Raw genomic sequence first — 56,565 nt, forward strand, 5'->3', positions numbered from 1 at the left:
ACCATCGACGTGCCGCCGGTCCCCACCGAAGTGCCGCCGGTGCCCGGTCCGCTGGCCACACCGCCGACGCCCGATGCGCGCCCGGCAGAGGGCGACATCATTCCGTTGTACCGGGTGGAAACCCCCGTCTACTCCGTGGTGCCCCCCCTGCTGCGCGAGACGAGTCTGGCCAGCCTGGGCACCTTCCACGAGCGCCAGGGCGAGCAGCGCGTGCTGGCCGGGCAGGGCGGCTTCCGCTCGGCCTGGGCACGCATGATCGGGCAGAGTCATGAGCAGCACTGGGAGGGCGATGCCAAGCCCAGTTTCGACGGTGATCTCCAGGGCATCCAGGCCGGCCTGGACCTGTACGCCAACGGCGATGGCAACCACCGCGATCAGGTCGGTGTATTCGTCGGCCGCACCCGCGCGCAGGGCAACGTCAACGGCTTTGCGATCGGCTGGGACAACGTGGCCGTCGGCCGTACCCGCCTGGATGACAAGCACGTGGGCCTGTACTGGACCCGCGTCGGCAGCGAAGGCGGGTATCTGGATGCCGTGGTCCTTCAGAGCCGCTACGACGGTGAGGCCACGTCGGCGCGCGGGCTGGGCATCGACGTGCGTGGCGATGGCACCACCGCGTCGCTGGAAGTAGGCAAGCCGCTGCTGCAGCTCGGGCAGTCCGCATGGTGGCTGGAGCCGCAGGCGCAGGTGATCTGGCAGCGCACCTCGATCGACGATGCCGGTGACCGGGTGTCGGCGGTCCGCTTCAAGGCCGACAATGCCTGGACCGGGCGCGTCGGCCTTCGCCTCGCCGCCGATTACGATCTCGCCGGCAATGGGTGGCAGCCGTACGTCAAGCTCAACTACTGGCAGACCCTGGACGGCGAAGATCGCATCGACTTCGGCGACAACCGGCTCACCAACCAGCAGGGCTCGCGCGCACTGGAAGTCGGCGTCGGTGTGGTCGCGCGCTTCAATGCCAATGTCAGCGCGTTTGCGGTGGCCGATTACACGCGCGATCTGGAAAGCAGCGCGCAGAAGGAGCGCAAGAGCATCGAGGGGAATATCGGCGTGCGGTTTGATTGGTGAGGCGGTTGTGGGCGCTGGCTGATCCCCGGCACGCTGCCCGCCACGGGTGACGTGCCCTCATTTCGGGCTGACCGGTCACCAGGGCGGATCACGCGCGCTGTTCTTGTGGCCGTGTGCAGCGATATGCTGCGGCCTATTCAACTACACGGATGTAGCGCGATGGTGATGTTCCTGCGGTCTCGTTGTACGCGCCCGGCGCTGCTGGCCAGTGTGCTGCTTGCACCGATGGCGAACGCACAGGAGATGCCTGCGCCACCGGTACAGCTGCGGATCGTGGCGGTGCTGGAGCGCGAGGCGCTGTACCGCGACAAGGTCGATTGGCAGGCGCTGCGCACCCGCCTGCAGGCTCCCGATGCTGATCCCGCCAAGACCTGGCCGCTGTTGCGCGATGCCATTGCCGTGAGCAGTGGGGGGCATGGGCGGTGGCTGCCGGCGAGCTACCCGTTGCTGCAGTCCCCTTCAAGCCGCGCTACCGTGGTGGGATCCCAGCCACCGCCGGCAACGCAGCGCACACACGAGCACCGCGCCAAGCAGCAACGCACTGACCAGCAGCGCGATATGGATACGGTCGGCCGGCGCATCGGCTGGATGACGGTGGGCGCCTTCAGCGGTGGTGGACCGGGCGACAGCGTGGCCTGGCAGCGGGCGAGTGTTGCGTTTGCAGGCACGCTGCAGGACGCCATCCGCAGCAAGGACCGCGCGGAGCGATGCGGCTGGGTGGTCGACCTGCGACGCAACACCGGCGGCAACATGTGGCCGATGTTGCTCGGCCTGGCGCCCCTGCTGGAAGACGCGGGCGGCAATGCACCGCGGGTAGGTGCGTTCACCACGGCCGACTCGGAGCGGTCGTGGTTCTTGCACGGCGGCGCGGTGTGGTTGGAGCAGAAGAACCTGCTGGATGTTGGCGCGGCCGCGTATCGGCTGCGTCATCCCGGCGCACCGGTGGCGGTGCTGTTCGGGCCGCGCACCGCCAGCGCGGGAGAGGCGACGTCACTGGCGTTCCGTGGGCGTGCCAACACCCGAAGCTTCGGCCAGCCCACGGCAGGCGTATCCACGGGTAACCGGACCGAGCTGCTGCCTGATGGAAGCGCCTTGCTGGTCACCGGCAACGTCATGGTCGATCGCAACGGCCAGGGCGATGGCAGGAAGATCGCGCCGGATGTGGTGATCGGTGAGGGCGAGGATGCTGCGGCGGCCGCAAGGGACTGGCTGCTGGCGCAACCGGCGTGCGCCAGCGCCACCTGAGGCGTCATCCCAGCCGTCGATCAGCGTGTACGCACCGCGCTGATGGCCTTCACCCGCGCCTTGGCCAGCGCTTCCCCCACCGCCGGCCCCTTCAGCCCGGTCAGATCCAGATCGCGCGCCTGCACGGCAAGCGCTGCCTGGTGCAGGCGCTTGAGCGTTTCACCCTGCGGGTAGTCGCTGGCCTCGAAGCCCAGCCGGCCGCGCTTGTCGGCTTCGCAGCACAGTGCGATCTGCGCGATGCGTTCGGGCCGGCGGAACCCATCGCAGCGGCCGAGCAGCTCCAGCACGGTGGCATCGCGCAGCTCATCGATGCGGTGCACGTTGAGATGGTCGCGGCAGACGGCTTCGGCCAGCTGGCGGTGATCGACCGGCACCTTCAGGCGTTCGGCCAATCCACGCAGCGGGGCGACGCCACGCTGCTCATGCATGATGTGCCGCGGCCATTCGTCCGGTGGGGTCAGGCCTTTGCCGAGGTCGTGGGTCAGCGCGGCGAAGCCGATCAGGTCATCGCCCGGGGCCAGCTGCGCGGCCATGTCGCTGACCATTTCCTGGTGCACGCCGGTATCGACTTCCGGATGGAACTCCGCGCGCTGGGGCACACCGTACAGGGCCTCCAGCTCGGGCAGGATCGCACCCAGTGCCTGGGCGTCATGCAGGGTGCGCAGGAACGCGGACGGCCGCGCGGAGGCGAGGGCACGCCTCAGCTCCTGCCAGACGCGTTCGGGCACCAGCGCATCGAGCTCGCCACTGGCGGCGACCTCCCGCATCAGGGCCATCGTCTCGGCGGCGACGGTGAAGCCGAGGGGCGCAAAGCGCGCCATGAAGCGGGCCGCACGCAGCACCCGCAGGGGATCCTCGACGAAGGCCGGGCCGACGTGGCGCAGCACGCGCTGTTGGATATCACCCACGCCGCCATACGGATCCACCAGCGCACCGGTGGCTTCATCGCAGGCGATCGCGTTGATGGTGAAATCGCGACGCTGCAGGTCCTCCTCCAGCGTCACAGCGGGATCGGCATCGACCACGAAGCCGCGGTAGCCGCGGCCGGACTTGCGCTCGGTGCGGGCCAGCGCATATTCCTCACCGGTATCCGGATGCAGGAACACCGGGAAATCGCGGCCCACGGCCTTGTACCCCTGCGCGTCCATCTGCGCCTGGGTGGCCCCGACCACGACCCAGTCGCGGTCGCCGGGTGGACACTGCAAGAGGCGGTCACGCACGGCGCCGCCCACCAGATAGATCTTCATGCGGCCATGATAGTCGTCAGTCCGCTCAATCCCCGCCCTTGTCGGCGTTGGCCGCGCAGGCGAAGGTCTTGCGCTTGGCCTGCAGGCGGCCGTTCATGCGGTCGGTCACCGGCAGCGCGTCACCGTTCAAGCGCCAGTCGTAGATCACGCTGAAGGCCAGGATGCGCGCGACGTACTCGCGGGTTTCCTTGTAGCTGATCGTCTCGATCCAGATGTCCGGATCGAACCCCGGACGCTGCGACTGCCAGCGGGCGGTCGGGGTCGGGCCGGCGTTGTAGGCGGCAATGGTGACGTAGGGCAGGCCCTCGTACTTGTTCATCAGCTGGCGCAGGTAGGCCGTGCCGATGGCAATGTTGGTATCGGGGTCGTAGAGGCTGGCAGCGCCGCCGTAGTTGGTCAGGCCGATTGACTTGGCCACTGCCGCACCGGTGGCGGGCAGGACCTGCATCAGGCCCATGGCGTTGGCCGGTGAGCGGGCCTTCGGGTTGAAGATGCTCTCGGCGCGGATTTCCGCGGCCACCCAGGCCGGATCGATGGCATTGCGTGCGGACTCGCGGCGGATGCTGTCGTCGTGGTGCAGCGGGAAGCGCAGCGAATACAGGCGCTGCTCGTCCGGGGTCTTGCCAAGCGAGAACACCGCACGGTCGAACCAGCCGTTGTCGCGGGCGACTTCCACGGCGAGACGACGCTGTGTGTTGTCGTAACGGCTCAGCGCATCATTCCACTCGGCCACGGCCCAGCCCGCCCGTTCGATCTTGAACAGTTCCATCGCCCGCACGATCGCCGGGTCACGCGCGACCGCCGCCTGCGCCTGGGCGCTGTCGTTGGGTTCCCACGGGCACAGCGTGTAGTTCTGGCCGAGCTGGTCGGCCGCCAGGAAGCCATGGAAGGTGGCCGCGCGGGCGGCCTCACGGAAGGCCGCCTGCGCTTCGCTGCGTCTGCCGGTCTTGTCCAGCATGCGCGCTTCGAAATAGCGCCAGCGCGAGTCGGCGCGCTGGGTCGGGCCCATCTTGCGGATCGCGGTCAGCGCCGCCGGCCAGTCGCCGCGCGACAGCGCTTCGCGCGCACGCCATTCGTGCAGACGCTCGTCATACGCCGATTCGGGCACCGCATTGAGGCGACGGGCGGAGTCCGGACCGTAGGAAGCCACCGTCCACAGCGCGATCTGGTACAGCACCTGCGCGCGCTGCGCGGCGCTCAGCTGCAGCGCGTCGGCGTACTGCGGCAACTGCTGTTCGGTGGCCCCCGGGTCGGCCTTGGCCAGTTTGGCCAGGCCATCGGTGGCGATCCGCCGGCTGCGCTCATTGCGCGGCCAGTTCAGCGCGCTGGCATTGGGCTTGTCGACGAAGGCGGCATAGGTGTTGGCCAGGGTCAGATCGGCGGCCGGCAGCCCGCGCGCGGCACTGCGCATCACCGCCGGCTGCTGCTCATCGGCAGCGGCATCGATGCGTGCCCAGCGCAGCTCGGCGTTCATGCCGCCCTTGGCATCCAGCACCGCGAACACGGGGTCGCAGGCATCAGGCAAGGATTTGCCGGTGCTGCGCCAGATCGCCTGCGCCTCGCTGACCCACTGCGCGTCGGCCTTGCCGGTAGCCTGGCGTGCATTGAGCTGGGCGCAGCGCAGGCCGACGTTGGTCGTGTCGGTCCAGTTGGCCAGCAGGGTCGGCCAGTCCTGGCGCCGCGCCACCGCCGGCAGCCATACGTTGCGGAAGCTGGTGGCTACCGCCTGGCCGTTGTAGCGCTTCAGGAAATCCTGCGCCTGCACGTTGCTGACGGTATCGATGTTGCGCCGCAGATTGGCGAACTCCACCCAGCCATACAGCGGGTGCTTGCTCAGTGCCGCTGCCTGGGCAGGATCGAACTGGCCGCGCTCGGCATTGTCGATCACGGCCTTGAGCTGCGCGCGCTGGGCATCCAGGTTCTGGGCATCGGCCACCGGGCTGACCCCGGTGCAGGCCAGCAGGACGGTCGCGCTGAAGAAATAGAGGGGAAGTCGAGTCATGCGGAAAGCATAACGGGGGCCGGTGAAAGGCGGTGAGGGCAATCCGACTCGAGGATGAACGGGCGCCGCTGGGGCGGTCCATTCGCACACCGGTCCATCGCTCCACCGGTGACCAGGGACGTTGGAAACACGCGCCGCTCGAGACCCCATCGCATCGACGTGCGGCGGCGCATCTGGACGCCATGCCAACGACCCTCGACGGCTGCGCACTGAAGCCGATTCCGACGCGCTGGCTAGCGCAATCGCCGAGGTTCCCAGTCGTCACCAGAGTCCCGACATCACGCGGACGGCGTTCGCGCAGCAGCGGCACGACGACCGCCCCGGATGCCGTCAATATCCCTCGAAAACAGCAGCATGTGCGCTCGCACAGGCTGCACACACGCTGCCCCATAGCCGCGCCCGCGCACAGTCGGCTTTGTCGATTCCCCGTGAAAGCGAGGCGCACGTCACTCCTTCACATTTACAGGTTGTTTACAAAGGAGACACTGCCGCCATGCAAGGGGGAGCGGCAGTCCCGCCCAACATTCCTTTGGAGAGAGAGCGAATGAACAACCTGCATCACCGCCCGTTGGCGGTTGCCGTATCGCTGTGCCTGCTGCTGGCTGCACCGGCCTTGGCCAGCGCGCAGGACGCGCCACGCAGTACGACGGATCTGGACCGGGTGGAAGTGACCGGCAGCCGTATCAAGCGGGCCGAGGTGGAAGGGCAGGTGCCGATCCAGACCCTGACCCGCACCGAGATCGAGCGCACCGGCCTGACCTCGATCGGCGACGTGCTGCAGCAGCTGACCGGCTCCGGCTCGGCGCTCAATGCGAAATTCAATTCCTCGGGCAACTTCGGCTTCCCACCCGATGGCAGTGGCGTGGGTGCGGGGTCGGCCCAGGTCGATCTGCGTCACCTGGGCGCCAAGCGCGTGCTGGTGCTGGTCGATGGCATCCGCTGGGTCAATGAATCTTCCGCGTCCGGCGTGGGCGCGGCGACCGATCTGAACACCATTCCGCTGGCCATCGTCGAACGCATCGAAGTGCTCGAAGACGGCGCTTCATCACTGTATGGCTCCGACGCGATCGCCGGTGTGGTCAACATCATCACCCGCCGTGAATTCGACGGCGCGCAGGTGACGATGAACTATGGCGAGTACACCAAGGGCGATGGCACCCAGAAGGGCGTGGACCTGGCCTGGGGCACCAGCGGTGACCGCTACACCCTGTTCCTGGGGGCGAGCTGGACCAAGCAGGACCCGGTGTATGCGCGCGATCGCGAGCAGTCGCGCTTCCCGATTCCCGGCACCGGGCTGGCCTTCGGCAGTGGTGGCATTCCGCAGGGGCGCTTCAAGTTCGTCGATCCCACCACCGGGGCGGTACAGGACATCGTACCCAATACCGGCGTAAGCAGCCCGCGTTACGACGGCAGCGCCGGCTGCGACCGCAGTGATGATTATCACTGCTTCACCTCGGCCGACCGCTTCAACTTCGCCGAGTACAACCTGGTGCTCACCCCGTCCGAGCGGAAAGGCATCTTCGGCCAGTTCCGATTCGATCTCACCGACGACATCCAGTGGTATATCAAGGCGCTTGGCAATCGCCGCGAGTCCACCAACCAGGCCGGTCCGGAGCCGCTGTTCTTCGGCCCCGATGGCGCCACCGGCAACCCGCTGGCCGACAACATCGTGGTCTCCGGCCTCAACCCGTACAACCCGTTCGGCTTCGATCTGGCCGCCTCGGGCAACATGAGCCTGATCGGCCGTCGCCCTGTTGAAGGCGGCGCGCGCGTGTTCGAGCAGGAGGTCAACACCCAGTACTTCGCCACCGGCCTGGTCGGCCAGTTCCAGGCCGCGGATCGCAGCTGGTTCTGGGACCTCAACGGCATGTACAGCAAGAACAAGGCCGAGCAGACCAACTACGGCAGCTACGACATCTACAAGGTCAACATGGCGCTGGGGGATCCGGCGGTATGTGCGGCCACCCCCGGCTGCGTACCGCTGAACATCTTCGGTGGGGTCGGCTCGATCACCCCGGAGATGCTGCGCTGGATCCAGCCGGTAGTGCGTGACCGCAGCCAGAACGAGCTGAGCCTGTTCACCGCCAACCTGAGCAGCGAGCTGTTCACCCTGCCGGCCGGCCCGGTCTCGTTCGCCACCGGCTATGAGTACCGCAAGTACGAGGGCCGCTACGATCCGGATCCGCTGACCGTGATCGGCCACTACAACGGCGTGCCCTCGCTGCCGACCTCCGGTTCCTACGATGTCAACGAGGCCTACCTGGAGCTGAGCGTGCCGATCTTCGCCAAGAGCGCGCTCGGCGAAAAACTCGACCTGAGCCTGGCGGGCCGCTACTCGGATTACTCCACGTTTGGTGGCGAGTTCACCCCGAAGTACGGCCTGCGCTGGCAGGTGACCAATGACTTCGTGCTGCGCACCAGTTATGCCGAAGGCTTCCGCGCGCCCTCGATCGGCGAGTTGTACGGCTCGGCCGCGCGTGCCGATCTGCAGCTGTTCGATCCCTGCTCGGTCGGGCTCGGCGGCACGCCGCCGCGTGGCAGTGCGGCCAACTGTGCGGCGCTTGGCGTGCCGGGCGGTTTCCAGCAGGCCAACTCGCAGATATCGGTCACCACCGGCGGCAACGCGGAACTGGATCCGGAGCGCTCGCGCAGCTTCAGCGCCGGCTTCGTGTGGAGCCCGTGGTTCGGCAGCAATGCGTCCTGGTCGGAGCGCTTCGATGTCGAGGTGACGTTCTACCGCCACCACATCGAAGGCGCGATCCAGGCGATCAACGCGCAGACCCAGCTTGATCTGTGCGTGGACACGCTGGACCCGCTGTACTGCAGTGGCATCACGCGCGCCTCCACCGGGGCGGTCAGCAGCTTCAACAACCGGCTGACCAACCTGGGCTCGATCAAGACCGATGGCTGGGATGTGGATCTGTTCTGGACGCTGCCGCAGACGGAGATCGGGCAGTTCAAGCTCGGTTGGCAGAACACCTTCGTCGGCCGCTATGAGGCGTTGGGGGCCGCCGGGCAGAAGCAGCCGCAGGAGCCCGGCGTGGAAGTGGCCGACAGCTCGATCCCGGAATGGACCAGCAATGCCACGCTGAGCTGGAACCTGTCCAACTGGAACGCCTCCTGGACGGTGCGCCACATCTCCAAGCTCACCGAGGCGTGCGGCGACGTGGCCGCCTTCCCGATCTGCAGCAACCAGGCCGAAGGCACCAACGAACTGTCGGCCACCACCTTCCACGACATGCAGGTGGGCTACAAGATCGACTGGATGAAGGGCCTGCAGCTCAGCGCCGGCCTGAACAACGTGTTCGACAAGGATCCGCCGATCTGCCTGTCGTGCTCGCTCAACGGCTATGACGCCTCCACCTACGACATCCCGCGCGGGCGCTACTGGTACGTACGCGCGGACCTGCGGTTCTGATCGCGGGCTGATGCGGAGATGACACGCCGGGGCGCCGTGAGGGCGCCCCGGTGCGTTCCGGGCGGACAACCCGGTTGCGAGGACCGGCCATCTCGCGAGTCCGGCCTGCCGATGCTGTTTCCGTCAGGCATCATTGCGCTGCCGGCCAGCGGCCGGCACTACCTCTCTCTCGAACGGTATTGCCATGAACCTGCATACCTGGTGGATCTTCGCCGTGACCGTGTTCGTCCTGTGCGGCACGCCCGGCCCGAACATGCTGCACGTGATGACCCGCAGCGTGCGCGTCGGCTTCCGCCGCAGCATCGCCGCCATGGCCGGCTGCCTGACCGCGCTGGTACTGGCCCTGGCGATCTCCGCCGCCGGGCTGGGCGCGGTGCTCAAAGCCTCGCCGATGGTGTTCGACGTGTTGCGCTACGCCGGCGTGGCGTACCTGGTGTACCTGGGGATCAAGGCCTGGCGCGGCGGTGATGCGCCGATCGACGTCGGCAGCACCTCGGCGCTGGTACCCAGTTCACGCACCGTGCTGTTCCGCGATGGATTCATCATCGGCATCAGCAACCCGAAGCTGCTGCTGTTCGCCTCGGCGTTCCTGCCGCAGTTCGTCGATCTCACCCAGCCGCAGCTGCCGCAGTTCGTGATCCTGGTGGGCACCTTCGCGGTGATGGAGATGTTCTGGTACGGGGTGTACGCCGCCGGCGGCCGCGGGCTGGCCGGTTATCTGGCCAAGCCGGGGCTGCGCAAGGTGTTCGACCGCGTGGTCGGCACGATCTTCATCGGGTTCGGGTTGGCGCTGCTGCGCGCAAGGCCGTAGTGCCGGCCGCTGACCGGCAACCAGGCAGGACTTTCATCGTTCATGAGGCTGCCGGCCAGCGGCCGGCACTACCGAGGTCTGGCCGTGCGGCGCCGCGCGTCCGTTGCGCATCGTGCAAAACGCAGAGAGCCGGGCAATGCCCGGTTCTCCTTTGTTGAAGCGTTACGATCAATGACCGATCAGAACGACCAGTTGAACGTGATCGACCCGTTGCGACCATCGCCGTAGGCACCGTAGCCGGTGATCTGCGAGAGGTACTTCTTGTCCAGCAGATTGTTGAGGTTGGCCTGCACGCTGAACTCCGGGGAGATGCGGTAGCGCACGAAGGCGCTCACCAGCGCGTAGCCTTCCTGTTCGAAGCGGCCAAGCCCCGGGATCGGGTAGTAGATACGGTTCTGCCAGTTGGCACCGCCGCCGACCGTCAGTGCGGTGAGCGACTGCGGGGTGTAGCTCGTAAACAGCTTGAGCGTGGTCTGCGGCAGGTTGGTGTTGATGTCCGCGTCGTTGATGTCCTTGGCCACGTAGCGCGACGCACCAAACGTGGCGTTCCAGCCCGGGGCAAGCTCACCGTTGAGTTCGAACTCAACGCCGCGGCTGACGGTGCCGCGCGCGGCGATGTACGCCGTTTCGAGTTCGTTACCGTCTACCTTGTCCATCGTGGCCTGGCCGACGTTGTCCTGCTCGATGCGGAACACGGCCAGCGAGGCGTTCAGGCGGTTATCGAACCACGCGCCCTTGACGCCCACCTCGTAGCTCTTGCCATCGACCGGGTCCAGATAGCTGCCCGCCTTGGTGCGCAGCGTCTGTGGCTGGAAGATCTCGGTGTAGCTGGCGTAGGTGGAATACGTGTCGTTGAGATCGTAGACCAGGCCGGCATACGGCGTGGTGACCTTGTGCGAGCGGTCCGCGTCTTCGCCCTCGCTTTTCCAATCGGTGTAACGAGCACCCAGGATCAGCTTCAACGGATCGGCCAACGACAGGCGGGTCGCCGCGTAGCCGGCCTTCTGGGTGATGGTGCCCTGGCTGGCCAGGCTCAGCGGGTTCCAGTTCGGTTCCGGGATGTTGCCGGTCCAGTTGAGATAGTTGTCGATCGGGCCCCACGCGGTATTGGTGCCGCCGACCTGGAAGTCACCGTAGTTGGCGTACTCGCGCTTGTTGTAGCTCAGGCCGGCCATGAACTGGTGTTCGCGGCCGAACAGTTGGAACGGGCCTTCCACAAAGCCGTCCACGCTGTCGACCTTGCGCTCGGTGTTGTACAGGCCGGCCATTGGCGTGATGCCGCTGCCGGTGACCTTGTCGAAGGCGGTGTAGGACGGGTAGAACAGCTTGTCGTTGGCATTGGTCTTGTCGTGCGTCGCACCGACCTTGACCTTCCAGTCATTGGCGAAAGCATGTTCCAGCGTGGCGAACAGGCGCTTGCTGGTGGTATCCCAGTAGGTCCACCCCGGGTTCGCACTGAAGGTCTTGTCGTACGGTGTGGGGGTGCCGTCGGAGTACCACATCGGGAAGCCACCCCAGGTCGCGCCGTTCGCGCGCTTCTGCTGGTAGTCATAGCCCACGCTCAGCTGGGTATCCGGGGTCAGGTCGGCATCGATCACCGCATAGCCCAGCGTCTTGTGCTGGTCGTAGCGGTCCATCTGCGATTCGGTATCCAGGTAGCTGCCGATCACGCGCGCACGCACCGAGCCGCTGGCGTTCAGCGGGGTGGTCACATCCACCGTGCTGCGGGTGCGGCCCCAGCTGCCGACATTGACCGACACGTTGCCGGTCAGCTCGGCGCTGTCGGCGTGCTTGCGGATCAGGTTCACCGAGGCGGACGGGTTGCCGGCGCCGGACAGCAGGCCGGTGGCGCCACGCACCACTTCCACGCGGTCGTACAGGGCCAGGTCCAGGCCGGAATCGCCGTAGCTCCAGTTCTGCACCATCTGGGTCGGCAGGCCGTCGAACTGGTAGCTGTCGATGTAGAAACCGCGCGCGTAGAACTCGGTGCGCTCGGTATCGGACTGGGTGCTGCTCACGCCGGTGGTGTTGGCCAGCACGTCGATGATGTCATCGAGGTTCTGATCCTCGATGCGCTGGTGGCTGATGATGCTGACCGACTGCGGGATCTCGCGCGGGGCCAGATCGAAGCGGGTACCGGCCGAGGTCCTGCGGACCGAATAGCCTTCGGCGCGCTCGCCCTTGACCACGATCTTGTCCAGGGTGGTGGCGTCAGGGGTCGCATCCTGCGCGAACGCAGGCGCAACGGCAAGGGCGCACAGGGCCACCATCAAGGCCTGCGGCAGCGGGCGACGGTGCATCGACGGGCGGGACAGCACGTGGGCGTAGCGGGGCATCGGCGTTTCCAGAAAGACGGCAACGGGCATGGCCGGCGTCCTGGGTGGCCTGCGGCGGAGCGGGGTGGGGGCAGGAAGCGGCTGGCGGGGGCGGTGACCCGGCGCGGGCTCGATAACTGTTCACGGGTACGCATCCCTTGCGCGACCCGGATCACACTATGGTAATGGCAATCATTCGCATCATCAACCGCATCCGATCTCTGCATCGATCGCGATGATGGTGGGCAGGGTATCTGCGTATTCATCTTGGCGGGGGCCAGCACGCGGGGGCGAGCAGCATGGGCCGTCGCTATCCACGGCACACCCACGCGGCACCCGCGCGCAGGCTTAACACCGGCGCGCCTACCGTAAGCGGGCGCAATCCATCCTCTGCTCCAGGAGACGCCCATGGTCTGCAAGAACACGATCTGCCTCTGGTTCGACGGTACCGCGCTCGACGCCGCCACCTTCTACGCCGCCACCTTCCCTGACAGTGCGGTGCACGCGGTGCACCACGCGCCGAGCGATTTTCCCTCCGGCAAACAGGGCGATGTGCTCACTGTCGATTTCACCGTCGCCGGCATCCCCTGCATCGGGCTCAACGGCGGGCCGGCGTTCAAACACAGCGAAGCGTTCTCCTTCCAGATCGCCACCGATGACCAGGCCGAAACGGACCGGTTGTGGGCTGCGATCGTCGGCAACGGCGGCGAGGAGAGCGCCTGTGGCTGGTGTCGCGATAAATGGGGTCTGTCCTGGCAGATCACGCCGCGGGTACTGACCGACGCGGTGACCAGCAAGGACCCCGCCGTGGCCCGGCGCGCGTTCGAGGCGATGATGACCATGCGCAGGATCGACGTGGCGGCCATCGAAGCGGCGGTGAGGGGCTGAGACAACACGCGCGGCGGGTTGCCGCAGACAGCAAGAACGATCAAATGGCGCGGCGCGCGCTGGGTTACGCTGCGGTCCCGTTCATCGGCATGGATCTGGCGGTATGGGTGCGGCACGCAGGGCCCTGTGGTACATCGAAAGCCACTTCGCTGAAAACCCGTCGCTGGCCGCTATCGCCCGCGTGGTGGGGCTGTCGCCGTTCCATCTCTCGCGGCTGTTCCAGCTCAGCACCGGCACCTCGGTGGTGCGCTATCTGCGTGGCCGCCGGCTGACCCACGCCGCACATCAGTTGGCGGCCGGGGCTGATGGCATCCTGGAGGTGGCCATCGCTGCTGGTTACGCCTCGCATGCAGCCTTTACCCGCGCATTCTCCGAGCAGTTTGGGCGATCGCCCGAGCAGGTGCGGGAGCAGGGGCTGGGCGGCGTGGTGCTGGTCGAGGCATTGAAACTGATCGACTCCTCGACACCCTGCACGATCGAACCGCATCGCGTGCACCGTGGCGCACTGCGCGTGGCCGGGATCGGTGCGCGCCACACCTCCGCGACCGTCGCATCGATTCCTTCGCAATGGCAGCGCCTGGACGAGGCGCATGGGCTGGGCGCGGAGATCGCCTACGGTGTGTGCGGCAACAATGACGCTGACGGTGGCTTTGATTACATCGCCGGCGTGGAGATCAGTGCCGGCGCGCCCGTGCCCGCCGGCTGGCAGGCCATCCTGATTCCGCCCCGCGAGTACCTGGTGGCCTGGCATGCCGGGCACATTTCCGCGATCCGCTCCACCTGGTTCTGGTTGTTGAATGACTATCTGCCGGCGTCCGGCCTGACCCTGGCCGATGCACCGGACCTGGAGCGCTACGACACGCGCTTCGATGACCGCAGCGGCCACGGCGGGGTGGAGATCTGGCTGCCGCTGGCCGACACGTTGCACCCCAAGGAGAGTGACCCATGCGAATGACCGCCCGTTGTTGTGCCGCGCTGCTGGCGCTCTGCCTGCCCCTGTTTGCCGCTGGGGCCGTGCCGCCCGTCGGCGAGCGGCACGGCGTTGCACATACGCCCAGTGCGGCCGTGCGCGATGCCGACCACCGCGACAGCGTGCGCTACACCGTGTGGTACCCGGCACAGCCCGGGGCGCAGGAAACCGCGCTGACGATCGGCCCGCCCGATGCGCCGCTGTTCGAGGTGGGCACGGCCGCCGCGGATGCCGCCATCGCCAACGGACGCTGGCCGGTGCTGCTGCTCTCGCACGGCAACGGCGGCAGCGCACGGATGATGGGCTGGTTCGGTACCGCGATGGCACGGGCCGGATATGTGGTGATCGCGGTGGATCATCCCGGCAACAACGGGGTGGACCCGATGACCGAGGCCGGCAGCATCCTGATGTGGAACCGTGTGGATGACCTGGCTGCCGCGCTGGCTGCCGTGCAGGCCGACCCCGCGCTGGCGGCGGAGATCGATGCCACGCGGTTGGGCATGGCGGGCTATTCGGCCGGCGGGTTCACTGCCTTGGTTGCCGCGGGCGCACGCCCGGACGTGCAGCGGCTGCTGGCGTTCTGCCGCGCGCATCCTGACGACGGCGTCTGCGCGCCGCAGGCCGAGACTCCCTCATTGACCCTGGCGCGTCGGATGACCGCCGCGGCGACACCGGAACTGGCCCCGTGGGTGGCCAAGGCCGGTGAGGACCGCGCCATTGCCGGGGTACGTGCGGTAGTGCTGATCGCGCCGGCCATGGTGCAGGCCTTCGCCCCGGAGGAACTGGAGAAGGTGAGCCAGCCGGTATCGATCATCGTCGGTGCGGCCGACACGGTGGCCTCACCGGCCACCAACGGCGACATCGCAGCGGCGGCACTCCCCAAGGCGACGCTGACCACCTTGCCCGCGGTCGGGCACTACGACTTCCTGTCCAGCTGCACCGCCCTGGGCCAGACCCGCGTCGGTGCACTCTGCCAGGTGGTGGCGGACAAGCAGGCCACCCACGGGGCCGCGATCACGGAAGCGACGGCGTTGTTCGATGCCGCGCTGGCGGCCACGCGCTGACCCGGATCACTCGGCGAGGGGAACCGCCAGGCTGCGCTTGAGCGTACTCAGCGCCACCGCGGTGCGGAAGCGCTCGATGTTGTCGTCGTTGCCGAACAGCCGCTCGCTGATCGCTTCGTATTCTTCCATCGAGGTGGCGGTCAGGATCAGCAGGAAATCGGCGTCGCCAGTGATCGCGTAGCACTGCTGCACGGCGGGGTCCTCCTGCACGCGGCGACGGAACGGGGCGACCCGGTGCGGCTGCTCGCTGGCGACCCGGACCTCGACCATGATCGTCAGCGGCCGGCCCAGCCGGGCCTGATCCAGCACGGCGACGTTGCCACGGATGATGCCGGTCTCTTCCAGGCGCTTGATCCGTCGCTGCACCGCCGGGGCAGAGAGGCTCACCGCCTCGGCGATCTCGCGCTGTGGGGTGGCGTTGTCGCGCTGCAGGATCGCCAGGATGGCGCGGTCGAAGCTGTCGGGGGTGTAGGGCAAGGCGGACATGGTGAGTGAAACATGCAGGAAGGCCCCTGCAATTGAGCATCTCCTTCGGCCGTTGCGCAATATCCTGTGCGGATGTCGACCTCCCGCCTCTCCAGCTTCTTCCCCGCCCTGGCCGTGCTCGGCTCGGTCACCTCCTTGGCCGTGGGCACCTCGTATGCCAAACAGCTGTTCCCGCTGATCGGTGCGCAGGGCACCAGCGCGCTGCGCGTGGGTTTCTCGGCGCTGGTGCTGTTGATGGTGTTCCGGCCGTGGCGCTGGACCACCTCGCGCGCCGATGCCGGAGCGATCGTCCGTTACGGCATCACGCTCGGGGTGATGAATCTGCTGTTCTACATGGCGCTGCGCACGATCCCGTTCGGCATCGCGGTGGCGATCGAATTCTGCGGGCCGTTGGCGGTGGCGATGTGGTCCTCGCGGCGGCCGGTCGATTTCGTCTGGGTCGGCTGCGCGCTGGTCGGGCTGTTGCTGCTGCTGCCGCTGGGCCATGGTGAGCCACTGGACCCGGTCGGGGTGATGTTCGCGCTGGGCGCGGCAGTCTGCTGGGCGATGTACATCATCTTCGGCAAGCGCGCCGGGCATCTGCCGGCCGGGCACACGGTCTCGCTGGGGCTGTGTGCGGCGGCGCTGGTGGTGGTCCCGGTCGGCGTGGCGCACGCGGGCATGGCACTGCTGGATCCGAAGATCCTGCTGTTCGGGTTGGGCGTGGCCATCGTCTCCAGCGCGATCCCGATGTCGCTGGAGATGATGGCGCTCAAGCGGCTGCCGAAGGAGACCTTCGGCATCCTGATCAGCATGGAGCCGGCGGTCGCCGCGCTGCTGGCGATGGGGTTGCTGGCCGAGCACCTGACCACGCTGCAATGGGCGGCGATCGGCTGCACCGTGGTGGCCTCGGTAGGGAGCACGTTGACGGCGAAGCGGGTGGTGGTGCCGTTGCCGGGTGCGCCGGCGTAACGCCCTCAGCGCCGCGCCGGTGCGTCCCCGGCCACGTAATAGGCCGCCGTGCTGCGCGGCAGCGGTGCACGCCCGCGGATCCGGTCGGCGATCTTCTCGGCGATCATGATCGTGGTGGCGTTGAGGTTGCCGGTGATGATGCGCGGCATGATCGAGGCATCCACCACGCGCAGGCTTTCCATGCCATGCACGCGGCCCTGGCCATCCACCACGCTCATCGCATCGGTGCCCATCGCGCACGAGCACGACGGGTGATACGCGGTCTCCGCATGGGCGCGCACGAAGGCATCCAGTTCGGCATCGCTCTGGCACTCGGCACTCGGGCTGATTTCGCGCCCGCGGTATTCGTCCAGCGCGGGCTGGGCGATGATCTCGCGGGTGATGCGGATCGCATCGCGGAACTCCTGCCAGTCCTGGTCGGTGGACTGGTAGTTGAACAGGATCGAGGGATGCTCACGCGGGTCCAGCGACTTGGCATGCACGTGGCCGCGGCTGGGCGTGCGCATCGAGCCCACATGCGCCTGGAAGCCGTGTTCCTTGACCGCGTTGGTGCCGTTGTAATTGATCGCCACCGGCAGGAAGTGGTACTGGATGTTGGGCCAGTCGAACTCCTCGCGGGTGCGGATGAAACCACCGGCCTCGAACTGGTTGCTGGCGCCGATACCGGTGCCGGCAAACAGCCATTCCGCACCGATCGCCGGCTGGTTCCACCACTGCAGTGCCGGGTACAGCGAGACCGGTTTCTTGCAGGCGTACTGCATGTACACCTCCAGATGGTCCTGCAGGTTCTCGCCGACGCCGGGCAGGTCGTGCACCAGCGGCACGCCAAGGGCGGCCAGCAATGCCGGCGCCCCCACGCCGGAGCGCTGCAGGATCTGCGGCGAGGCGATCGCACCGGCACACAGCAGCACCTCGCGGCGGGCGGTGGCGTCAATCGGCTCGGCGCTGCTGCCGGCCAGGTAGCGCACGCCCACCGCGCGCTTGCCGGCGAACAGGATGCGGTCGGTGGTGGCGTGCACCACGATCTCCAGTCCCTCACGGTCCTTGGCCATGTCCAGATAGCCGCGTGCGGTACTGGAGCGGCGTCCGCGCGGGGTCACCGTGCGGTCCATCGGGCCGAAGCCTTCCTGCTGGTAGCCGTTGAGGTCATCGGTACGCGGGTAGCCAGCCTGCACACCGGCCTCGACCATCGCGTGGAACAGCACGTTGTTGCCGTTCTTCGGCGTGGCCACGCTGACCGGCCCGTCGGCGCCGTGGTAATCGTTGGCCCCGATGTCGCGCGTTTCCGCCTTGCGGAAGTACGGCAGCACGTCGTGGTAGCTCCAGTCCTCCAGCCCGTCGAAGCTGGCCCACTGGTCGAAGTCCATCGCGTTGCCGCGGATGTAGCACATGCCGTTGATCAGCGAGGAACCGCCCAGGCCCTTGCCGCGGCCGCACTCCATGCGCCGGTTGTCCATGTAGGGCTCCGGCTCGGTTTCATACGCCCAGTTGTAGCGGCGGCCCTGCAGCGGATAAGCCAGTGCGGCCGGCATCTGGGTGCGGAAATCCATCCGGTAGTCCGGCCCACCGGCTTCCAGCAGCAGCACGCTGACCCCGGCGTCTTCGGTCAGGCGCGCGGCCAGCGTGTTGCCGGCCGACCCGGCGCCGATGATGATGTAGTCGTATTCGCGCTTCATCGCGGTGTCTCCTGGTAAGGCCGGCTCAGAACACCGACGCGTAGCGGTCCAGTTCGATCTGGATGGATTTGGTGCGGGTGTAGGCACGCAGGGTGGCCAGCCCGTTTTCGCGGCCGACACCGGACTGCTTGTAGCCGCCCACCGGCATCTGTGCCGGCGATTCGCCCCAGCTGTTGACCCAGCAGATGCCGGCCTCGAGCTGATGGATCAGCCGATGCGCGCGCGCCAGGTCCGGCGTGACCACGCCGGCGGCGAGACCGTAATCGGTGTCGTTGGCGCGGCGCACGGCCTCGTCTTCGTCGTCGTACGCCAACAGGCTCATCACCGGCCCGAAAATCTCTTCGCGCACGATGCGCATGTCATCGCGGCAGTCGCTGAAGATGGTCGGTGCCACATAGCAGCCTTTGCCCAACGCGCCGTCGGTCAGCCGTTCGCCGCCGCAGACCAGCCGTGCACCTTCGGCCTTGCCGCTGCCGATGTGCTCCAGCACGCGCTGCATGTGGGCGGCGCTGACCAGCGGGCCGAAGTTGGTGTCCTTGGCCAGTGGGTCGCCGATGCGGATGCGCTGGACCCGTTCCAGCAGCTTGGCTTCGAACGCGGCCAGCGCGCTGCGCGGAACGAACACGCGGGTGCCGTTGGTGCACACCTGGCCGGAGCTGTAGAAGTTGGCCATCATCGCCACGTCGGCGGCCAGGTCCAGATCGGCGTCTTCGCAGATGATCAGCGGCGACTTGCCGCCCAGCTCCATGGTGACGTCCTTGAGCGTGGAGCTGGAGGCACTGGCCATCACCTTGCGGCCGGTCGCGGTGCCGCCGGTGAAGGAGATCTTCTCGATCAGCGGGTGTTCGGTCAGCGCCGAGCCGACGCCGGCGCCATCGCCGGGCAACACGTTGAACACGCCATCGGGCAGGCCGGCCTCGGTGAAGATCTCCGCCAGCTTCAGCGCGGTCAGCGGCGTGACTTCGCTGGGCTTGAAGATCATCGCGTTGCCGGCGGCCAGCGCCGGGGCGGCCTTCCACAGCGCGATCTGGATCGGGTAGTTCCAGGCGCCGATCGCGCCGACCACGCCCAGCGGTTCCTGCCGGGTGTAGAAGAAGCTGCTCTCGCGCAGCGGCACCTGGCTGCCTTCCAGCCCGTGCATGACACCGGCGTAGTACTCCAGTACGTCCGCGCCGGTGACCACATCCACGCCGAGCGTTTCGCTCAGGGCCTTGCCGGTGTTGCGCGATTCCAGTTCGGCCAGTGCATCGTTGCGCTCGCGCAGCAGCGCCACCGCCCGCAGCAGGATGCGCGAGCGTTCCACGGTGGTCAGCGCGGCCCACACTTTCTGGCCGGCCTGGGCGCTCTCCACGGCAGCGTCGAGATCGTCGCTGTTGGCGCTGTGGACATTGGCGAGCAGCTCGCCGTTGGCCGGGTTGATGACCTGGAAGGTCTTTCCGCCCTGGGAGGGAACGTAGCGGCCGCCGATGTACAGCAGCTGGTCGGGGAGGGTAGGCATGTCGATGACTCCTTTGCAGCGGGAGATCAGTGCGTCAACGCGTGAGATGCAGGAACTGCAGGTGACGCTCGTACTGATCGATGATGTCGTTGATGATCTGCTGGCGGCTGTAGCCGAACAGCTCGTAGTCCTGTCCACCTTCATAGAGGTGCACTTCGGCGCGGTAGTAACGCTGGTTGCGGAAGCGCTGCGCGGCGAACGAAGGCGTGAGGTAGCCGCGCATGATCACCTGGTAGGTGAAGACCTGTTGTTCGCCATGGTCCACCAGCAGCTCCATGTGACCCGGCTCGAACTTCGTCTGCACATCCAGGCCCTGTTCGAGCAGCTGCGCCGCAACGGCTTCGATCGCCGGCTTCACATCGGTATCCATGAACCGGTACACCTCGTCGCGGACCGGGAAATGCACCGCCTGGGTGATGCGCTGGCGCCAGCCGCGCTGATGCCGCGATTGCCCGATCAAGGGGATCGGCGAGTACTGCGAGGCCTTCTTGCGCTGCGACTCTTCGCCCAGTGCACGGGTCAAGCCCCACAGCATCAGCAGCAGCACCACCGAGAACGGCAACGAGGCCAGCACCACCGCGGATTTGAGCGCATCCATGCTGCCGGCCAGCAGCAGCCCGGCGGTGACCAGACCGGTCATCACGCCCCAGAACACACGCAGCCAGCGCGGACCGTCGTCTTCCGGATTGCCGCCCTGCGAGGACAGCGTGGACAGCACCACCGTGCCGGAATCGGCCGAGGTGACGAAGAAGATGAAGCTGACGATCACCGTGACCGCGATGACGGTGCGGCTCCACGGGTAGCTTTCCAGCAGCGCGTACAACACGGTCGGTGGGTTCTCCACCGCCATCTGCGCCAGGTGCACCTGGTCGTGGTGCAGAATCTGATCCAGCGCGCTGTTGCCGAAGATCGACAGCCAGGCCAGGGTGAAGCCCAGCGGGATCAGCAGCACGCCGAGCACGAACTCGCGGATGGTGCGGCCGCGCGAGATGCGCGCGATGAACAAGCCTACGAACGGCGCCCAGCCGATCCACCAGGCCCAGTAGAACACCGTCCAGTTGCCCAGCCAGTCCGGGCGCCCGCCGTAGGCGTACACATCGAAGCTCTTGCCGACCACGTTGCCCAGGTAGTCGCCCATGTTCTGCATGAAGGCATTGAGCAGGTACTGGGTGGGGCCGGCGAACAGCATGAACAGCAGCAGCGAGATCGCCAGCAGCATGTTGATGTTGGACATCCAGCGCACGCCCTTTTCCACGCCGGACACGGCCACTGTGATCGCCGCGCCCATCATCAGTACGATCAGCCCGACCTGCACCCAGGCCGCGTGCGGCACCGGGAACAAGGTGTTCAGGCCGGCGTTGAGATGCAGCACGCCAAAGCCCATGTCCGCGCCGAGGCCGAACACGGTGGCTACGATGCCCAGGGCATCCACGGTGTAGCCGATCGGCCCGTTGATTCGCTTGCCGATCAGCGGATACAGCGCCGAGCGCAGCGCCAGGGGCAGGTTGTGGCGGTAGGCGAAGTAGGCCAGCGCCATCGCGGCCAGCGCGAACACGCCCCAGCCGTGCAGGCCCCAATGCAGGAACAGCAGCTGCATCGCCTGGCGCGCGCTGGCCTCGCCGCTGCCGGTGCCGCCCTGCGGCGGCAACAGGTAGTGGGTCAGCGGCTCGGAGACGCAGAAGAAGAACAGGGTGATGCTGATGCCGGCGGCGAACAACATGCCGGCCCAGGACAGATAGCTGAACTCCGGCTCGTCATGGTCCGCGCCCAGCTTGACGTTGCCATAGCCGGACAGCGCCACGCCGACCACGAACACCAGGTACACGGTCATCGCCAGCAGGTAATACCAGCCGACATTGCGCGAGGCCCAGGTCTGGGCATCGAGCAGCATCACGCCGGCATCGATGGGAAACACGGTGACCAGAATGGCGAATGCCGCCACGATCGTGGCGGCAAGCAGGAACACGGGTCGAAGCGTGCGCACCTCGGGCAGAGGCGGCTCCACGGTACTCATGGGGTGGGGGATACTCCCGGTGCCGGAGCGGCAGACGGCGGATTTATCGCACAGGCGCTGTGGACAGCCTGTTTACACCGCCATCAGCCCCGCCGCGCAAGGGCGGCGGGTATACCTGCGTCAGCGCAGCGCGCTGCTCGGCACGTCGATCGACATCGCCAGCGCGAGGTGATCGGAGAACGCGGCCGGTACGGCTTCGGCACTGCGTTGCTGCAGGCCGTCGCTGAGCAGGATGTGGTCGATCGCCCGGTCCGGGCGCCAGCTGGGGAAGGTCGGCACCACGCAGCCCGGCGGCTGCAGCGTCGTCTTCTGGTACAGCACCTGCATTTCCGGGCGTTCGGCCAGGCAGTTGAAATCGCCCATCAGCACGGCATTGGGGTGGTCGGCAAGCAGATCGGCAATAAAGGCCAATTGCGACATGCGCGAATTGGTCCCCAACGACAGATGCGCCACCGCCACCGCCAGGCCCTGGCTGCCTTCACCGAACTTGGCCAGCAGCACGCCGCGCCCGCCGATCCGGCCCGGCAGGGCGTGGTCCTGGACCTCGACCGGCTCGAGCTTGCTGAGCAGGCCGTTGGCGCTGGAGGCCACCCCGCCCATGCGGCGGTTGGGCTGGTGGCTCCAGTAATTGAAGCCCGCGCGCTCGGCGAGGTAGTGGGTTTGGTTGGTGAAGCCCGAGCGCAGGCTGCCGGGGTCGGCTTCCTGCAGGCCGACGATGTCGTGTTCGCGGGCCATCTGCGCGATGGCATCCAGGCTGGTTCGTTTGCGCCCGGCCGGCAGTGCGTGCGACCAGCTGCGGGTCACGTAGTCACTGTAGCGGCGGGTGCTCGAACCGGCCTGGATGTTGGCCGTCAGCAGGCGCAGGGTCCGCGTGTGGGGGAAGGTCACGACGGTTCGCTATCGCTGGCTCAGTTGGCCTTGCCGGCGCGTTCGCGCGCGATCAGGTGATCGGCGATGCGCAGCATGTCCGGGAAGCCCTTGCCCTTGACCAGGTACTTGCCGTTGACGATCACCGACGGGGTGCCGGAGATCTTGCTGCGCTGGGCGAACTGCTTGGCCGAGTTGGTCTTGGCGTTGACGGCGAAGCTGCCCATCATCGCGGCGAACTGCTTCGGGTCGGCGCCGTGCTTGCCGTAGAAGTTGGCGATGTCCTCGACCGAATCACGGCCGCGCTCGCCCTTCAGGCTCTGCTCGGCATGGATCGCGGCGTACATGGCTTCGTGGGTCTTTTCCTGCAGGCCCATCGCCTGCGCGGCATAGAACGCACGGCCGTAGTCATCCCAGGTACCGCCGAACATGGCCGGCACGTAGACGAAATTGACGTCGCTCGGCAGACCGGCCTTCCACGGCCCGATCAGCGGCTGGAACGCGGCGCAGGCCGGGCATACGTAACCGAAGATTTCGGCGACTTCGATCTTGCCGGTGGCCGGCTGGAACGGCTGGCCGTTCTCGATCACCACATAGTCGGTGCCGGCAACCGGCTCCGGGCCGGTCGGGCGCGACGAGGCCGGCGCCGGCGCCGGGGTGGTGGCTTCGGCAGCGGCGGTCTCGGCGGCGGCAGTTTCACCGCTGGCGGCCGGGGCCTGCTCGCTCGGGGGGGCCGTTTCGGTGGCCGGGGTGCTGCTCGGTGCGGCCGGCTCAGCCGGGGCGGTGGTGTTGGCGGTACCGTCCTGGGCCTTGCAGGCAGCCAGGATCGGCAGCAGGGCCATGAGCGTAATGGCGAAACGGGTCTTCATCGAAGCATCTCCAGCGGATGAGCATGGTGGGGCCGATGCTGGGAGCACCGGCCAGGGAAGCATGATGACACGCGGAAACGAGCGTCCCGCGTGCACGGTGCGTGATGGTTCAGCGAGCGCTGTTAGAGCGCCTTGCCGCTGCGCGCACGGGCGATCAGGGCATCTGCGTTGCGCAGCATCGACTCGAACGAGTCGCCCTTGACCAGGTACACGCCATTGACGATCAGCGTCGGCGTGCCGGGCACCTTGGTGCGCAGGGCGAAGGCACGGGCGGCCTTGACCTTGGCATCCACGGCGTCGCTCTTGAGCGCGGTGATGTACTGCGCCGGGGCCACGCCGAAGCCCTGGTAGAACGCGGCCAGTTCATCCGGCGAGACGTTCTGCATCGGCAGCGATCCCTTCTCATGCAGGGCATCGAACATCGCGCGGTGGCTGCGCTTGGCCACACCCAGCTGGTCGGCAGCGTAGTAGGCGCGGGCAAACGAATCCCACACGCCCCCGAAAGCGGCCGGCACCGGGGTGAAGCGGACATCCTTGGGCAGCTTGGCGGCCCAGGCTTCCAGCTGCGGTTCGAAGTGCGCGCAGTGCGGGCAGGTGTAGCCGAACATCTCCACGACTTCGATCTTGCCGGCCAGCGGCGCGAACGGACCGGCGTCGGCGATCCGTTCGTAATCCTTGCCCTCCACCAGCGGTGTCGGGGTGGCGGCGAGGGTGGTCAACGGGCTCAGGGCCAGCAGCAACAACATCAGGCGGGGCATCAACGTCATCTACATCCATCTCCATACAGAAAAAACGACGCCGGCCCAGTCGCCGGCGTGCCAGTGAACATACCCCGCCGGCCGGGGTGGCCGCATCCGTCATCCGACCAAGGGAATGCGCTGCGGCGTGGGCGGTCGTTACGGTGGTGCCTGCGTGCCTCCGGCGAGCGGCGTGGCCGCAGCGGCGACGTCATCTGCCCGGTTGTGCAGCCCCTGCAGGTAGCTGGCCAAAGCCTGGATCTCCTGCTCGGTCAACGACTTGGCGATCGTGGCCATGATCTGGAAGTGGGCCTTGTCGGTTTCCTGGGTGGTTCCGGCCTGGTACTCCTGCAGCCGCCGTGCGACATACGCCGCGTGCTGGCCACTGATATGCGGGTAGGCCGGGCCGGGGTTGCCGGCGCCGGTGGGGCCGTGGCACGCCATGCAGGCCGGGATGCCGCGCTCGGCGTCGCCGCCGCGATACAGCTGCTGGCCGATCTCGTAGAACTTCTTGCCGGCGTACGGGCCCTCGGTCACCGCACCATCGTCGGCGATGCCGGCCGTGGCCTTCTGCGTGGCGAAGTAGGCGCCGATGTCGCGCATGTCCTGCGGAGTGAGGTCCTGCACGAACGGCACCATCGCCGCCGAGGCCCCGGAGGTGCGCTGGCCATTGGCGATCAGGGCGATCTGCTGGGCACTGTAGCGTTCGCTCTGGCCGGCGATGCTCGGGTACATCTCCACCGTCGAGTTGCCGTCGGCCGAATGGCAGGCCGCGCAGGCTGCGGCCTTGGTCTGCCCGGCCTTGGGATCGCCCCAGGTGGTTTTGCTGAAATCGACCTCCAGCGAGGCGGTCTTGATCGGCCCGTTGTCCGGCAACGGGGTGATCGAGGTCTGGGCAACGGCAACGGCGGCGAGCAGCGAGACAGCAAGTGCGGAAACGGCAAGAACGCGAGCATGGCGCATGCGGAAGCTCCGTGTGGACCGGCCTGGCGGTTGCGGGACCGCAACCACGGGGATCGCCCGATTATCAACGCCGTTTCCCGCCACGGTCAACGCAGGGTGCAGCAAAACCGAGCGCAGACAGCGCGGATCGGGCCCGGACATGCGATCCTATGCCCATGTCATTGCTCCTCGAACGCGCCCAATACCTGCTTTCGGCCCACAACACCCGGCAATTGCCGGAGGACGTGGGCGCGGAAGTCGCCTTTGCCGGTCGCTCAAACGCCGGCAAGTCCAGTGCCCTCAACGCCCTGACCCGCCAGAACAGCCTGGCCCGGGTCTCCAAGACCCCCGGCCGCACCCAGCAGCTGGTGTTCTTCGAGGTCACCCCGGAGGCCAAACTGGTCGATCTGCCCGGTTACGGCTACGCCAAGGTCCCGCTGGACCTGCAGGCGCACTGGCAGGCCTTCATCGACCAGTACTTCCGTACCCGCGAGGCCCTGCGTGGCCTGGTGGTGGTGATGGACATCCGTCACCCGCTGAGGGACTACGACCGCCAGATGCTGGCCTATGCAGTGCAGCGCGGCCTGCCGGCGCATGCGCTGCTGACCAAGGCCGACAAGCTCGGCCGTGGCCAGCAGGGCATCGCCCTGCAGAAGGTGCGCAAGGAACTGCAGTCCTCCTTCGGCGATACCGTCAGTGTGCAGACCTTCTCCGGTCCCGCCCGGCAGGGCGTGGATGAAGCCCGCGGCATCATCGGCGGCTGGCTGGGCCTGAACAAGCCGGCGCCGGAAGCGAGCTGACCGCTCGCCCGTAGATCCACGCCATGCGTGGATCTACCGTCGTCGCCATCCGGGCGGATCCTTGCCGTCCATCTGCCGCCATTCCGCTGTCATCGTGCCGGCAACGGCGCGAACTCGCCCGGCACCCAGGCAAATGCCTCTCCCTCGCGGCGCACATGCCCCAACCCCGGGAACGGCAGGTGCGCGCCGGCTACCCACCAGCCCTGATCCGCCGCCTGCGCCATCATCCGGCGCCGGCTGGCGATCGCGGCCACGCGGTCGCTGTCCGCTTCGAATGAGGCCTGCGGCTGCGCGAACTGCACCGCGTGGAAATGCACGATGTCGCCCCACACCAGCAACTGCTGGCCGGTGCCACCATCGATCCGGTAAGACACATGGCCGACCGTATGGCCATGGCTGTCCAATGCGGTGATGCCCGCCGGCAATGTGTCGCCAGGTGCAAAGCGCTTCAGTTTCCCGCTCGCCTCATACGGCGCCACCGCCTTGCGCGCCAAGGCGAAGGCAAAGCGCACACCCTGCGGCGCGGTTGCCTCGCTGGCCGGATCCAGCCAGTACGCCGCGTCCGCGGCCGACAGCCACACCGTGGCATTCGGATAGGCGATCTTCTCCTGCGCATCCAGCAGGCCACACAGGTGATCCGGGTGCGCGTGGGTCAGCACCACTTCATCCACGTCCGCCGGGTCGTAGCCGGCCTTGCGCAGGTTGCCCAGCACCTGGCCCAGGCCGGGGCCGAAGCATTGCGCGGTGCCGGTATCGACCAGGGTCAGGTGATCGCCCTGCTGCACCAGGTAGGCATTGACCGCGGTCTGCAGGCCCTTGCCATCCTCGGGTACGTAGCGGTGATCAAGCAGGCGGGTGACTGCTCCGGGGGCAATCCCGACCAGTTCCTGCCGGCCCAGTGCGACCGTGCCATCGAACAGCGCGGTGACCTGCAGCGTGCCGATGGTCTGGTGATACACGCCGGGTACCTGCTCGCGCGGGGTGTGCGTGGTGGTGGCCCAGGCGGGGCTGGCGACAACGGCCAGCAACACGGCGGAGGCGAGCGTGCGAACGCGGGGGAAGGGCATGACAGGTTCCGGACAGGGCGGCTGCGCCGCGGTGCCTCCATGCTGCGCGTCCTGTCTGCTGCGTTCCGCTCAGAATGCCGCGCGATCCGCTCGCGCTCAGCTGTTGCCGATCGCCGCTGGTTCCAGCCCATAGCGTTCGGCGAAGCGCTTGTTGAAGCTGCCCAGCGAGCGGTAGCCCACGCGCGCGGCCACGGTCTTCAACGGCAGCCGGGTGGTGTAGAGCAGGCCCATCGCATGCGCGAGCCGCGCATCGGTGATCAGTTCGCGCACGCTGGAGTGCTCGCTGGCCAGGCGCCGCCGCAGCGTGGCACCGCTGAGGCCCAGCTGCGCTTCGAAATCGCGTGACTGCCAATCGCGCTCGGGCTGGGCAGCGATCAGATCGCGGATGCGTTCCCCCAGGCTCGGCTCGGGGGGAACCAGCAGGCTGCCGTGCCCGCGCCGGCAGAACGCCACGGCAAGCGAGGCCAAGGCCAGGCGTGCTTCGGTGTAGTGACCGTGTTCCAGCGCCTGCCGCCATTGCAGCAGGGTTGCGCCATGCTCGGCCAGGGGCAGCCTGGCCAGTGCATCACCGGCCTGCGGCAGCGGCTCGTTCCACAGCGCGCGGGCGGCCGTGAGCGCCTCGGCGCACATCGGCACGATCGCACTGAGGTACACCCCGCTGTGCGGATCGGGGATGTTCACCACATCGATGCGGCAGCGGCGCGTGATCAGAAACAGATCGCCCGGTGCGAATTCCAGCGATTGCTGCGCGGTACGCGCCTGCTTGCGCCCCTGCAGCAGGATCGCGAACTGCGGCTGCGGAATCTCCACGGAGGAGGCGCCATGCTCGCGGCGTGCGGTGATGCACGCATAGCCATCCGCGCGCTGGCAGTCGGCCAGGCTGGCCAGGGTCGCCAGCAGCGAGGTGGTGGTATCAATGGGTGCGGACATGACTCAGCCTGCCACGTTGAACAGGCGGCCGACCAAGGCGGCCGCCGCCATCGCGATCGCGCCCCAGAAGGTCACGCGCAGCGCGCCACGCAGGCGCGAGGCACCGCCGGCATGCGCGGCCAGGGTGCCGGTCAGGCACAGCCCCAGCAGCGTCACCACGGTGGTGGCTTGGCCGACCAGCGCATGCGGCGCGAGCAGGGCGGTCAGCACCGGCAACGCGGCGCCACTGACGAAGGCGCCGGCCGAGGCCATGGCGGCCTGCATCGGGCGTGCGCGCAGTTCCTCGGTGATGCCCAGCTCATCGCGGGCATGCGCCCCCAGCGCGTCGTGCGCGGTGAGCTGGGTGGCCACTTCATGCGCCAGGTCGGAACTCAGCCCACGATGGCGGTAAATCGCGGCCAGCTCTTCCAGCTCGCTATGCGGGTCGTCGTGCAGTTCGCGCTTCTCCACGGCCAGGTCGGCCCGTTCGGTATCGGCCTGGGACTGCACCGAAACATACTCGCCGGCCGCCATCGACATCGCGCCGGCCACGGTCCCGGCGATGCCGGTGGCCAGGATCGTGGAGGCCGAGGCGCCGCTGGCAGCGATGCCGACCACCAGGCCGGCCACTGAGACGATGCCGTCGTTAGCGCCGAGCACGGCGGCGCGCAGCCAACCGACGCGGTCGGAGCGATGGACTTCCGGATGTCGGGATCGGCTCATCGAATCAGTGTAGGGGCTGGCGGCGGCCAACGGCGGAATGACTCGCAGCCGCGGCGGGGCCGGCGCAGCGTCAAGCCCATGCCAGTAGGATGCTGAAAACCGTCACGGTGACACGACGGCAGGGGACGCCACGATATAGTGCGCCCTTGCGATGCGGGGGCGCGAACCCCACATCCCCGCCCTGACCAGAATTCTGCGAGCCTCCCCTTGTCGAGCCCCAGCCACGTCGCCGAGACGCCGATCACCGACCGTAATGAACTGGTCGCCACGTTGGCCTCCGGCGAAAAGCCCCAGGCGCAGTGGCGCATCGGCACCGAGCACGAGAAGTTCGGCTTCCGCCTGGATGACCTGCGCCCGCCCACCTTCGACGGCGACCGCGGCATCGAAGCGCTGCTCAACGGCCTGACCCGCTTCGGCTGGGATCCGGTGCAGGAAGACGGACGCACCATCGCGCTGCTGCGCGACAACGCCTCGGTGACCCTGGAACCGGCCGGCCAGCTGGAGTTGTCCGGCGCGGCGGTGGAGACCATCCACCAGACCTGCGTGGAAACCGGCACCCATCTCAATGAAGTGGCGCAGGTCGCTGGCGAACTGCAGCTGGGCTTCCTTGGCATGGGCTTCCAGCCGAAGTGGACCCGCGATGAGATGCCGTGGATGCCCAAGGGCCGCTACAAGATCATGCGCGAGTACATGCCCAAGGTCGGCACGCTCGGCCTGGACATGATGACCCGCACCTGCACGGTGCAGGTCAACCTGGATTACGCCACCGAAGCGGACATGGTGAAGAAGTTCCGCGTGTCGCTGGCGCTGCAGCCGATCGCCACCGCGCTGTTTGCCGATTCGCCGTTCACCGAAGGTGCGCCGAACGGCTACCAGAGCTACCGCTCGCACATCTGGACCGACACCGACAACGACCGCACCGGCATGCTCGACTTCGTGTTCGAAGACGGCTTCGGTTACGAGCGTTATGTCGACTACCTGCTCGATGTGCCGATGTACTTCTCTTACCGCGAGGGCAAGTACCACGATGCCAGCGGCCAGAGCTTCCGCGATTTCATGCTCGGCAAGCTGCCGGTGCTGCCGGGCCAGTTGCCCACGCTGCGCGACTGGTCCGATCACATGACCACCGCCTTCCCGGAAGTGCGCCTGAAGAAGTACCTGGAAATGCGCGGCGCCGATGCCGGCCCGTGGAGCCGCCTGTGCGCGCTGCCCGCGTTCTGGGTGGGCCTGCTGTATGACGATGCCGCGCTCGATGCCGCGTGGGATCTGGTCCGTGATTTCAGCCTGGTCGAGCGCAACGTCCTGCGCGATGGCGTGCCGCGCCATGGGTTGAAGCTGCCGTTCCGCAACGGCACCGTGCTGGATCTGTCGCGCGAAGCGTTGAAGATCGCCGTGGCCGGCCTCAAGCGCCGCGCCGCGCGCAATGCCGATGGTCAGGACGAAAGCAAGTTCCTGGAGGTGCTGCAGGAGATCGTCGATTCCGGGCTGACCCCGGCCGATCGCAAGCTGGCGCTGTTCCATGGCGAGTGGGGCGGCAACATCGATCCGGTGTTCAAGGAATTTGCGTACTGAGCGGGCGAAAGCGGTAGTCGGTGGGTCGGGCGCTGGGCGCCCATGCCCTTTCCGGCAAATGTCCCCCGGCGTCGGCCTGCGGCCGCCCCCTCCTCCTTTATTTTGCCTCCAAGGGCATGGGCGCCCAGCGCCCGACCCACCGACCAGCGCCCCACGCTTGGCTTCTCCCTGCTTACCGCACGCCGAGGCCCGTAGCGGCCGGTATGCCCCTGGGCAAAGCACAGGAGGAGGCCGCTCCGCGGCCTGGGGACATTTGCCAAGGGCACACGCGTACAGCTGACAAAAAAAACCCCGGCATTGCCGGGGTTTTTCATGTGTGGCTGCGCCGGGATCAGGCCGCCTTTTCCAGCGTGGCCATATCGATCACGAAGCGGTAGCGCACATCGTTCCTGGCCATGCGCTCCCAGGCCTCGTTGACGCTCTTGATGTCGATCACTTCCACATCGCTGACGATGTTGTGCTCGGCACAGAAGTCCATCATCTCCTGCGTTTCGGCCATGCCGCCGATCGCCGAGCCGGTGATGTGCTTGCGGCCGAACATCACCGAAGCGCCCATCAGCGGCGGATCCAGTTCGGTCAGCACGCCGACCAGGCACATCGTGGCATCGCGCTTGAGCAGGGACATGTACGGGTTGGTGTCGTGGCTGACCGGGATGGTGTTGAGCAGGAAATCGAAGCTGCCCGCATGGGCCTTCATCTGCGCCGGATCGCGCGAGACCAGCACCTCGTCGGCCCCCAGGCGCTTGGCATCGGCACCCTTTTCCGGGGTGGTGGTGATCATCACCACGGTGGCGCCCATCGCCTTGGCGAACTTCACGCCCATGTGGCCCAGGCCACCCAGGCCGATCACGCCCACCTTCTGGCCGGGGCCGACCTTCCAGTGGCGCAGCGGCGAATAGGTGGTGATGCCGGCGCACAGCAGCGGCGCGGCGGCCTTGAGGTCGAGCGTTGCGGACACCTTCACCACGAAGCGCTGCTCGACCACGATGTGGTCGGAGTAACCGCCGAAGGTCGGCTGGCCGCTCTCGCGCTCGGTGCTGTTGTAGGTGAAGGTCGCGCCCTTCTCGCAGTACTGCTCCAGGTCTTCATCGCAGGCGGCGCAGTGGCGGCAGGAATCGACCATGCAGCCGACGCCGGCGAAGTCGCCGACCTTGAAGCCGGTGACGTTGGCGCCGACCTCGGTCACGCGGCCGATGATCTCGTGGCCCGGCACCATCGGGAACTTGGAACCACCCCAGTCGTCACGGGCCTGATGCAGATCGGAGTGGCAGATGCCACTGAAGAGAATCTCGATGCGCACGTCATCGGGACCGGCCGGGCGGCGTTCGAAGGAGAACGGCACCAGCGGTGCGGTCTGGTCGTGCACCGCATAACCATGGGCGAGGGACATGGGGGAATCCTTGGCAGGTTTGTAGAAAGGCGCTTTACAATACGCCCCGATCCCGTGCACAGACAGTCAGGATATCGGCATGATTCATCAAGTGAAACGGGATAATCATGGCCACTGACAACCTGACCCATCTGGCAGCCTTCGCCGCCGTGGCCCGCCACCGCAGCTTCCGCAAGGCGGGGGCCGAGCTGGCTCTGTCCACCTCGGCGGTCAGTTATGCGATACGCGCGCTGGAAGAGCGCCTGGGCGTGGGCCTGTTCCACCGCACCACCCGCAGCGTCGCCCTCACCGAAGCCGGCCAGCGCCTGCTCGAACGCCTGCAGCCTGCGTTGGGGCAGGTGCATGACGCGCTGGAGGAGATGAACCATTTCCGTGCCGCACCGGCCGGCCTGTTGCGCATCAATGCCACCCGCGCCGCCGTCCAGACCCAGCTCGGCCCGCGCTTGGCGAAGTTCCTGCTGGCCCATCCGGATGTGCGTCTGGAGCTGGCCCAGGATGACGGTCTGGTCGATATCGTCGCCGGCGGTTACGACGCCGGTGTGCGCCTGCATGAATCGGTACCCGAAGACATGGTCGCCGTGCCGCTCGGGCCGGCACTGCGCGGCTTGATCGTCGGTGCGCCGGCCTACCTTGAAGGACGCGAGATACCCCGGCATCCGCGCGATCTGATCCGCCACGAGTGCGTGCGGTTCCGCTTCGCCAGCGGCCATCTGTACAAGTGGCAGTTCGAACGCGATGGCCAGGCGCTGGAAATCGATGTGCCGGGGCGACTCACCCTCGGCGATCAGAACACCATCCTGCAGGCGGTGGTGGACGGGCTAGGGTTGGCCTACGTGCTGGAGGATTCCGCGCGTCCGTATCTGGACGACGGTCGGCTGGTCGCCGTGCTGGAGGACTGGAGTGAACCGTTCGCGGGCTTTGCGGTGTATTACCCGCGGCAGCGGCAGATGTCATCCGCGCTTCGGGCGTTCATTGATCTGCTGCGCGGGTAGGTCAGCGCCTGGGCCTGCCAGGCTGATGCCACGAACGGGTCAGCAGCGCAGCCTGCGCCAACCCAGTGCAATGAGACTCACGGCAGCAGCCACGAGCAGCGCGCCGGCAACCGTCTGTCCGGCCGCGTATCCATCGGCATAGGCCGCTGCCTGTCCCGTGGTGCCTGCGAGCGGCGATGACAGCACATGCATGGCGCGAAGCAGCAACGCACCGCCGGCAAGGAGGAAAAGGTAAGGGAACACTGCGCGTCGCGTTGGCATCCGAAGGTGAACCTGCATGGCAAATGTGATGTCGTCCATGACGCCGGCTGGCACGTGCGGCGTTCTGCCTGGATTGTTCATGTCAAGCGGAACGCCTGTCAATGGCCTGGATGCTTCGATCCTGTATACTCACCCCCAGTATAGTTAACTGGCCTTTGCCCCATGCCCCATTCACCGCAGGAAAAAAAGCGCGTTCTCGCCCGGGTCCGTCGGATCCGTGGTCAGTGCGATGCGCTGGACCGCGCGCTGGAGGCCGGGGCCGAGTGCGGGCCGGTGCTGCAGCAGATCGCCGCAATCCGCGGTGCCGTCAACGGGCTGATGTCCGAAGTGATGGAAGCGCATCTGCGCGAAGAGTTCGGGCAGCCGGCCCAATCCGATGCGCAGCGCGACGAGCGCGTGCGCGAGATGAGCATGCTGATCCGGTCCTACCTCAAATGAGTGCGCGGACGACCGCGTGCTGCCACATTCTGTTCCCTGCCTTGGAGTGCTCCCCATGAAATCCCGTGCTGCCGTTGCCTTCGCCGCTGGCGAACCGCTCAAGATCGTCGAGATCGACGTCGCTCCGCCGCAGAAGGGCGAAGTGCTGGTCAGGATCACCCACACCGGCGTCTGCCACACCGATGCGTTCACCCTGTCCGGCGACGATCCGGAAGGTCTGTTCCCGGCCGTGCTCGGCCATGAAGGTGCCGGCATCGTGGTCGAAGTGGGCGAGGGCGTCACCAGCGTCAAGCCGGGCGACCACGTCATCCCGCTGTACACCGCCGAGTGCGGCGAGTGCCTGTTCTGTACCTCGGGCAAGACCAACCTGTGCGTGGCCGTGCGCGCCACCCAGGGCAAGGGCGTGATGCCCGATGGCACCACCCGCTTCAGCTACAACGGCGAGCCGATCTACCACTACATGGGCTGCTCCACCTTCAGCGAGTACACCGTGGTGGCTGAAGTGTCGCTGGCCAAGATCAATCCGGAAGCCAACCCGGAACACGTGTGCCTGCTCGGCTGCGGCGTGACCACCGGCATCGGCGCGGTGCACAACACCGCCAAGGTGCAGGAAGGCGATTCGGTGGCGGTGTTCGGGCTGGGCGGCATCGGCCTGGCGGTGATCCAGGGCGCGCGCCAGGCCAAGGCCGGCCGTATCTTCGCGATCGATACCAACCCCTCCAAGTTCGAACTGGCCAAGCAGTTCGGCGCGACCGATTGCATCAACCCGAAGGACCATGACAAGCCGATCCAGCAGGTCATCGTGGAGATGACCACGTGGGGCGTGGACCATACCTTTGAATGCATCGGCAACGTCAACGTGATGCGCGCGGCGCTGGAATGCGCGCACCGTGGCTGGGGCCAGTCGGTGGTGATCGGTGTGGCCGGCTCGGGCCAGGAAATCTCGACCCGTCCGTTCCAGCTGGTCACCGGCCGCTCCTGGAAGGGCACGGCCTTCGGCGGCGTCAAGGGCCGTACCCAGCTGCCGGGCATGGTCGAAGATGCGATGAAGGGTGACATCGAGCTGGCCCCGTTCGTGACCCACACGATGGGCCTGGACGAGATCAACGACGCGTTCGATCTGATGCACGAAGGCAAGTCGATCCGCTCGGTTGTGCATTTCTGAGCCACTACGGGCGGCGCGTGGTCCGCGCCGCCCCTACGGAGAATCACCATGGAACGCATCGAACATCGCGCCGCATCCGGCGGTTGGCAGGACGTGTACCGCCACACATCGCAGGTGCTGGGCTGCGACATGAACGTCGCCGTGTATCTGCCGCCGCAGGCTGCCACGCAGCCACTGCCGGTGCTGTACTGGCTCAGCGGGCTGACCTGCAACGAACAGAACTTCATCACCAAGGCCGGTGCGCAGCGCTACGCCGCCGAGCATGGCGTGATCCTGGTCGTGCCGGACACCAGCCCGCGCGGCGATGACGTCGCCGATGCCGAAGGCTACGACCTGGGCAAGGGGGCGGGTTTCTATTTGAACGCCACCGAGCAGCCGTGGGCGGCGCACTACCGCATGTACGACTACGTGGTGGAGGAACTGCCGGCATGGATCGAGGCGCATTTCCCGACGACGGGCGCGCGCAGCATCAGTGGCCACTCGATGGGCGGTCATGGGGCGCTGGTGATCGCATTGAAGAATCCGGGCCGCTACAGGAGCGTCTCGGCGTTCTCGCCGATCGTCGCGCCGACCCGCGTGCCGTGGGGCCAGAAGGCCTTTGCCGCGTACCTCGGCGAGGACCGCGCCAGTTGGGCGGCGTGGGATGCCAGCGAGCTGGTCGCCACCGCGACCGAGCGCCTGCCGTTGCTGGTGGACCAGGGCGGTGGTGATGAGTTCCTCGACACCCAGCTGCAGCCGCAGTGGTTGCAGGCGGCCTGCACGGCGGCCGGTCATCCGCTGACGCTGCGCCTGCAGCCCGGTTACGACCACAGCTATTACTTCATCAGCAGCTTCATCGGCGAGCACATCGCGCATCACGCCAAGGCGTTGCACGGGTGATGCCCGCCCAACGGCCACGCGGGAGCGTGGCCGTTGCGTCGCTCATTGGCGATCGTAGGAGAACTGGATGCCGGCAGTGCCGCCGGTCTGGATGAAAAGATCCATGAACGCCGGCACCGTGTCCTGGCGCTGCCAATCGCGCTGCAGCTCACAGAACAGCTGAGGCACGCTGATCATCCTGCCGCCGGCCTGTTCGATGCGGCGCAGGCCCGCGTCATGCGCGGCCAGGGAGGTGCCGCCAACGGCATCGACCACGACGTACACCTCGTAGCCCTCCTTCAAAGCATCCAAGGCGGGGAAGGTCAGACAGGCTTCGGTCCACAGGGCGGTCATGATCAGCTTGCGGCGCCCGGTGGCCTGCACCGCTTCGCGGAACGCGGTGTCTTCCCACGCGTTGATCGTGGTGCGGTCGTAGGTGGGATGGTCGGCCAGCACCTTGCGCAGCTGCGGAATCGGCGGTTTGTTGAGGCCGCTGCGCACATTGACCGTGGAATGCACGAGCGGCAGCCCGTAGGCGACGGCGGCCCTGGCGGTGCCGACGATGTTGTTGACCAGCAACTGCCGGTCCATCGAGGCGATCGAGTTCACCTGCACCGGCTGGTAGTCGATGATGATGAAGGCGGCGTTCTGCGGGGTCAGCAGGTGATCGGTGACAGGGTCACGGATGGGTTCGCTTGCCATGGGAATACTCCTGGGCGTGGGGAGGCCGCTGGGCGGCCGGGTCATGGCGATGGCAACGACCATCGCCATGGAGGACGGGGGATGCGTCAATCGCGCTGTGAATCCAGCACTTCGCCGGGATCACGTGTGCGCGATCTGGCCGAAGCGGCCGCCATTGAAATCGGCGAAGGCCTGGCGGATGTCGTCCTGGCTGTTCATCACGAAGGGCCCATAACCGACGATCGGCTCGTCGATCGGTTCGCCACTGAGCACCAGCACCGTGGCATCGCTGTTGGCCTCGATCCGCAGGGCGCTGCCATCGCGATCAAGCATCACCAGCTGCGCCTCGTGCACGGTCTGGCTGCCATTGACCTGCACGCTGCCGCGCAGCACGACCAGGGCGACGTGGCGCCCCTCGGGCACCGGCAGGTGGGCGCTGTGCCCCTGGAGCAGCCGCAGGTCCCACACATCCATCGGCGTAAAGGTGCGCGCGGGGCCATGCTGGCCGTCGAACTCACCGGCGATCACGCGCACGCGGCCCGCCTGGTCCGGCAAGGCCACCGACGGAATCTGCGCGTCCAGCAGGGTCTGGTAGCCAGGCGCGGCCATCTTGTCCTTGGCCGGCAGATTCACCCAGAGCTGCACCATCTCCAGCGTGCCGCCGGTGCGGGTGAAGGCGGGGGAGTGGAACTCTTCATGCAGGATGCCGGAGGCGGCGGTCATCCACTGCACATCGCCCGGGCCGATGGTGCCGCCGGCGCCGGTGGAGTCGCGATGCTCGACCTCGCCCTCATAGACGATGGTGACCGTCTCGAAGCCGCGGTGGGGATGCTGGCCAACGCCGCGGGGCTGCGCGGCCGGGGTGAACGCCATCGGACCGGCGTAGTCCAGCAGCAGGAACGGGCTGACCTGCTGGCCGTGGCTGGAATAGGAAAACAGGGTCCGGGCCGGGAAGCCGTCGCCCACCCAATGCGCCTTCGGGGCGCTGTAGATGCCGAGAATCTTCTTCATGTCGTACTCCTCCGGGGCCAGGCCCCTGTCTGATGGAGGAGATGATGGATTCAGGACACTGGCGCCGGTAGTCGGCAGAATCTATCCTCATAGTCCTATCTGGTGAACGCTGGTGGCGGCTGTGCAGGATCTCAATGACCTCTACTATTTCGCCCAGGTGGTCGATCACGGCGGTTTCGCGCCGGCGGGGCGGGCGCTGGGCGTGCCCAAGTCGAAACTCAGCCGCCGGGTGGCGCTGCTCGAAGCGCGGCTGGGGGTGCGCTTGATCCAGCGTTCGACGCGGCACTTCTCGGTTACCGAGGTCGGCCAGACGTTCTACGCGCACTGCAAGGCGATGCTGGTGGAAGCCGAAGCTGCCCAGGAAGCGATCGAACTCACCCGCAGCGAGCCGCGCGGCATTGTCCGGGTGGCCTGCCCGGTCGCGCTGCTGGACACGCGTGTCGGCGAGATGATCGCGGCCTTCCTGGCGCAATGCCCAGGGGTGGAGATACAGCTGGATGCCACCAACCGCCGGGTCGATCTGATTGCCGAGGGCATCGATATCGCGATCCGGGTGCGGCCACCGCCATTGCAGGACACCGAGCTGGTGATGCGGGTGCTGGCCGAGCGCAGCCAGTGCCTGGTCGCCAGCCCGGCGTTGATCGCGCGGCTGGGCCTGCCGCAGGTGCCGGCCGATCTCGCTGCGTTGCCGAGCATGGAGCTGGGCCTGCCGCAGAACGAGCACGTCTGGAATCTGTTCGGCCCGGACGGCACGCGCGCGGACATCCACCATCGGCCGCGTCTGGTCACCCGCGGCATGCTGACCCTGCGCGCAGCCGCGGTGGCGGGCGTGGGCGTGGTGCAGCTGCCGCGGATGATGGTGTGCGACCAGATCGCCGCAGGCACGCTGGTGCATGTGCTGCCCGCGTGGGCGCCACGGCGGGAGATCATCCATGCGGTGTTCCCCTCACGGCGCGGACTGCTGCCCTCCGTACGCGCGCTGATCGATTTCCTGGCGGAACGTTTCCAGCAGCTCGAGGAAGAATAGCCGCCGCTGCCCGGCGCCCTGCCGCGCGCACGCCGTCAACGCGGGATGAATTGATCCCCAGGTGCCGGGCAACCTTGTATGTTGGTCGCAACGCCGCATCGGAATGGGACGCCGCATGGTGGTCTGGCTGTCGGTGCTGTACCTGCTGTGCCATGGCATCGCGCTGGTGCTGCTGCCCGCGCATGCGCTGCCGGTGTCCTATGCGTTCCTGATCGGGGCGCCCCTGCTGGCAGGGCTGGCCTGTGTGTGGCGGGGGCGCCGCAGCGCGTCGATCGTCGGCTGGGTCGCGATGGCGCTGGGCATGGGGTTGTGGGCGGCCGGCATGGTGCTGAACATGTATCAGGAGGTCGGGCGCGGCAATGCCGATGCGACGCCGGGGCTGAGCATGCTGCTGTATGTGCTGTACGGCGTGCCGCTCACGTTCGCGATGGCCCATCCCCGGCAGGAGCCGTGGTATCTCAGTCTGATCGATGCGCTGCTCGCGCTGCTGCTGGGCTACCTGTTCTTTGTCTACACCTTCTCGTTCGCCACGCTCAGCGATGCGGGCGAGGACGGGATCGCACACCTGCGGCTGATGTTCGATGTGGAGAACATCTTCATCGCCGGCTTTGCACTGCTGCGCTGGCGGGCGAGCGAAGATCCCTCGCGGCGCGTGTTCTTCCGCACGTTGTGCGTGTTCGCCTGGGTGTACCTGGGCGTTGCCGCGTACATCAACCATGTCGAGACCGAGGACAGCTACGGCGGCTTGGGCGATCTGCTGATCGATGTGCCGTTCCTGTTGCTGGCGATCATGGCGCTGCGGCCTTCCCGAGGCAGTGAAGTGCGTGTGCCGCGCGCGCTGGTGATGGCCGTTCGCGCCGGGAGCCCATTGATCCTGGCACTGTCGTTGATGGTGGTGTCGGCATTGATGGTCCGCGAGCATCCCTATCTGGCCGTGGCCGGGTTTGCATTGGCCACCGTGGGGTCGGGCCTGCGCAGCGTGTTGATGCAGATGCGTTCGTTCGCGCGGCAGGACCAGCTCGATGCGCTGTCGCGGATCGACAGCCTCACCGGCCTGGCCAACCGACGCCAGTTCGACCAGAGTCTGCGTGACGCGTGGGAGCGGGCGCGGCGAAGCGGGCAGGGCATTGCGCTGCTGATGGTCGATATCGACTGCTTCAAGGCGTTCAACGACCGCTTCGGGCACCCGGCCGGCGATCAGTGCCTGCGCCTGGTCGCTGCAACGTTGGCGGGGTGCGCGGTGCGCAGCACGGATCTGGTTGCCCGTTATGGCGGTGAGGAATTCGCCGTGGTGGTGGCATCGACGCCGCTGGAGGGCGCCCCTGCACTCGCCGAGCGCATGCGCCATGCGGTGGAGCAGCTGCAGTTGCCATCGGCTGAGCCGGGACGACCGGTGACGATCAGCATCGGCGTCGGGACCGTGCCGAGGGTGTTGGAAGCTGATCCTGCCGAGCTGCTGGCGGCGGCGGATGCCGCGCTGTACGCCGCCAAGCGGGGCGGGCGCAATCGGGTGGACGCGGGCGGCGAACCGGGCTGAGCGCGATCAGCGCCCGCCGCCGGGCCAGGGCACGGCCGCGGCCGATGGTTGACCGCACGCCGGGGTTCGCTCAGGCATCGCCACCGCGCACTTCCACCAGCACCGGGCAGGGCGCATGGTCCGCCGTCCATTGCCCGACAGAGCGGTCCAGCAGGCGTTCCAGCCGCGACAGGTGGCGATGGCCGATGACGATCAGGTCGCAGCCGTGCTGGCGGGCATGGTCGCAGATCACCTGCGCCGGCTCGCCGGCCGGGTGGTGGCCGATGCCGTCGATACCGCGCTCGCGCAGGCTGTTCAGGGCGGTGGCAAGCAGGCGCTGCGCCTGGTGGACCTGGTCATCGGCGGCCGGATATTCGGCATGGTCGGCGCGCGGCGCGTCATCGGCCAGCGCGAAGGCGGGGTCCAGCACGCACAGCAGGTGCAACCGGGTGGAAGGCCCTGCCAGCGACCCGGCCAGGGCCAGTACCTGGGCGTGCTGTGGGCCGCCATCCAGGGCGACGAGGATCTTGGTGAACATCGGCATTCTCGGCAGAGGGGGCGCTAGGGTGGCGCACCGTCGGCGCTGGACCCATGCCGTGCGCCGCAGCGGAGCCGTGCGTTTGGCGCACCAATCCGGGTTTTGGATTGCAGTAAAGTCACCGCCACACGTTGAAGGTGATACTGCCGTGACCATGCCCGATCTGAACCTGCTCATTGCCCTGGATGCCCTGATCGAGGAGGGCAGCGTCGTGGGCGCGGCGCGGCGGATGAACCTCAGTGCCCCGGCGATGAGCCGTACTCTGGGCCGCATCCGCGAGGCGATCGGCGATCCGGTGCTGGTCCGCGCCGGCCGTGGCCTGGCCCCGACCCCGCGCGCGCTGCAGCTGCGTGAGCAGGTGCGCGGGGTGATCGAGCAGGCCCACCTGGTCTTCAACGCCGGCCGCGAGGTCGACATGCTGACGCTGGAGCGCACCTTCAGCATCCGCGCCAACGATGTGTTTGTCGGCACTTATGGGGGCCGCATGCGCGAGCTGTTCAAGGCGCAGGCGCCGTGTTCGGTGCTGCGGTTCGTGCCCGAGGGCGATGGGGACGACGATGCGATGGCGCAGGGCCGGATCGATCTGCACATCAGTGCTGTCAGCAAGCTGAGCGCCGATACCAAGGTGCAGAACCTGTTCAGTACCTCGTTTTTCGGTGCCGCCCATGAGGGCCACCCGATCTTTGCCGGGGAGATCACTGCCGAGCGCTTCGTGGCCTTCGACCACATCGCCGTATCGCGCCGTGGCCGCTGGTATGGCCCGATCGATGAGGACCTGGAAGCACTGGGGCTGACCCGGCGCGTCGCGCAGATCATGCCGACCTTCCACTCGGCGATCTTCGCCGCGGCCGATTCGGACCTGATCCTGCCGCAGATGCCCAGCGTGATGCTGGGCCGGCTGGAACGCCTCGGGGTGCCGCTGCGCCTGTTCGAACTGCCGATTCCGGTCCGCAGCGCGATTGTCGTGCAGGCATGGCATCCCCGCCTGGACAGCGATCTGGCGCATCGCTGGCTGCGTCGCAGCATCAAGGCGACGTGCGACGCGGAGTCCACGCAGGCCTGACGCACTGCGGCCACGGCCGCCTGCACGGCAACCGGTGAGGCGTGCGTGGGATGCACGCCAGCGATGGCCGGCGCAGCATTTTTCGCAGCATCGGCGCTGCCTAGACTGCCGCTCCCCGTCGTGGAGTGGCCCCATGTCCGTGTTGTTCCCGCTGCATCCCCGATACCCGGGTGGTGTTCGATGACTGCTGTTGCCGCCCCGTTGCCGGCAGCAACTGCCGTGCCAGCTGCACCGCCTGCGCAGGCGGTGTTCGGCCTGCGTCTGGCCGTGGGCCTGTGCGGCGTGCTGCTGGCTGTACTGATCTCCGGTATCAACGAAAACGTCACCAAGGTCGCGCTGGCCGACATCCGGGGCGCGATGGGGTTCAGTGTCGATGACGGCAGCTGGATCATCGCGCTGTACACGGCGATGTCGGTCAGCGCGATGGCGTTTGCGCCGTGGTGTGCGGTGACCTTTTCGCTGCGCCGCTTCGCACTGGTGATGATCGGCGCCTTCATGGTGCTGGGCGTGCTGTGTCCGTTCGCACCGGATCTGCCCTCGTTGCTGATCCTGCGCGCGCTGCAGGGGCTGGCGGGCGGCGCGCTGCCACCGCTGCTGATGAGCGTGGCGCTGCGCTTCCTGCCGCCGGGCATCAAGTTGTACGGCCTGGCCGGCTATGCGCTGACGGCCACGTTCGGGCCGAGCCTGGGCACACCGATGGCCGCGCTGTGGGTGGACTACGTGGGGTGGCACTGGGCGTTCTGGCAGATCGTGCCGTGGTGTGTGGCCGCGCTGGGCATGGTGGCCTGGGGCCTGCCGCAGGACCCGCTGCGGTGGGAGCGTTTCGCGCAGTTCAACGGGGTCGGCCTGGCGCTCGGGTTCCCTGCGCTGGTGATGCTGGTGATCGGCCTGGTGCAGGGGCCGCGCCTGGACTGGTTCGCCTCGCCGTTGATCTGCCTGCTGCTCGGCGGTGGTACCGGCCTGTTGGCGCTGTTCTTCTACAACGAATGGTCGCACCCGCTGCCGTTCTTCAAGCTGCAGCTGCTGGCCAACCGCAATCTGAGCTACGCGCTGATCACGCTGGGTGGCGTGCTGTTCGTGCTGTTGGCGGTGATCATGATTCCCTCCAGCTTCCTGGCCAAGGTGCAGGGCTACCGGCCGCTGCAGACCGCGCCGATGCTGCTGTGGGTCGCTTTGCCGCAGCTGATCGCGCTGCCGCTGGTGGCGACCCTGCTCAACCAGCGCCGGGTGGACAGCCGCTGGGTGCAGGCGGTCGGCCTGGGCCTGCTGGCGTTGGCCTGTGGCCTGGGTGCGCAGCTGACCACCGATTGGCACCGCGACAACTTCGTGTGGCTGCAGGTGATCCAGGTCATCGCCCAGCCGATGGCGGTGCTGCCGCTGCTGATGCTCGCCACCGGCAGCCTGGCGCCGACCGATGGCCCCTTCGCCTCAGCGTGGTTCAACACCGTCAAAGGCTTCGCCGCGGTGCTCGCCGGTGGCCTGCTCGAGGCGGTCACCACCGCGCGCAGCCATCTGCACTCGACCGCGCTGGTTGACCGGATCGGCAACGCGACCTGGCTTGATGTCACCACTGTGCCAGGGCTGGGCGCACGCCTGCATGCGCAGGTGGTCGCGCTGACCTCGGCCGATCTCTATCTCCTCGTCGCGTGGGTGGCGGTGGCGCTGATCGCGCTGATTCCGTGGCTGCCCACACGCATGTATCCGCCACGTCCCGTGGCTTGAATTCAAGGAATTCCCCTGTGTCCCTGCATCGCAACTCCGTTCCCTTCGTCATCGCTGCCGGCCTGCTGCTGCTCGCCGGTGGCGCCGGGTGGCTGCTGCACGATGGCCGCCATCAATCCACCAACAACGCCTATGTCACCGCGGACTTCACCGTGGTCGCGCCGAAGATCGCGGGCTTCGTCAGCGAGGTCTGCGTGCAGGACAACCAGACGGTCAAGGCCGGCGATGTGCTCGCGCGCATCGATGACCGCGACTATCAGGTAGCGCTGGCGGCCGCGCGTGCCGATCTGGCCAATGCACGGGCGCAACTGGCCAATGCGCAGGCCGCGCTGGCGCAGCAGGGTTCGGTGATCGATCAGGCCCAGGCCAGTGTGGACGTCAGCCGCGCCGAGCTCAGCCTCGCCCAGGCCGATCAGCGCCGCTATCACGCGCTGGCCAGCGACGGTGCCGGCACCGTGCAGAACGCACAGCAGGCGCAGTCGCGCCAGGCGGTGGCCAGCGCGCATCTGCAGCAGGGCACGGCCGCCGTGCTCAATGCGCGTCAACGCACCGCGCTGCTGACCGCCAGCGTGCAGTCCGCGCAGGCCGCCGTGCAGCGGGCCGACGCCGCACAGGCCCGTGCCGAACTGGATCTGTCGCATACCGAGCTGCGTGCGCCGATCGATGGCATGGTCGGCCGCCGCGCGGTGCGCGTGGGCGCTTACCTCACCCCGGGCACGCCGGTGCTCGCGGTGGTGCCGCTGCAGCAGGCATTCGTCGTCGCCAACTTCCAGGAAACGCAGATGACGCGCATGCACGCTGGACAGCGCGTAGACGTGCAGGTGGATGTGTTCCCCGGCCAGCCGCTGCACGGCCGGATCGACAGCATCGCCCCGGCCACCGGGGTGACCTTCGCTGCGATCGCGCCGGAGAACGCCACCGGCAACTTCACCAAGGTGGTGCAGCGGATACCCGTGAAGATCGTGCTCGACGAAGGCCAACCGCTGGCCGGCAAGCTGCGCGCCGGCATGTCGGTGGAGGCGCGCGTGGATCTGGACAGCGGCGCGCGTGGGCTGCCGGGGGAGGGCGCATGATGATGCGGCAGACGTTGCGCCTGATGGCGGGCAGCGCGCTGTGCACCGCACTGGCCGCCTGCACCCTCGGCCCGGATTTCGTGCGGCCCGAGGTCAACCTGCCAGCGCAGTGGGAGGGCAGCGTGATCACCTCGGCGGCCTTCGCTGATGACGCGGCGTGGTGGAACGGCTTCGAGGATCCGCTGCTGGCGGCACTGGCGAGCCAGGCCATGCAGGCCAATCTGGATGTGCAGCTGGCCGCCAACCGCGTCGCGCAGAGCCGCGCGCTGCGCGGAATCAGTGCCGCCGACCGCGCCCCGGCCGTCGGCGCGACGGTCGGGGCCACCCGTGCGCGCAACAGCGAAGTGGGGTTGAACGATCCGTCCGGCAATGCCGGGCGCGAAGTCTACGGGCTGTTCCAGGCCGGTATCGGCCTGAGCTGGGAGCTGGATCTCTGGGGTCGTGTGCGGCGCCAGGTGGAGATCGCCGATGCCCGCGTGCAGATGGCCAACGAAGACTGGCACGCGGTGCAGACCGCGGTGATGGCCGAAACCGCCGGTACCTATCTGCAGCTGCGCGCGACGCGTCAGCTGCTGGCGATCACCGAGGACAACCTGCACATCGCCCGTGACGTGCAGCGGCTGACCCTGGCCCGCCAGCAGCAGGGCGTGGCGACCACCTTGCAGGTGGCCAGTGCGGCCGCACAGGTGGCAGCGCTGGAGGCGCGGGTGGCGCCATTGCAGCATCGGCAATCGCAGCTGCGCAATGCACTGGCCCTGCTGCTGGGGCGCTCACCGCAGGCGCTGGACGCACAGCTGGAAAACGCACGGCGCGATTGGCCGGCATTGCCCGGCATGGCGGCTGGCCTGCCCAGCGACCTGGTCGAGCGCCGCCCGGACATCCGCCGCGCCGAAGCGGCCCTGCACGCGGCGACGGCTGGCATCGGTGTGGCCAAGGCCAACTTCCTGCCGCGCATCACCCTCACTGGCGATGCCGGCTTCCAGGCCAAACAGCTCGACGACCTGGACGGCTGGAACGCCCATCGTTTCAGCATCGGTCCGGCGATCAGTCTGCCGATCTTCCAGGGCGGCAGGTTGAAAGCGAACCTCGCTCTGAGCCGGTTGCAGCAACGCCAGGCCGCGCTGCAGTTCCAGAAGACGGTGCTGCAGGCGTGGCACGATGTGGACGATGCGATGGACGGGTACAGCGCGGAGCAGCGACGCGGGCAGGCGCTGCAGGTGGCGGTGGAGGAAAGTGATCGTGCCTTGGTCGCTGCGCGTCGTCAGTACCAGGCCGGTGTGATCGACATGCTGGACGTGCTGACCACCCAGCGCATTGCGCTGGACAACCAGGCGGCGCTGGCCGGCAGCCAGGCGGCGGCCGCGATCGCCCGGGTGGATCTGTATCGCGCGCTGGGCGGTGGGTGGGACGATGGCGATGCCGGCGCGGCGCTCGCTGGCAGCGCGTCGGCTGCCAGCGGGGCGGGCAACATGGCTCAACGTACGTTGCGCAGTTCCCAGTGACTGCCGGCCAGCATGCGCAGGCGCTGCTTGAACACGTCGCTGTCGATGCTGGTGGTGGCGCAGAGGTTGATCCGCAGATCATCCTGCGCGCCGGTCACGGTAGCGGCCGGATCGGTCGCGCCCCACTGCGGGTCGACCGCGTCGGGATCGTCCTGCTTGGCGCGCCAGCGGTCGAACAGCCCCGTGGTACGCAGGGCAGTCTGAAGTTCCTCGGCCAACCCTGCCGCGCCTTGGGCGTGGAAGGACAAGTCCGGATCGTTGCCGCGTGCCTTGGCCGGGTCCGGCAGGCTGATGTCATAACTAACTGGCATGGTTACCTCCATTGAATGCGGCAAGGCTGGCAGAGACGCGGTGCAATCCGCGTGCAGAACCAGCGGCCGTGCCCGGATCGTGGCATGGCCGCTGCGATGCTGACCAGTGCGCTCAGCCGCTGAAGGTATGTGGGCCGTCGGCGAAGCCGATCGTCACCGCGCCCTTGCCCACGTTGACCATGCCGGTCAGGCTCATCACCGCCTCGAACACATCCACGCCATGCGCCTGGCACGTCTCGCGCAGCGCGGTATAACCGGGCAGGGCCTGCAGGTCGGCCAGCTCACCGCCGTAACTGATGCACACCGTTGGCGTCATCAGGCCTGTCTTGACGCGCTGCCCGACGAAATCGAACAGCTTCTGCACGGCGTTGTCGAAGCCCTTGATCTTGGCCACCGGGCCGGTCTCGCCGCGGTAGCCATGCAGCACCGGCTTGATGTCCAGCGCGCTGCCCAGCGCCGCGCTGATCAGGCCCACGCTGCGGTCGCCCTTGTGCCGTGCGCGGGCGCGCATGTAGTACAGATCACGGGTGATCATGTAGCCGTGCACGTTGTGCGCCAGCAGCTCCAGCCGCTCGCGGATCTGCTGCACGCTTGCACCGCTGTCGCGCAGGCGCACCGCTTCCACCGCGGTCACGCCCTGGGCGGCGAACAGGTTCTGGGTATCGAGCACGCGCAGCGCGAACGGCGAGTTGAAGCCTGCCGCCTGCCGCACCGGCTTGTAGTCGTTGAGGATCGCGAAGCTGGCCTGCATCGCGTTGTCGTGGATCGGGCTGCGGGTCTTGGTGATCGTCATGCAGAACACATGGTCGTAATCGATCACCAGCTTGCCCAGGAACAGGTCCCGGATCTGGTTGACGCTGAACGGAATGGTCTCCGCTTCGGCGCCGTGCTCGGCCACATGGGCATGCAGAAAGCTCAGTGTCGCCTGTTCGTCGCGATGGTCGGCCAGCACGGCCTCGCCGATGCGGACGGTGATCGGCAGCAGCACGATGTTGTGATGTTCAATGAAATCCTGCGGCAGATCGCACGCAGAGTCGACCACGATTCCGATGCGCATCCTGTGCCCCTCCGGCAGGTTGTAGGTTCGGAAACGTGAACGCTATCGCAAAACGGCTCGCCTTGCCTGACCGGGGAGCCGACCCGGGCTCAACGGCTGCGTTCCACGGCCACCGGCAGGTGCTGGATCCGCGCCCATTCGCCCGTCTCGAGCAGGCCTGGATCGGCCAGCACCGCCTGCATCAGCGGGTGGGCATCGTTGCCCCAGAACAGTTCGCTGCCGATCGCCAGCGTCGGGACGCCGAACACGCCGGCCGCCAAGGCGGCATCCGTATTGCGGCGTAGCGCTTCCTTGACCGACGGCTCGCTGATCGCCGCGGCAACATCGGCGATGTCCAGCATCGCGCCGGGCAGGGCGAGCGCGGCCGCACTGTCACCGGCGTGGCCGTCGCGCCAGATCCAGTTGAACAGGAGGTCGACCGTCTCGTGAGTGGCCCCGGCGGCCAGGCACAGGCGCAGGGCAGCCAGTGGATTGAACGGGTGGCCCGGCGGAAAGCGCAGCGTCACCCCGGCGCTGCGGGCCTGCCACAGCGCCTGCCGATAGGTGAACAGCCGTTTGGCGGGAATCTCGGCCGGGCCCAGATTGCCCAGGTGGTGCAGCACCGCGCCGAAGGCGATCGGCACCGGGACAATACTCTTGAACTGCGGCAGGGCCTTGAGCTGCTGCCAGTGCAGGTAAGCGAACGGTGAGACGAAATCGAAATACCAACGCAGGGCCATGATCGGGTGCTCACGTTGCGGACGGTAGTGCCGCCGGATGCAGGGCCGCCGCAGGCAGCGGCCCTGTGCAGGGACTCAGCGCGAGTATGCGCGCGGTTCGCTCGACGCCGGCGCCTGGTAGCGGTCGCGCAGCTCGGTCTGGCGCGACCGCATCGGCATCGCGCGGCCGCCCAGCCAGACCTGCTCGGCGTAATGCCCGACATCCAGCGGATCGCCTTCCCACAGCACCAGATCGGCCAGCTTGCCCGGCTCGATGGTGCCAAGCCGGTCGCCGACGCCCAGCGCCTGCGCCGGCACCCGGGTCAGGCCCGCCAGGCCATCCTCCCAGGGCAACCCGTTGGCCACTGCATTGCCGGCCAGCTGGCGCATCTTGCGCGCGTTGTGCGAGGCATCATCGCGCTGGGCGAAGCTGACCGGCACGCCGGCCGCATTCAGTCGCGCCGCGTTCTGCAGGGTCGCGCCGAGCTGGTCGAAGCTGCTAGGCAGATTGCCCAGCCCATCCACGAACACCGGCACGCCGGCCTGGGCCAGCTGCGGGGCAAGACGCCACGCCTCGGCACCGCCGGCGATCGCGATCTTGACCTTCTCGCGGGCGGCCCAGCGCAGCAGCTGACGAATATCGGCCGCGCGGTCGACCTGCACCACGATCCGGCCGTGGCCGGCCAGGTAGCGCGCCAGCGTGGCGCGTCCGGCAGGTGTGAGCAGGGCATGCGGAGAGTCTGCGGGCACGCGGCCACGCGCCTCGCTGACCATCTGTTCCAGCAGCATCCACTGCCCGGCACGCGAGGTGCCGGTCAACTCTGCGCCGGACGCACCGAGGCGGATGAACAGCGCCTGCGGACCGACCGGGTCGGCGCTGCCGTCCAGCCGCATCACGCCGCCCTGGCCGGCGATGAAGCCGCCGCCGGTGTTCGCCCCGAGCAGGGTGAAGCCGATGCCATCCAGCCGCGCCACCGGGATCAGCACCGAGTCCGGATTGAAGGCCAGGGTGACGTCGAATTCCGGGCGCAGCGGCTGGTCTTCCAGTTTGAGCGTGCTGTCGACCGTGGCCGATTCGCCGGACACTTCTTCGATACCAATGTCGGTGATGCCGCCGAACAACGCCGGGGTAAGCGGCTTGCCTGCGGCCTCCACCACGGCGACGCCGGCCGGCGCCGACAGGCCAGGACCGACGGCGCGGATCACGCCGCCCTGGATCAGCACATCGCTGTGTTCCAGGCTGCCGCGTGCGGCGGCGGTGTGCACGGTGGCGTTGCGGATCAGCAGATCCTGCGCGAACAACGCCGGTGCGATGCAGGCACCGGCGAGCAACAGCAGAGCCTGCGGAAGCAGGCGCATGGCGACGCGGCGGCTCATGGGCGTGCCTCCTGGCCGAGCATGAAGTCCGACAGCGGCTGCCGCCTCACGTCCTGGCGGTCATAGACCTGATGGCCATCGACGTAGACCTTTTCGGCCAGCGCGTAGGAACTGAAGGGGCTCCCGTTCCAGACCACCACATCCCCCATCTTGCCGGCCTCCAGGCTGCCGGTCTGCTTCTCCACGCCCAGCGAGCGCGCGGCGTTGGAGGTGAGCCACATCATGGCGCGCTCCGGGGCGATCTCGATGCCGGCGCGGCGTGCGTTGGCGATCACCTTGGCCGCTTCCTGGTTCAGGCGCTGGATGCCCTCAGGGGAATCGGAATGCACGATCGCGCAGCTGTTGGCCGGTCGGTCGACCAGGGCGATGTTGTCCTGGATCCCATCGAACGCTTCCATCTTGAAGCCCCACCAGTCGGCCCACAGCGCACCGCACACGCCTTCCTCGGCGAGCCGGTCGGCCAGTTTGTAGGCCTCCACCGCGTGGTGGAACGCGGCGATCTTGAAGCCGAATTCCTTGGAGAGATCCAGCATCGTGGCCATCTCATCGGCGCGGTAGCAATGGATGTGCACGCGGATGTCGCCCTGGATGGCGCCGGCCAGCGTATCCAGTTTGAGATCGCGCTTGCCGCCACTGTCACCGGCGCTGTCGCCCTTGTCATCGCCGCTGAACCAGCGCTTCTTCTTCGGCTGCTTGGGGGTGTTCTTGGCGATGTATTCGCTGGCATCGATGAAGGCCGCGCGGTAACCGGCGACATTGCCCATGCGCGTGCCCGGCGCGGTGCCCTTGCCGCCGTAGACGCGCTTGGGGTTCTCGCCGCAGGCCATTTTCAGGCCCCACGGCGCGCCGGGAAACTTCATGGCCTGGTAGGTCGTTGCGGGGACGTTCTTCAACGTCACCCCGCGGCCGCCGACCAGGTTGGCCGAGCCGGGCAGCACCTGCATCGAGGTCACGCCGCCGGCCAGTGCCGCGGCAAAGCCGGGGTCCTGCGGCCACACCGAGTGTTCGGCCCAGACATTGGCGGTGACCGGCGCGGTCATCTCGTTGCCGTCGCTGTGCGCGCTGACGCCCGGGCTGGGATACACGCCCAGGTGCGAGTGCACATCGATGATGCCGGGGGTGACCCACTTGCCCTGGCCGTCGACGCGGACCGCATCGGCCGGTGCACTCAGGCCGGTGCCGACCGCTGCGATGCGGCCGCCCCGCAACAGCACATCGGCGTTGTCCAGGCGCACGCCGGTGCCGGTGAGCACCGTGGCGTTGCTGATCAGCACCGGCGCCGAGGCGATCGGTGCGTAGGTGCTGGGGTAGGGATCCTGGAGGAAACGCGACGCGGCGGGCGCCGGCGCGGACACGATCGACATCAATGCCAGGCCAACGCCGACGCTCAACAACTTCTGCATGGTTCTCCCCCAAGCCGCATGGACACAATTCTTCGACGCTATCCGGGACGCGGGTGCTTTGCCAAGTGACCTTTTGCATAGTTTTAGCAAATGAGACCTAGCACTGTTACGAGAAGCAATTGTGAACTTTTCATGAACTTTTCGGGTAGGCTCAAAGAGAGCGTTGGGCCGACCTGCACCGGCGGCAACGTGGTGGTGTCCACCTAGTTTCAGACCCTGTACCTAGAACCAGATCAAGGAAGTTTCCTGTTCATGACTCTGCACTCGAAGTCCCGCGCGGCCTCTCGTCGCCTGTCGCCGACCCTGCTGGCCTCGGCCATCACCGGCACCCTTTTCGCCGCCATCGTCGCCCCGGCCATGGCCAGTCCCGCCAGCGATGTCCTGGACCGTTACCAGCAGCAGCGCGCCGAGCAGGCCGCGGTAGGCCGCAATCAGCAGAGCACCTCGCTCGCGGCCATGTTCGCCGCACCGATCGGCGCTCCTGGCCAGAACATGTCCCTTCCCAGTCCGCGCGTCAGCGCCGAGGCCGCCAGCCCTATCCTGGGCAAGCCGGGTGATGTGGCAAGTTGGCATAGCGATGAATTCAACGCCGATTGGGGCTTGGCTGCGATGGGGGCCGATTACGCCTACGCACGTGGGCTGACCGGTCAGGGCGTGCGCCTGGGGGTGTTCGATTCGGGCTCTGCTCTTGCCCATGACGAGTTCGCCGGGCGCAACACCTCCAGCATCACCATCGGCAACGGCGGCTGCGCCGACCCGAGCATCGTGGCCGGCGAAGGTGCCTGCGGCAGCACCCGCGGCGAACAGCCCGGGTACAACTACTACGGCCTGGGGCCCGGCGTGCCTCCAGCGCTTGCCGACCGCCTGATCGCCGCGGGCCAGCCATATGGTTTCAGCTACGCCGACCACGGCACGCACGTGCTGGGGACCGTGGGTGCAAACCGCGATGGCACCGGAATGCATGGTGTGGCATTTGGTGCCAACCTGACGGCAGCCCGTGTCTTCGGCGATACGTATTACGAATGGCGCCTTGACCCGGACAACTTCTACAGGCCACGTGCGCTGTATCGCACGGACCCGGATGATGTGGCGACACTGGACATGTACGCACAAGCCGAGGCACAGGGCGTGCGCGTTCTCAACCACAGCTGGGGCATCTCGACCCGGCACGCGACGGTAGGCAGTCTGGACACGCAGTACGCTGCAATCGGTGCGGACTACGGTGTTTACGGCAGTATCTATGGTGAGACGGAGGGTGCATCGGGTTCCAAGCTGATCCAGGTATGGTCGGCAGGCAACTCAGCCGGGGGCATGGCCGGCATCACGGCAGCATTGCCGCGCTGGAACCCTGAGATCGAGCCGTACTGGCTGGCCGTTGCGAACGTCCGTCGCCCCACTGTTGGGGAAACGGACTACGTCATTGATGCCAGTTCCAGCATCTGCGGTGCTGCTGCCAACTGGTGCCTGTCCGCGCCGGGTACCAACATCGCCAGCACCATTGTGTCCGGCGAGATCAACGGTCGCATGGAGCTGACCGAGGACTACCTGCGTTTCTTGATCGAAAGCGAAGCGCCCGAATATACCTACGGCTACAAGACCGGTACCTCGATGGCGGCACCCCATATCACGGGTGCGCTTGGTCTGCTGATGGAGCGCTTCCCGTACCTGGACAACGCGCAGGTACGCGACGTGTTGTTGACCACCGCGCGTGATCTGGGCGCGCCGGGCGTGGATGCGATCTACGGTTGGGGCATGGTCGATCTGAAGACCGCCATCGAAGGCTACGGCATGCTGCGCGTGGACACCGACGTGGTCATGAACCAGAAGGCCGGCGGCCTGAAGGTGTGGGAAGGCGATGCATGGGACGACTGGACCAATGACATCGGCGGCCCGGGCAAGCTGACCAAGTCCGGCATCGGCTGGCTGCGTCTGAGCGGCGACAACCGCTTCAACGGCGCCATCGTGCGTGACGGCATGCTGGAGCTGGACGGCGCCAACGCACTGACAGGGTCGGTCGACGTGCAGGGCGGCCAGTTCCTGCTCAACGGCAGCCTGGTGTCCACCACGCTCAACAGCCTGGGGGGCAGCAGCGTGATCTCCACCACCGGCGTGCTCGAGGGTTCGGCACTCAATGTGACCGGTGGTTCGGTCACCTTCAATGGCCTGCAGCAGGACGCCGGCACCACCGTCGGCAGCGGCGGCAGCTTCGTGCTCAATGGCCGTCTGGTCGACAGTACGCTGACCTCGGCCGGCACCACTGGTGTCAATGCCGGTGCGCTGCTGGACGGGTCAGACCTGCTCGTCACCGCCGGCACCGTGTCCTTCAACGGCGTGCAGCAGGATGGCTCGACCGTGGTCGGCGCAAAGGGCACGCTGAAGGGCGTGGGTACGCTGGGCAGCACGCGCGTCGAGGGCATCATCGCGCCGGGCAACTCGATCGGCACGCTGACCATCAACGGCGATTATGTGCAGACCGCCAGTGGCGTCTACCAGGCCGAGCTGGCCCCGGGCAGCCGCAGCGATCTGCTGCGCGTCACCGGCACCGCCACGCTGGATGGCACCTTGAAGGCCCTGCCGGAAGCCGGCGTGTACTACCTCGGCGAGCAGTTCAACTTCCTGCAGGCCGCCGGTGGCATCAACGGCCAGTTCGCCACGACCGACTTCTCGGCCTTCTCGCCGTTCCTGACGTTCAGTCTGGGCTACAGCGCCAATGGCCTGCGCATCGACGTCGCCCGCGGCAACGCACTGTCCAGCGCCGCGGTCACGCCGAACCAGATCGCCGTGGCCACCAGCGCCGATGGCCTGGCCATCAACCAGGGCCTGCCCAAGCCGCTGACCCAGCTGTTCCCGGCCCAGGTTGGTGCGGCACTGGATGCGCTGAGTGGTGAGCTCCATGCCGCCACGCCGATGGCGCTGGTGGAAAGCAGCCGCTACCTGCGTGATGCGGCGCTGAGCCGTGCCGTGGGCGCGCGCTCGCCCGGCGCCGCTGATGAGGCCGCCGGTGGCGGGGCGTGGGTGCAGGCGATCGGCGGCAGCGGCAAGCTCGATGGCGATGCCAATGCCGCGCGCACCGATTCCAACAGCAACGGTCTGCTGGTCGGTGCCGATCATGTGTTCGGCGGGGGTTGGCAGGTCGGCGGGCTGGTCGGTACCGGCCGGACCGACATCAAGCAGGCGGCCGGTCGCGGCGCCCGTTCGGAGATCGACAACACCCACTTTGGCGCCTACGTGGGCAACCAGTGGGGGGCGTTCGGTCTGCGCGCCGGTCTGGGTTATTCCCGTCATGACGTGGACAGCAAGCGTCAGCTGACGTTTGCCGGCTACCAGGACGCGCTGTCGGCCACGTACGACGCCACCACCCGCCAGGGCTTCATCGAAGGCGCGTACCGCTTTGGTGGGCGCGAAGCTGGCCTGGAGCCGTACCTGCAGTTCGCGCGCGTTGAAGTGGACGTGGACCGCATCTCCGAACAGGGCGGCGCTGCGGCACTGAACGGCCAGGTCGCCGACACCCGCACCAACGTGGCGACCGCCGGTGTTCGCTTTGACAAGGGCCTGAAGACGTCCTGGCAGCAGGAAAGCTGGCTGCACGTCCGCGGTGGCCTCGGCTACCGTCGTGCCTCCGGTGACCGCAGCCAGGTCGCCGATCTGGCCTGGACGGGCGGCAGCAGCTTTGCTGTCAGCGGTGCGGCGATCGCCGACAACGCCGTGGTGGCCGAGCTCGGCCTGTCGGCCTGGCTGAGCCCGCGCAACCAGCTGGAACTGGGTTACAACGGCACCTTCGGTGATGACGCCCGCGACCGCAGCGTCACCGCGCGCTGGTCCGTGCAGTTCTGACCCAGCGCTACCGGTAAACGGAAAAAGGCGGCCATTGGCCGCCTTTTTCTTGCCCGCCGCTGCAAGATCGCGATCGCCACTTGCGCCGCGATCGTCCAACGTGGAATGGTCGGACTGGCGCGGCTCGCGTAGGTCACCCGTGCGACCCTGCATTCACAAGGAAGTGTCGATGAACGTAACCGAAGGCTTTGATCGCAAGCACGCCAGGCATTACTACCTGTTGCTCGTCGTTCTGGCGTTCGCGTCCGGCCTCATGCTGGTGGCCGGATTCTTCGAGCAGTCGCCCAGCGGGCTGCCCAAAGAAGCGCGCATCCTCCTCGCAGCACTCTCCCTGCTGACGGCCACCGCCAGCTACCTGGTGATCAAACGGATCCAGTACGCCTTTCCGTTGGTCGGCATATCGTCCATATCCTTTGCCGCCTCGCTCTGGGCCTTTGGTGCGCCGACGGCCCTTGTCCTGCTGCTTGCCATACCGGCCGCCGTGCTTTTGCTGGCCTGCCTTGTCCTCAAGGGCAGGGCCGATGGGATCGACCACCCCGATTGAGCGGCAACGCTCGACGCCGCCCGGCTGGTCTCGCAGAATTGTCGCCTGTCGTTTGTCGGAACAGCCCCATGAAAACCAAACAGGACATCGTCGAAAACTGGCTGCCGCGGTACACCGGCGTGCCCCTGGAGCAGTTCGGGCAGCACATCCTGCTGACCAACTTCGGTGGCTACCTGCATACGTTTTCCCAGCTGACCGGCGCCCCCATCCAGGGCGCTGACCGGCCGATGGCCAGCGTCACCAGCGACGACATCACCCTGATCAACTTCGGCATGGGCAGCCCGAACGCGGCCATCATCATGGACCTGCTGTCGGCGGTGATGCCCAAGGCGGTGCTGTTTCTGGGCAAGTGCGGTGGGCTCAAGCGCAAAAACCAGCTGGGCGACCTGATCCTGCCCATCGCTGCAATCCGCGGCGAGGGCACTTCCAGCGACTACCTGCCGCCGGAAGTCCCGGCCCTGCCGGCCTTTGCGCTGCAGCGGGCAGTCTCGACCATGGTCCGCGACCTCGGCCACGATTACTGGACCGGCACCGTCTACACCACCAATCGTCGGGTCTGGGAGCACGACGAGGCCTTCAAGGAGAAGCTGCGGGTGATGCGCTGCATGGCCATCGACATGGAGACGGCGACCCTGTTCGCGGCCGGTTTTGCGAACCACATCCCGATCGGGGCCTTGCTGTTGGTGTCCGACCAGCCGATGATTCCCGACGGCGTGAAGACCGAGGTCTCCGATGCCAAGGTCAGCTCACAGTTCGTCGAGAACCATATCCAGATCGGTATCGAGGCGCTTAAGCTGATACGGCGCAACGGCAAGTCGGTCCGCCACCTGCGTTTTGACGAGTAACGGCAATGGAACGGGTGAGCGTCTTGGGGCGCCACCTACAGGGGTAGTAAATGGACGTGGCGGCACAAGTAGTGGAATTCTGGCGCGACGCTGGACCGCAGCAGTGGTTCACGCGCGATGACGCGTTCGACGCGCGCTTCCGCCAGCAGTTCCAGGAAGAACATTTCGCTGCCGCCCGCCGCGCCCGCGAGCATTGGCTGAGCAGCGCCGAAGGCGCGCTCGCACTGATGATCCTGCTCGATCAGTTCCCGCGCAATTGTTTCCGCGATACGGCGCATTCCTATGCCACCGATGGCCTGGCGCGACACTACGCCATGCGTGCGGTAGAGGAAGGACTGGACCTGCAGCTGGTGCCCAAGCTGCGGGCCTTCATCTACCTGCCGTTCGAACACTCCGAGGATCCGCAGGACCAGGAGCGTTCGGTGGCGATGTTCGATGCGCTGGGCGACAAGGAATACCTGCAGTTCGCCGAACTGCATCGCGACATCATCCGCCGCTTTGGCCGTTTCCCGCACCGTAATGCGGTGCTGGGGCGGATGCCGACGCCGGAGGAGCTGGATTACCTGGCCGAAGGTGGGTTTGCGGGTTGACCGGTGGATGGACGCCACCGGCGCCACGAACAAAAAAACGCCGGCAATGCCGGCGTTTTTCTTTCCCGCAACGTGCTGAAGATCAGTACTTCGGCACGCCGTTGTCCACCTCGTTCGACCAGGCGTCGATGCCGCCGGTGATGTTGGACACCTTGGTGAAGCCCAGGGCGCGGAACTGCTCGGCGGCCTGTGCGCTGCGGCCACCGTGGTGGCACAGGAAGGCCAGCGCGGTGTCCTTGGGCAAGGCTTCCAGGCGGGCGCGGTTGTCGCCATCGAAGGTCTCGAACGGCGCGTTGATCGCCGCGATCGCACGTTCGTCGGCCGGGCGCACGTCGACCACGGTGATGCTGCCGGCACGCAGCTGGTCGTCGGCGTCGCGCACGCTCAGTTCCTGCACGGCCTTGGGCGCGTTCGGGTTGTCGATCGCCAGGCCCTTGCCGCGGATGTCGTCGACCCAGTCGATGGTGATGCCTTCAGCGCGGCGGGCGCTGGCCAGATCGAACTGAACGCGCAGGCCGTTGGACTCGGCG

General features: G+C 67.3%; 49 protein-coding genes (1 of these 49 only partly in view). 24 read left to right on the plus strand and 25 right to left on the minus strand.

Going from position 1 to position 56,565, the window contains the following annotated elements:
• Together ACW6W5_RS12345 and ACW6W5_RS12350 are read left to right on the plus strand one after the other, a co-directional pair.
• Positions 1-1,068, plus strand: a 1,068-nt coding sequence (locus tag ACW6W5_RS12345; protein ID WP_458233648.1) for an autotransporter family protein, incomplete at its 5' end; no start/stop codon positions are given.
• A gap of 159 nt (positions 1,069-1,227) precedes the next feature.
• Complete coding sequence (locus ACW6W5_RS12350) at positions 1,228-2,313, plus strand: S41 family peptidase (RefSeq protein ID WP_152152254.1); 1,086 nt, start codon at positions 1,228-1,230, stop codon at positions 2,311-2,313.
• 20 nt (positions 2,314-2,333) lie between these two features.
• On the opposite strand, the gene ACW6W5_RS12355 is transcribed toward ACW6W5_RS12350, so the two are convergent.
• Both ACW6W5_RS12355 and ACW6W5_RS12360 read right to left on the minus strand, forming a co-directional pair.
• Complete coding sequence (locus ACW6W5_RS12355; RefSeq protein ID WP_152152253.1) at positions 2,334-3,560, minus strand: multifunctional CCA addition/repair protein; 1,227 nt, start codon at positions 3,558-3,560, stop codon at positions 2,334-2,336.
• A 25-nt stretch (positions 3,561-3,585) separates the two neighbouring features.
• Positions 3,586-5,562, minus strand: coding sequence for a transglycosylase SLT domain-containing protein (locus tag ACW6W5_RS12360; RefSeq protein ID WP_152152251.1), 1,977 nt, complete (start codon positions 5,560-5,562; stop codon positions 3,586-3,588).
• Positions 5,563-6,106: 544 nt separating this feature from the next.
• Here ACW6W5_RS12360 and ACW6W5_RS12365 point away from each other — a divergent pair.
• Together ACW6W5_RS12365 and ACW6W5_RS12370 are read left to right on the plus strand one after the other, a co-directional pair.
• Positions 6,107-8,980, plus strand: a complete 2,874-nt coding sequence (locus ACW6W5_RS12365) for a TonB-dependent receptor (protein ID WP_152152249.1) — start codon at positions 6,107-6,109, stop codon at positions 8,978-8,980.
• A gap of 184 nt (positions 8,981-9,164) precedes the next feature.
• The gene (locus ACW6W5_RS12370) at positions 9,165-9,791 is read left to right on the plus strand and encodes a LysE family translocator (protein ID WP_152152247.1); all 627 of its coding nucleotides are present in this window, start codon (positions 9,165-9,167) and stop codon (positions 9,789-9,791) included.
• A gap of 179 nt (positions 9,792-9,970) precedes the next feature.
• Here the strand turns inward: ACW6W5_RS12370 and fhuE are convergent, their stop codons facing one another.
• Positions 9,971-12,127, minus strand: coding sequence for a ferric-rhodotorulic acid/ferric-coprogen receptor FhuE (gene fhuE, locus ACW6W5_RS12375; RefSeq protein ID WP_193222786.1), 2,157 nt, complete (start codon positions 12,125-12,127; stop codon positions 9,971-9,973).
• Between the two features lie 387 nt (positions 12,128-12,514).
• On the opposite strand from fhuE, the gene ACW6W5_RS12380 reads away from it, so the two are divergent.
• The 3 genes from ACW6W5_RS12380 to ACW6W5_RS12390 all read left to right on the plus strand — a co-directional run bounded on the left by ACW6W5_RS12380 (position 12,515) and on the right by ACW6W5_RS12390 (position 15,028).
• On the plus strand, positions 12,515-12,994 hold the full coding sequence (locus ACW6W5_RS12380) for a VOC family protein (protein ID WP_152152245.1): 480 nt from the start codon (positions 12,515-12,517) through the stop codon (positions 12,992-12,994).
• Between the two features lie 103 nt (positions 12,995-13,097).
• Positions 13,098-13,949 carry an AraC family transcriptional regulator gene (locus tag ACW6W5_RS12385; protein ID WP_152152243.1) on the plus strand — a complete coding sequence of 284 codons (852 nt, stop codon included), beginning with the start codon at positions 13,098-13,100 and terminating at the stop codon, positions 13,947-13,949.
• A complete protein-coding gene (locus tag ACW6W5_RS12390) occupies positions 13,940-15,028 on the plus strand; it encodes an alpha/beta hydrolase family protein (RefSeq protein WP_226956614.1) in 1,089 nt (362 codons plus the stop codon). Before ACW6W5_RS12385 ends, ACW6W5_RS12390 begins: the two co-directional genes overlap by 10 nt.
• 6 nt (positions 15,029-15,034) lie before the next feature.
• On the opposite strand, the gene ACW6W5_RS12395 is transcribed toward ACW6W5_RS12390, so the two are convergent.
• Complete coding sequence (locus ACW6W5_RS12395) at positions 15,035-15,514, minus strand: Lrp/AsnC family transcriptional regulator (protein WP_152152241.1); 480 nt, start codon at positions 15,512-15,514, stop codon at positions 15,035-15,037.
• 72 nt (positions 15,515-15,586) lie between these two features.
• On the opposite strand from ACW6W5_RS12395, the gene ACW6W5_RS12400 reads away from it, so the two are divergent.
• A complete protein-coding gene (locus ACW6W5_RS12400; RefSeq protein WP_088432509.1) occupies positions 15,587-16,465 on the plus strand; it encodes an EamA family transporter in 879 nt (292 codons plus the stop codon).
• A 5-nt stretch (positions 16,466-16,470) separates the two neighbouring features.
• Here the strand turns inward: ACW6W5_RS12400 and betA are convergent, their stop codons facing one another.
• The 7 genes from betA to ACW6W5_RS12435 form a co-directional block, all read right to left on the minus strand.
• A complete protein-coding gene (betA, locus tag ACW6W5_RS12405) occupies positions 16,471-18,141 on the minus strand; it encodes a choline dehydrogenase (RefSeq protein ID WP_152152239.1) in 1,671 nt (556 codons plus the stop codon).
• A 25-nt stretch (positions 18,142-18,166) separates the two neighbouring features.
• Complete coding sequence (betB, locus tag ACW6W5_RS12410; RefSeq protein ID WP_152152238.1) at positions 18,167-19,639, minus strand: betaine-aldehyde dehydrogenase; 1,473 nt, start codon at positions 19,637-19,639, stop codon at positions 18,167-18,169.
• Positions 19,640-19,673: 34 nt separating this feature from the next.
• Positions 19,674-21,653, minus strand: coding sequence for a choline BCCT transporter BetT (gene betT, locus ACW6W5_RS12415; RefSeq protein ID WP_121039795.1), 1,980 nt, complete (start codon positions 21,651-21,653; stop codon positions 19,674-19,676).
• A 120-nt stretch (positions 21,654-21,773) separates the two neighbouring features.
• Entirely contained in the window at positions 21,774-22,511 is a 738-nt protein-coding gene (locus ACW6W5_RS12420; protein WP_183073759.1) for an endonuclease/exonuclease/phosphatase family protein, read from the minus strand.
• Between the two features lie 50 nt (positions 22,512-22,561).
• A complete protein-coding gene (locus ACW6W5_RS12425) occupies positions 22,562-23,389 on the minus strand; it encodes a thiol:disulfide interchange protein DsbA/DsbL (RefSeq protein WP_121039789.1) in 828 nt (275 codons plus the stop codon).
• A gap of 122 nt (positions 23,390-23,511) precedes the next feature.
• Entirely contained in the window at positions 23,512-24,156 is a 645-nt protein-coding gene (locus ACW6W5_RS12430; RefSeq protein ID WP_121039786.1) for a thiol:disulfide interchange protein DsbA/DsbL, read from the minus strand.
• Between the two features lie 129 nt (positions 24,157-24,285).
• A complete protein-coding gene (locus tag ACW6W5_RS12435) occupies positions 24,286-25,089 on the minus strand; it encodes a c-type cytochrome (RefSeq protein ID WP_152152235.1) in 804 nt (267 codons plus the stop codon).
• A 155-nt stretch (positions 25,090-25,244) separates the two neighbouring features.
• Here ACW6W5_RS12435 and yihA point away from each other — a divergent pair, with 155 nt between their 5' ends.
• Positions 25,245-25,868, plus strand: coding sequence for a ribosome biogenesis GTP-binding protein YihA/YsxC (gene yihA / locus ACW6W5_RS12440; protein ID WP_121039780.1), 624 nt, complete (start codon positions 25,245-25,247; stop codon positions 25,866-25,868).
• Positions 25,869-25,957: 89 nt separating this feature from the next.
• Here the strand turns inward: yihA and ACW6W5_RS12445 are convergent, their stop codons facing one another.
• The 3 genes from ACW6W5_RS12445 to ACW6W5_RS12455 form a co-directional block, all read right to left on the minus strand.
• Positions 25,958-26,935, minus strand: a complete 978-nt coding sequence (locus tag ACW6W5_RS12445) for an MBL fold metallo-hydrolase (protein ID WP_152152233.1) — start codon at positions 26,933-26,935, stop codon at positions 25,958-25,960.
• 96 nt (positions 26,936-27,031) lie between these two features.
• The gene (locus ACW6W5_RS12450; RefSeq protein WP_152152231.1) at positions 27,032-27,865 is read right to left on the minus strand and encodes a helix-turn-helix transcriptional regulator; all 834 of its coding nucleotides are present in this window, start codon (positions 27,863-27,865) and stop codon (positions 27,032-27,034) included.
• Positions 27,866-27,868: 3 nt separating this feature from the next.
• Positions 27,869-28,567, minus strand: coding sequence for a VIT1/CCC1 transporter family protein (locus ACW6W5_RS12455; RefSeq protein WP_152152229.1), 699 nt, complete (start codon positions 28,565-28,567; stop codon positions 27,869-27,871).
• Positions 28,568-28,774: 207 nt separating this feature from the next.
• On the opposite strand from ACW6W5_RS12455, the gene ACW6W5_RS12460 reads away from it, so the two are divergent.
• Complete coding sequence (locus tag ACW6W5_RS12460) at positions 28,775-30,139, plus strand: glutamate--cysteine ligase (RefSeq protein ID WP_152152227.1); 1,365 nt, start codon at positions 28,775-28,777, stop codon at positions 30,137-30,139.
• A gap of 331 nt (positions 30,140-30,470) precedes the next feature.
• Here ACW6W5_RS12460 and ACW6W5_RS12465 read toward each other — a convergent pair whose 3' ends face one another.
• Entirely contained in the window at positions 30,471-31,529 is a 1,059-nt protein-coding gene (locus ACW6W5_RS12465; protein ID WP_152152225.1) for an NAD(P)-dependent alcohol dehydrogenase, read from the minus strand.
• A 107-nt stretch (positions 31,530-31,636) separates the two neighbouring features.
• Between ACW6W5_RS12465 and ACW6W5_RS12470 the strand changes: the two genes are divergently transcribed.
• A complete protein-coding gene (locus ACW6W5_RS12470) occupies positions 31,637-32,521 on the plus strand; it encodes a LysR family transcriptional regulator (protein WP_121039764.1) in 885 nt (294 codons plus the stop codon).
• A gap of 39 nt (positions 32,522-32,560) precedes the next feature.
• On the opposite strand, the gene ACW6W5_RS12475 is transcribed toward ACW6W5_RS12470, so the two are convergent.
• Positions 32,561-32,863 (minus strand): hypothetical protein, encoded by a 303-nt coding sequence (locus ACW6W5_RS12475; RefSeq protein ID WP_152152222.1) that lies wholly within the window; start codon positions 32,861-32,863, stop codon positions 32,561-32,563.
• An 81-nt stretch (positions 32,864-32,944) separates the two neighbouring features.
• Here ACW6W5_RS12475 and ACW6W5_RS12480 point away from each other — a divergent pair, with 81 nt between their 5' ends.
• Genes ACW6W5_RS12480 through fghA form a run of 3 tightly spaced genes read left to right on the plus strand, consistent with a single transcriptional unit; the run spans position 32,945 to position 35,264 of the window.
• Complete coding sequence (locus ACW6W5_RS12480) at positions 32,945-33,220, plus strand: metal/formaldehyde-sensitive transcriptional repressor (RefSeq protein WP_019183747.1); 276 nt, start codon at positions 32,945-32,947, stop codon at positions 33,218-33,220.
• Between the two features lie 55 nt (positions 33,221-33,275).
• On the plus strand, positions 33,276-34,385 hold the full coding sequence (locus ACW6W5_RS12485) for an S-(hydroxymethyl)glutathione dehydrogenase/class III alcohol dehydrogenase (protein ID WP_121039758.1): 1,110 nt from the start codon (positions 33,276-33,278) through the stop codon (positions 34,383-34,385).
• A gap of 48 nt (positions 34,386-34,433) precedes the next feature.
• Entirely contained in the window at positions 34,434-35,264 is an 831-nt protein-coding gene (gene fghA, locus ACW6W5_RS12490; protein ID WP_152152220.1) for an S-formylglutathione hydrolase, read from the plus strand.
• Between the two features lie 42 nt (positions 35,265-35,306).
• Here the strand turns inward: fghA and ACW6W5_RS12495 are convergent, their stop codons facing one another.
• Positions 35,307-35,945: a hydrolase gene (locus ACW6W5_RS12495; protein ID WP_152152218.1), complete on the minus strand. Its 639-nt coding sequence runs from the start codon at positions 35,943-35,945 to the stop codon at positions 35,307-35,309.
• Between the two features lie 120 nt (positions 35,946-36,065).
• The gene (locus ACW6W5_RS12500) at positions 36,066-36,935 is read right to left on the minus strand and encodes a pirin family protein (RefSeq protein WP_152152216.1); all 870 of its coding nucleotides are present in this window, start codon (positions 36,933-36,935) and stop codon (positions 36,066-36,068) included.
• A gap of 121 nt (positions 36,936-37,056) precedes the next feature.
• Here ACW6W5_RS12500 and ACW6W5_RS12505 point away from each other — a divergent pair, with 121 nt between their 5' ends.
• Together ACW6W5_RS12505 and ACW6W5_RS12510 are read left to right on the plus strand one after the other, a co-directional pair.
• The gene (locus tag ACW6W5_RS12505) at positions 37,057-37,962 is read left to right on the plus strand and encodes a LysR family transcriptional regulator (protein ID WP_152152322.1); all 906 of its coding nucleotides are present in this window, start codon (positions 37,057-37,059) and stop codon (positions 37,960-37,962) included.
• A gap of 115 nt (positions 37,963-38,077) precedes the next feature.
• Positions 38,078-39,499, plus strand: coding sequence for a GGDEF domain-containing protein (locus ACW6W5_RS12510; RefSeq protein WP_121039747.1), 1,422 nt, complete (start codon positions 38,078-38,080; stop codon positions 39,497-39,499).
• 70 nt (positions 39,500-39,569) lie between these two features.
• Here ACW6W5_RS12510 and ACW6W5_RS12515 read toward each other — a convergent pair whose 3' ends face one another.
• Complete coding sequence (locus tag ACW6W5_RS12515) at positions 39,570-40,016, minus strand: universal stress protein (RefSeq protein WP_152152214.1); 447 nt, start codon at positions 40,014-40,016, stop codon at positions 39,570-39,572.
• A 148-nt stretch (positions 40,017-40,164) separates the two neighbouring features.
• Between ACW6W5_RS12515 and ACW6W5_RS12520 the strand changes: the two genes are divergently transcribed.
• The 4 genes from ACW6W5_RS12520 (at position 40,165) to ACW6W5_RS12535 (ending at position 45,376) form a co-directional block, all read left to right on the plus strand.
• Positions 40,165-41,079 (plus strand): LysR family transcriptional regulator, encoded by a 915-nt coding sequence (locus ACW6W5_RS12520; protein ID WP_152152212.1) that lies wholly within the window; start codon positions 40,165-40,167, stop codon positions 41,077-41,079.
• A gap of 180 nt (positions 41,080-41,259) precedes the next feature.
• A complete protein-coding gene (locus ACW6W5_RS12525) occupies positions 41,260-42,801 on the plus strand; it encodes an MFS transporter (RefSeq protein WP_121039738.1) in 1,542 nt (513 codons plus the stop codon).
• A gap of 17 nt (positions 42,802-42,818) precedes the next feature.
• Positions 42,819-43,874 (plus strand): HlyD family secretion protein, encoded by a 1,056-nt coding sequence (locus ACW6W5_RS12530; protein ID WP_121039735.1) that lies wholly within the window; start codon positions 42,819-42,821, stop codon positions 43,872-43,874.
• The gene (locus ACW6W5_RS12535) at positions 43,874-45,376 is read left to right on the plus strand and encodes an efflux transporter outer membrane subunit (RefSeq protein ID WP_428999828.1); all 1,503 of its coding nucleotides are present in this window, start codon (positions 43,874-43,876) and stop codon (positions 45,374-45,376) included. Before ACW6W5_RS12530 ends, ACW6W5_RS12535 begins: the two co-directional genes overlap by 1 nt.
• On the opposite strand, the gene ACW6W5_RS12540 is transcribed toward ACW6W5_RS12535, so the two are convergent.
• From ACW6W5_RS12540 to ACW6W5_RS12560, 5 genes are all read right to left on the minus strand, one after another.
• Positions 45,349-45,687 (minus strand): hypothetical protein, encoded by a 339-nt coding sequence (locus ACW6W5_RS12540; RefSeq protein ID WP_152152210.1) that lies wholly within the window; start codon positions 45,685-45,687, stop codon positions 45,349-45,351. The two genes, ACW6W5_RS12535 and ACW6W5_RS12540, sit on opposite strands and share 28 nt — an antisense overlap.
• A 112-nt stretch (positions 45,688-45,799) precedes the next feature.
• Positions 45,800-46,744 (minus strand): DegV family protein, encoded by a 945-nt coding sequence (locus ACW6W5_RS12545; RefSeq protein WP_152152208.1) that lies wholly within the window; start codon positions 46,742-46,744, stop codon positions 45,800-45,802.
• Between the two features lie 89 nt (positions 46,745-46,833).
• Entirely contained in the window at positions 46,834-47,466 is a 633-nt protein-coding gene (locus ACW6W5_RS12550) for a 2-hydroxychromene-2-carboxylate isomerase (RefSeq protein ID WP_121039723.1), read from the minus strand.
• A gap of 72 nt (positions 47,467-47,538) precedes the next feature.
• Complete coding sequence (locus ACW6W5_RS12555) at positions 47,539-48,801, minus strand: amidohydrolase family protein (protein WP_428999827.1); 1,263 nt, start codon at positions 48,799-48,801, stop codon at positions 47,539-47,541.
• A 14-nt stretch (positions 48,802-48,815) separates the two neighbouring features.
• Positions 48,816-50,222, minus strand: a complete 1,407-nt coding sequence (locus ACW6W5_RS12560; RefSeq protein WP_121039717.1) for an amidohydrolase — start codon at positions 50,220-50,222, stop codon at positions 48,816-48,818.
• Positions 50,223-50,714: 492 nt separating this feature from the next.
• Between ACW6W5_RS12560 and ACW6W5_RS12565 the strand changes: the two genes are divergently transcribed.
• From ACW6W5_RS12565 to ACW6W5_RS12580, 4 genes are all read left to right on the plus strand, one after another.
• Complete coding sequence (locus ACW6W5_RS12565; RefSeq protein WP_428999826.1) at positions 50,715-54,056, plus strand: autotransporter domain-containing protein; 3,342 nt, start codon at positions 50,715-50,717, stop codon at positions 54,054-54,056.
• Positions 54,057-54,225: 169 nt separating this feature from the next.
• Positions 54,226-54,600, plus strand: coding sequence for a hypothetical protein (locus tag ACW6W5_RS12570; RefSeq protein WP_121039711.1), 375 nt, complete (start codon positions 54,226-54,228; stop codon positions 54,598-54,600).
• Positions 54,601-54,668: 68 nt separating this feature from the next.
• Positions 54,669-55,445 carry an AMP nucleosidase gene (locus tag ACW6W5_RS12575; RefSeq protein ID WP_088432404.1) on the plus strand — a complete coding sequence of 259 codons (777 nt, stop codon included), beginning with the start codon at positions 54,669-54,671 and terminating at the stop codon, positions 55,443-55,445.
• A gap of 50 nt (positions 55,446-55,495) precedes the next feature.
• The gene (locus ACW6W5_RS12580; RefSeq protein ID WP_152152200.1) at positions 55,496-56,035 is read left to right on the plus strand and encodes a DUF924 family protein; all 540 of its coding nucleotides are present in this window, start codon (positions 55,496-55,498) and stop codon (positions 56,033-56,035) included.
• An 82-nt stretch (positions 56,036-56,117) separates the two neighbouring features.
• Here the strand turns inward: ACW6W5_RS12580 and grxD are convergent, their stop codons facing one another.
• Positions 56,118-56,565, minus strand: the 3' end of a protein-coding gene (grxD, locus tag ACW6W5_RS12585) for a Grx4 family monothiol glutaredoxin (RefSeq protein ID WP_121039705.1). 479 nt of this gene lie beyond the right edge of the window; only the last 448 of its 927 coding nucleotides appear in the window; the start codon falls outside the window, past its right edge; the stop codon is at positions 56,118-56,120.

Source organism: Stenotrophomonas sp. IS26, from assembly GCF_054188265.1.

What these genes read in the sequence shown, in the direction of transcription:
- ACW6W5_RS12565 (WP_428999826.1), top strand. Translation starts at nt 50,715, where the DNA reads ATGTCCCTTCCCAGTCCGCGCGTCAGCGCCGAGGCCGCCAGCCCTATC.
- ACW6W5_RS12525 (WP_121039738.1), top strand. Translation starts at nt 41,260, where the DNA reads ATGACTGCTGTTGCCGCCCCGTTGCCGGCAGCAACTGCCGTGCCAGCT.
- ACW6W5_RS12555 (WP_428999827.1), bottom strand. Translation starts at nt 48,801, where the DNA reads ATGCGCCTGCTTCCGCAGGCTCTGCTGTTGCTCGCCGGTGCCTGCATC.
- yihA (WP_121039780.1), top strand. Translation starts at nt 25,245, where the DNA reads ATGTCATTGCTCCTCGAACGCGCCCAATACCTGCTTTCGGCCCACAAC.
- ACW6W5_RS12580 (WP_152152200.1), top strand. Translation starts at nt 55,496, where the DNA reads ATGGACGTGGCGGCACAAGTAGTGGAATTCTGGCGCGACGCTGGACCG.
- ACW6W5_RS12360 (WP_152152251.1), bottom strand. Translation starts at nt 5,562, where the DNA reads ATGACTCGACTTCCCCTCTATTTCTTCAGCGCGACCGTCCTGCTGGCC.
- ACW6W5_RS12485 (WP_121039758.1), top strand. Translation starts at nt 33,276, where the DNA reads ATGAAATCCCGTGCTGCCGTTGCCTTCGCCGCTGGCGAACCGCTCAAG.
- ACW6W5_RS12435 (WP_152152235.1), bottom strand. Translation starts at nt 25,089, where the DNA reads ATGCGCCATGCTCGCGTTCTTGCCGTTTCCGCACTTGCTGTCTCGCTG.
- ACW6W5_RS12535 (WP_428999828.1), top strand. Translation starts at nt 43,874, where the DNA reads ATGATGCGGCAGACGTTGCGCCTGATGGCGGGCAGCGCGCTGTGCACC.
- ACW6W5_RS12430 (WP_121039786.1), bottom strand. Translation starts at nt 24,156, where the DNA reads ATGACGTTGATGCCCCGCCTGATGTTGTTGCTGCTGGCCCTGAGCCCG.
- ACW6W5_RS12470 (WP_121039764.1), top strand. Translation starts at nt 31,637, where the DNA reads ATGGCCACTGACAACCTGACCCATCTGGCAGCCTTCGCCGCCGTGGCC.
- fhuE (WP_193222786.1), bottom strand. Translation starts at nt 12,127, where the DNA reads ATGCCCCGCTACGCCCACGTGCTGTCCCGCCCGTCGATGCACCGTCGC.
- ACW6W5_RS12545 (WP_152152208.1), bottom strand. Translation starts at nt 46,744, where the DNA reads ATGCGCATCGGAATCGTGGTCGACTCTGCGTGCGATCTGCCGCAGGAT.
- ACW6W5_RS12390 (WP_226956614.1), top strand. Translation starts at nt 13,940, where the DNA reads ATGCGAATGACCGCCCGTTGTTGTGCCGCGCTGCTGGCGCTCTGCCTG.
- ACW6W5_RS12365 (WP_152152249.1), top strand. Translation starts at nt 6,107, where the DNA reads ATGAACAACCTGCATCACCGCCCGTTGGCGGTTGCCGTATCGCTGTGC.
- ACW6W5_RS12380 (WP_152152245.1), top strand. Translation starts at nt 12,515, where the DNA reads ATGGTCTGCAAGAACACGATCTGCCTCTGGTTCGACGGTACCGCGCTC.
- ACW6W5_RS12570 (WP_121039711.1), top strand. Translation starts at nt 54,226, where the DNA reads ATGAACGTAACCGAAGGCTTTGATCGCAAGCACGCCAGGCATTACTAC.
- ACW6W5_RS12370 (WP_152152247.1), top strand. Translation starts at nt 9,165, where the DNA reads ATGAACCTGCATACCTGGTGGATCTTCGCCGTGACCGTGTTCGTCCTG.
- ACW6W5_RS12450 (WP_152152231.1), bottom strand. Translation starts at nt 27,865, where the DNA reads ATGTCCGCACCCATTGATACCACCACCTCGCTGCTGGCGACCCTGGCC.
- ACW6W5_RS12495 (WP_152152218.1), bottom strand. Translation starts at nt 35,945, where the DNA reads ATGGCAAGCGAACCCATCCGTGACCCTGTCACCGATCACCTGCTGACC.
- ACW6W5_RS12395 (WP_152152241.1), bottom strand. Translation starts at nt 15,514, where the DNA reads ATGTCCGCCTTGCCCTACACCCCCGACAGCTTCGACCGCGCCATCCTG.
- ACW6W5_RS12385 (WP_152152243.1), top strand. Translation starts at nt 13,098, where the DNA reads ATGGGTGCGGCACGCAGGGCCCTGTGGTACATCGAAAGCCACTTCGCT.
- ACW6W5_RS12575 (WP_088432404.1), top strand. Translation starts at nt 54,669, where the DNA reads ATGAAAACCAAACAGGACATCGTCGAAAACTGGCTGCCGCGGTACACC.
- ACW6W5_RS12425 (WP_121039789.1), bottom strand. Translation starts at nt 23,389, where the DNA reads ATGAAGACCCGTTTCGCCATTACGCTCATGGCCCTGCTGCCGATCCTG.
- betB (WP_152152238.1), bottom strand. Translation starts at nt 19,639, where the DNA reads ATGCCTACCCTCCCCGACCAGCTGCTGTACATCGGCGGCCGCTACGTT.
- ACW6W5_RS12465 (WP_152152225.1), bottom strand. Translation starts at nt 31,529, where the DNA reads ATGTCCCTCGCCCATGGTTATGCGGTGCACGACCAGACCGCACCGCTG.
- ACW6W5_RS12515 (WP_152152214.1), bottom strand. Translation starts at nt 40,016, where the DNA reads ATGTTCACCAAGATCCTCGTCGCCCTGGATGGCGGCCCACAGCACGCC.
- ACW6W5_RS12400 (WP_088432509.1), top strand. Translation starts at nt 15,587, where the DNA reads ATGTCGACCTCCCGCCTCTCCAGCTTCTTCCCCGCCCTGGCCGTGCTC.
- ACW6W5_RS12455 (WP_152152229.1), bottom strand. Translation starts at nt 28,567, where the DNA reads ATGAGCCGATCCCGACATCCGGAAGTCCATCGCTCCGACCGCGTCGGT.
- ACW6W5_RS12540 (WP_152152210.1), bottom strand. Translation starts at nt 45,687, where the DNA reads ATGCCAGTTAGTTATGACATCAGCCTGCCGGACCCGGCCAAGGCACGC.
- ACW6W5_RS12445 (WP_152152233.1), bottom strand. Translation starts at nt 26,935, where the DNA reads ATGCCCTTCCCCCGCGTTCGCACGCTCGCCTCCGCCGTGTTGCTGGCC.
- betT (WP_121039795.1), bottom strand. Translation starts at nt 21,653, where the DNA reads ATGAGTACCGTGGAGCCGCCTCTGCCCGAGGTGCGCACGCTTCGACCC.
- ACW6W5_RS12500 (WP_152152216.1), bottom strand. Translation starts at nt 36,935, where the DNA reads ATGAAGAAGATTCTCGGCATCTACAGCGCCCCGAAGGCGCATTGGGTG.
- betA (WP_152152239.1), bottom strand. Translation starts at nt 18,141, where the DNA reads ATGAAGCGCGAATACGACTACATCATCATCGGCGCCGGGTCGGCCGGC.
- ACW6W5_RS12355 (WP_152152253.1), bottom strand. Translation starts at nt 3,560, where the DNA reads ATGAAGATCTATCTGGTGGGCGGCGCCGTGCGTGACCGCCTCTTGCAG.
- ACW6W5_RS12510 (WP_121039747.1), top strand. Translation starts at nt 38,078, where the DNA reads ATGGTGGTCTGGCTGTCGGTGCTGTACCTGCTGTGCCATGGCATCGCG.
- ACW6W5_RS12480 (WP_019183747.1), top strand. Translation starts at nt 32,945, where the DNA reads ATGCCCCATTCACCGCAGGAAAAAAAGCGCGTTCTCGCCCGGGTCCGT.
- ACW6W5_RS12475 (WP_152152222.1), bottom strand. Translation starts at nt 32,863, where the DNA reads ATGAACAATCCAGGCAGAACGCCGCACGTGCCAGCCGGCGTCATGGAC.
- ACW6W5_RS12560 (WP_121039717.1), bottom strand. Translation starts at nt 50,222, where the DNA reads ATGCAGAAGTTGTTGAGCGTCGGCGTTGGCCTGGCATTGATGTCGATC.
- ACW6W5_RS12350 (WP_152152254.1), top strand. Translation starts at nt 1,228, where the DNA reads ATGGTGATGTTCCTGCGGTCTCGTTGTACGCGCCCGGCGCTGCTGGCC.
- fghA (WP_152152220.1), top strand. Translation starts at nt 34,434, where the DNA reads ATGGAACGCATCGAACATCGCGCCGCATCCGGCGGTTGGCAGGACGTG.